This window comes from Thalassoroseus pseudoceratinae (genome assembly GCF_011634775.1).
Lineage (GTDB): Bacteria > Planctomycetota > Planctomycetia > Planctomycetales > Planctomycetaceae > Thalassoroseus > Thalassoroseus pseudoceratinae.
This window is the reverse complement of sequence record NZ_JAALXT010000002.1, coordinates 922,743-980,413: the sequence shown is the minus strand read 5'-3', so window position 1 is coordinate 980,413 and position 57,671 is coordinate 922,743. Positions and strand designations below refer to the sequence as shown.

Here is a 57,671-nt window from a genome sequence, read left to right as displayed (position 1 = left end):
TGTTGTTATTCGAATGACTTTGGCAGCCGGTCATTACAGTTGATAGCACAGAATGGATGGCTTCACGAGTGGTCGTTTTGCCACAGGAACCAGTCACTCCGATAACTGGTTTCCCCCATCGCTGTCGGTGCCATCGCGCGAAATTTTGCAATGCCTGATTTGTGTCCGAAACGAGAATAGTACTCTTCTGTGAACCAGTGCACTTTGCGTGATGCCGAGAAACAACGCTCGCGATGGCTCCGTTTTCAAAAGCCTGAGTAACGAAGTTGTGTCCGTCGAATCGTTGACCACACAGTGGCCAAAACACGTCGCCCGGCTGAACTTTCCGGGAATCTGTCTGGATTCGATGAAACACCGCCCCACCCGTCACCCCGACGGCTTGGCCGTGGACAGCGTTGATTAAGTTGTCGAGGGTGGTTGGCTGCATTGTGTGGGCTATATAAAACTATTGTGTTGGATGCCGGGAACGTCGAGCTAAGCACTCATGCGATCAAGAACAGGTTGTGGCTGCGGCAGTCGAAAAGGCAGAATGTTTTGAACGACTTCCCGGTCGTCAAATGGGTATCGTTCCCCTTTGATCTCTTGAAACCGTTCGTGTCCTTTGCCGGCAATCAGAATAGTGTCTCCCGACGTGGCTAGCGAAGTTGCTAGTTCGATTGCAGCTCTCCGATTCGTCTCGGTGTGATATTCACAGCGAGCGTTTGTCACACCTGCGGCGACATCTTGGATGATCGATGCTGGGTCTTCGGACCTTGGATTATCGCTTGTGATGATTGCCACATCCGCCTCAGTCGCCGCTCGGCCTAGCAATGGTCGTTTGCTTTGATCACGATCGCCACCGGCACCAAAGACGCAGATTAGTTTTCCCGCGGTGTGCGGTTTCAATGTTTCGATGGCATGCGTGAGTGCATCGGGGGTGTGAGCGTAGTCCACAAAGAGGTGAAAGTCGCGATCGTGTACGACCCGCTCCAGACGGCCGGGAACCACATCGAGCCGTTCGATTCCGGCGGAAATCTCTCGAAGAGAGAGACCGAACGTCGATGTCGCAACGATGGCAGCAAGGCAGTTAGAGACATTATGCGGACCGATGAGGCTGGTCCAGAACATTTGAGAGTCAGTGCCGACATGTACGCGGAATCGGGTTCCGTGCAGTGAGTGCTCCAAGACCTCAGCGGTAACGTTGGCATTGGGTCTCATGCCGTAGGTGACCACCTTGCGACCGGCAAGTCGGGCTTGAAATGCTTGCGACGACGGATCGTCGGCGTTCAGTACGATCGTTGCTCCCGGTTTGCATTGATCGAAGATTCGGGATTTTGCTTCGGCATATGCCTGGGAATCGCGGTGATAGTCGAAGTGGTCGTGAGTGACGTTGGTGACCACGGCCACATCAAGTTGAGTTCCGGCGGCTCGCCCTTGGTCCAATGCGTGACTGGACAGTTCCATCGCGACGTGAGTTTGGCGGTTGTGTACCATCCGCGACAAACTCGATGCCAATGTTGCGGAATCTGGAGTCGTCAGTTGGGCCGGTTTTTGTTCGATTCCGTCGTCATATTCGATCGTGCCAATCATCCCCGTTGGATGCCCAGCGGACTTGAGAATCGAGCGAACCAGATAGGTGGTGGTCGTCTTGCCATTGGTTCCGGTCACTCCAACGGTTTTGAGTCGTTGCGACGGATATTCATGGAGCGCTTCACAAAGATAGGAGTACGCCGCCCGCACATTTTGCACGACGCATTGCGGTACCGACACATCCGGCAGTGGACGCTCGACGAGAACGGAACCGGCTCCCCGATTCACAGCGTCGGCGACGAAAGCGGTTCCTTGGCAACGCGTTCCAGGCAAGGCCGCGAACATTGTTCGAGGTTTGCACCGCGTGCTATCTTCGCAGATGTCGGTGATGCGGATATCCGCACATCCCACAAAACTGGCAGCCGGAAACAGTTGTCGCAAACTGACCGGTTCTTGACTTTGCGGCAGCCATGGCGACATTGCTCAGCCTCCGTGCCCCAAATTCCCGGAGCTTCCTCACGACGTTTGTGACGAAGGAATCAACGTCTCATCCTGATCAGTCGATTCGATTCCGGGCGTGATTTTTACTGCGTCTGCTCGTTGAACCAGGTCCAACCGAGCGGGCGGGATTGTGGCTATTTCAACGATTTCCTGCAAGCTGCATTTGGCCGATTTTCGGTGTGCTTGTAAGAGTTACACGACTTTTCATGGGATGCATGGTTGTTTGCGCGGCAGGAGGTGTCGCATTCGATTTGCCATTCCGACCAGACCGACCATAATACCCCCAAACTCCCGAAACTCAGTTTGTCCGACGAGATACTCGCAATGAATTCCGCCTACGATGCTATTTTGCTGATTGGGTTTGGTGGTCCGGAAGGCCCCGACGATGTGATTCCGTTCCTTGAAAACGTCTTACGAGGACGGAATGTGCCGCGGGAACGGATGCTGGAAGTCGCCGAGCATTACAACCACTTCGGCGGCGTGAGCCCGATCAACGGCCAAGTGCGGGAACTCATGGATGCTTTGCGACCGGAGTTGGAATCGCATGGGGTCGATTTGCCAATGTATTGGGGAAATCGAAATTGGCATCCGATGCTCACAGACACGATGCAAAGCATGAAAGATGATGGCATTCAGAAAGCATTGGGGTTGGTCCTGGCGGCGTACAGTTCATATTCGAGTTGCCGTCAGTATCGCGAGGATGTGGCGAAATCTCAGGACGCCGTGGGCGATGGCGTCCCCGAAGTCGACAAGATTCGCGTCTTCTACAATCACCCCCTGTTCATCGACGCCAATGTGGACCGTGTTCGACATGCAATGAATGCCTTCGCTGCTTCGAGCCCGGCCAGCGACATTCATATCGCTTTCACAGCCCACAGCATCCCAATGTCGATGGCCAATCACTGCAACTACGAACGGCAGCTTCAAGAAACGTGTCGGTTGGTCGCTGAGTCGCTCGAAGTGTCTGAGGATCGTTGGCAACTTGTGTATCAAAGTCGCAGTGGGCGACCGCAAGATCCATGGTTGGAACCAGATATCCTTGACCACATCCAGCAAGTCCACGACGAGGGCGTGCAGAATCTTGTCGTTATGCCGATTGGCTTTTTGTCCGATCACATGGAAGTCTTGTTTGACTTGGACGAAGAAGCGCAGGAAAAAGCGGATGAACTTGGCATGCAAATGGTGCGAGCCAAGAGTGTCGGCACGCATCCGAAATTCGTGCAGATGTTGAGAGAACTCATTCAGGAACGTCTAGACTCTGACATTCCCCGGCGAGCAATTGGGGAATTTGGCCCGAATCATGATGTCTGTCCGGTCGATTGTTGTCCGGCCCCTGCTCGCCCGCAACGCCGTTGATCACCCCTGCCCTAAATTTACACAGCGGCGATGGAATTCACGGCATTTTTTCAATTTCCCGCATTCTACTCTGAAGCCACGGCGGAAACTCAGAAATTCTGAGTTCCTGAGACCCGACACTTTCGCCTGCAGTAGACGCAAATTTCTGCAGGGAGCGGACTTGAGAAAAGCTCACACCTGGGGAATGGGGCACATCTTTTGCATCGCGTGGCGATTATGCAAAATTTATTTGCAACAAAACGCCCGAATTTACCTTTGTTTTTTTTGATGCCACGGTAAACTCGGCGTTACGGGCCGCGTGATTCAATGTGGTCACAGGATGATCCTCATCGGACTGGAGTCGAAAATGAAGCCTGCGCTCGATCCTTCCCTTCAATCCCCAATTCCGAAAAAAGCTCCCATGAATGCGACTGCTGCTGTCGACTTCACCGATCGGCTGGAAGTTCGGCTCCGCCGTGAACTCTTGAGCCACCCTGATTTCGAGTTTGAGCGTTTGGTTGTTCGCCGCGTTCCGGGTGGTGGCGTTTGTCTGGAAGGGGTGATGTGCTCCGAGACCGATGTGAGTGAAGTGGCAGGCTTCGTGAGCCGGGTCACCGGAGCGACGGAAATCCTGAACAAGCTGGTCGTGTGGACAAAGCCCTTCAAAGGGTAACAGGTCACACGAATGCTGAAGACGTTCGAATTGTCACCGAATCCTTTCCGATTCGTTGAGAGCAGTTTGTTCCAATTGTCTGTCGGAAATCGGTTCCGCAGCAAGCCCAAAAAAACGTCAAAAGTTGGAAAACTCGGCTATACGTCGAAGGCATCATCTGATAATTTCTCGCCACCCGTTGGTTGAATGACCAACCGATGGGTGTCCTCTCTCATTACATTATCAACTCCCACGAGCGTACAAATAACAACCACGCGGCGCGTGTTGCGGGAATGATCTGCGCCCTGCGGTTTTGTATTTATCTGCGGAGTATTTAGACCGAGTCCGTCATCGTCAGTCTGGGGCAAGGAGGCCACCGTGTCGTACGGAAACACGCAACAAGAGCAGAGCTTGAAGGTTCAAATTCGATGGCTCATTCGCCGAGACATGGCGGAAGTCCTTGAAATCGAACGGCAAAGTTTCGAGTTCCCTTGGTCCGAGGAAGATTTCCTCTGTTGTTTACGGCAACGCAACTGCATCGGCATGGTTGCGGAAGCCGGGAACGATATCGTCGGGTTCATGATCTACGAGCTTCACAAATCGCGGCTCCGGATCCTCAATTTTGCTGTCAGTGACTCGCATCGACGACATGGTGTGGGCTGTCAGATGGTTCGTCGGTTGGTGGACAAGCTTTCGCAGCAACGCCGTCAGGAAATCGTGCTGGAAGTTCGGGAACGAAACCTGCCCGCACAGTTGTTCTTCAGTCAGCAAGGATTCCGGGCCGTCGAGGTCATTCGGAACTACTACGAAGACACTGCCGAAGACGCCTACGCGATGCAGTACCGGCTCAAACCGGTCGACGACGTGTTCTCACCATTTGCGCCGCAAAACCGCATCTCGGAATATGACGCCGCCTAACATCTAAGTTTCGTCTGCCCACACAGTGGACTCGCCCCCTGGGGATTTCGAATGTCCACGGAACAAAACTGGCCGAGCCAGAATCCGGGCTGCTACTGAATGGCTCGACAATTTGAGTTCCCACAAGCCTCGGAGGCATTTCTCCGAGGCTTTTTTTTGGACTCCAGGGTGGTATGCTGAGGAAAATCAATTCGCCCCTCATACCTGGAGTTTGGCATGGTCCCGATGAGCTTTGCACTGGCGGTGTTGACGATTGCCGCCGGTTCCGCGACCGCGAAGGAACCCAAAAACGAACTACTCGTCTACTTCGGCACATACACTCGAGGCGATAGCGCGAGCGAAGGAATTTACCTATCTCGACTCGATCTGACTACCGGCGAGCTTTCGAAACCCGAACTGGCGGCGAAGTTGCCGAACCCGTCATTTTTGGAATTCCATCCCAACAAGAAGTTCGCGTACGCTGTCAGTGAAATGGCCAATTTCGAAGGCAAGAAGACCGGGGCCGTCACCGCTCTGGCGATCGACTCCCAAACCGGCAAGCTCACGGAATTGAACCGGAAGCCGTCGGGCGGTGTCGGGCCTTGTCATGTGTCTGTCGATGCGAAAGGCACGACCGTTTTCGTAGCGAATTACGGGGCCGGTAGTTGTGCGTCCCTCCCGATCGAAGACGACGGTTCCCTGCAAGACCCTGCCACCGTCATGCAGCACGAAGGTTCCAGCGTGAATCCACGTCGCCAAAAAGGACCGCACGCCCACAGCATCAATCTCGATCCAGCAAACAAACACGCTTACGTGTGCGATCTCGGTTTGGACCAAGTCCTGATCTACGGATTCGATCCTAACACGAGTGAACTCACCAAGAACGACCCGCCGTTTGCCAAGATTGAACCCGGTTCCGGTCCCCGACATTTCGCGTTCCATCCGAACGGCAAGACGGCGTACATCAACGGCGAAATGACGATGACCGTAGTGACGCTGGAATACGACGCCGACACCGGCGGAATGACTCCGGTGCAAACGCTTTCAACGATGCCGGAGAAACACAACGGCACGAATCTCTCCACAGCCGAAGTCCGCGTGCATCCGAGCGGTAAGTTCGTGTATGTCTCTAACCGAGGCCATCACACAATCGCAATTTTCCGAGTCAATCCAGACACCGGAAAACTCTCGGCGGTTGGCCATGCATCGACTCGTGGCGAAACACCTCGAAACTTCAACATCACCCCCGACGGCAAATTTTTACTGGCTGCCAATCAAGATTCGGATGACGTCGCGGTCTTCACAATCGACCAAGAAACCGGCAAACTCGATCCAGTGGGTGAACCGGTCTCGGTGCCGATGCCGGTTTGCGTTCGATTCCTTCAACCATAATTCGATCTCAACGATCTCCCATCCAGTCTTCACGGAAGCTGCTCAACATGACTGACCAAGACACTCAAAATGCTGTCGATCAATTCTTGTCCGAAGCCCCTTTGAAAGGCTTCATTGGCGGGAAATGGGTTCCCGCCGAAAGTGGCGAGACCTTCACGACATCCGACCCCGGTTCCGGACAAAAACTTGCCGACGTGACTGCGATGGCCGATGCCGATATCGACAAAGCCGTCGCCGCTGCAGACAGTGCATTCAAGCACTCCGGTTGGGCTGAGATGCCAGCGAACGAACGCGGCGTGCTGCTGCATCGGCTAGCAGATGCCGTCGAGAAACACCGCCCGATTTTGGCACGGTTGGAATCGCTTGATGCTGGAAAAGTGCTTTCGCAGGCGACAGGCGACATCCAGAATTTCGTCGACACAATGCGATATTTCGTAGAGATGTCGCAACACATTCAACGTCGCACACCGCTCGCAGTTGCGGGATACGATGCTCGCACCGTTCGGATGCCGTGGGGGCCATGTGGGTTCATCTTTCCGTGGAACTTCCCATTTCTGCTGTTGGGCTGGAACATTGCACCGGCACTGGCGGCAGGGAACACAATCGTGGTCAAACCGGCGGAGGATACTCCGCTTTCGACGTTGTACTTCGCCAAGATCGCGAAAGACGTTGGCATTCCGGACGGCGTGATCAACGTTGTCACTGGCTATGGGAAGACGGCAGGAGCCGCATTGTCATCCCATCCGGGACTACAACGCATGTCGTTCACCGGTTCACCGGAAGTCGGCCGAATGGTTGCCGAGGTTTGTGGTCGCAACCTCACACCGGTCAAGTTGGAACTCGGAGGCAAAGGGGCGGCCGTTCTGTTCGACGATGTCGATATTGAGGACACCGCCGAAAAACTGGTGGGGGCGATTACCTTCCACACCGGTCAAGTCTGTTGCGACGCAACCCGCTGGCTAATCCACAAGCCAATTTACGATCGCTTCGTCGATGCCTGTAAGTCTCGATTGGAGCAAGTGCAAATCGGCTATCAGCTTGAGAATGGAACCCAGATGGGACCGGTCGTGAACGCGAAACAACGCGAGCGTGTGTTGGGGTATTTGGAGAAAGGCCAGAACGAAGGTGCTGAGTTGGTCCTTCCCGGCGGAGCCGCCGAAGTATCAGGGCGTGACGGCTACTACGTGAAACCCGCGCTCTTGGCCGGCTCGTTGGACAACGTAGCTGCTCGCGAGGAAATCTTCGGACCGGTGGCCTACCTCGCTCCATTCGATGACGAGCAGCAAGCCATCAACATGGTCAATTCGTCCGATTACGGTTTGGCGAACAGCGTTTGGACCAGTGACCTCGACCGTGCCAACCGGGTGGCCGAACGTATGATTGCCGGGAACAGTTGGATCAACGCACACAACGTGTTCGCACAAGGTGTGCCGTATGCAGGCATCAACAAAAGCGGCATCGGCGGCGGAGTGTTGTCTGTCGAAACTTACCTCGACTACACCCGCAGCCTCTCCGTAGTCCGGCCCTTGTAGCGGGTGTCCGTGTCGATGACGTTCCAGAGCAGATTACTTTTGATCGTAGCGGGTACTGTCTCGCGGGGGTTACGAAACATACGCGTTTTCCGCTTCTATCATGGACACAGTAGACCGTGATTCGGTCTAGTGAAGTCCGTTCCGTGGTTCTGGTAGTCGGAACGTCATCAGCACAGAGGCGAAGAGCAACACAGCCACCCCCAGGAACGCGGGGGTGAACCCCGTGTAGTCGATCAGTACGCCGACGAGCGGTGCGAACAGAATCGGAATGCCCATGCAGATTTTCAAGGTACTGAGATATTTCGCATGGTTCATCTCATCGCAAAGTTCGAGTGTGTAGTTCGAGATGGTTCGAATCGCCATCGGTGTTAAACCAAGGAGCACGAACGTCACCCAGTAGATTGACCGCCCGCCGGGAACGATTCCGTTCGTGATGGCTAGGGCCATCAAGGGTGTTGCGACGGTTCCGGTCATCATCATTCTCATCGCGAGCCGATTGCCGTAGCGGTCGGCGAGCGTGCCGGCAAGCACACTGAATAGCCCCGCACCGGCATTTTGTGCGATCAGCCAAGTCAGAAGTTCGCTGTGATCACACTGCAACCGTTCCCGTCCCATCGCTTGATAGTGGGGGAACAAGAGCATCGTGGTGATAAACAGCATGACTGTCGCCGCGAGCCAGCGAAAGTTGTGATCGACTTTCAACGTTTCCCAACCCACTTGGAAGTGATTCCAGAACGGTCGTCGAGGGGGTCGTTCCAGTTGATCGACTGGTTCGGCCACCAAGAAGACCACTGCCCCCGCCACCAAGAATCCCAATCCCGTAGTTCCGAAGATGAACCCAAATCCGCCGCCTTTTCGTTCGAGCCACGTTCGCAAGACGAGCCAAGCACATGTGATCGCGGTCAACGATCCAATCACGCCGGTCAGGGTCATTAGTCTGCCGCGTCGCGTGGCGTGAATGAGTTTGCCCTGCAGAGTATTGAAACTCAGCAGATTCAAGCCGGTTGTGGAAAAGAAAATCGTATACAGCAACAGAAACAACGGCGGTAGCCAGAACAAACCGTCAAGTTCGGCATTCGTCGCCTGTAGGGTCAGCCAGATTCCGGAGAGTGTGAGGAACGGGATCGCCATGATCCACGTTGTCGCGATCAGCAGTCGTTTTTTCAGCGGTGCGTATTGCAGGCGTTCCGCGAACAACAACGGTGGCACGCTTTGCCCAAATCGATTCAACACCGGCAGCCAGCCACGCACCCAAGCCGCCCCGGCAATGGCATCGACGAAAGCGGGCATGATCACGCTTTCGGTTTTGAAAATCCATGACGTCCGCATCACAATTTGATGCAATGCCAACGTCACCAGATTCCGAGTCTGCAGCTGTTCGATCTGCCGCGACCGCTCATCCGGTCCTTCATGCTGCGTGAAGATTCCCGATTCCTCCGACTCCTCGGTGGCGGTCCCACTCGGCGATGCGGTGGATTCCGATGCAGACATACCTCTCCCGATCCAGCGAACACACAAGACGATCCGAGGTCGAATTGTAGTTCAGCCAATCCTCAAAGGCGAGCGCCGCCGATGGCGGATCAGGAGTCGAGTGGCTGCAGCCGAGTGGTGAGCACAGCCGATTCGGTCCGCAGTTCTACCCGTTGAGCTTCAGCACATAACCGCTGAACTTGAGGTCGAGTTTCCCCGTTGGACGGCTACCGGGCGGGAGATTAACGCGGATGTAGAGGAATCCGCTGGTCTTCGGGTTGATGTCCTTTCCATCCCCGATTGGGAACGGTTCCGTGTTCTTAGCTTTCTTTTTGTCCAACGGCATGATGACCCCGACAAGCGAACCGAACGGAGCAGCATTAAGTGCCGAGTCAATGCTCTTACCTTGCGGAATCCCATTGGCCGTCATGTTCAAATTCGCGGACATCCGGTATGCACCAGCCACCTGCACGCGAAATGTCTTTCCCTTGGCAACACGAGCAACCGGAGTCTTCCAGACCGATGCCGGCGTCCAACCGATCTCAAAATCGTTGGAGGACAGAATCTCCTCGTCCAAGCTTTTGATCTTTTCCTTGAGTCCCTTGAGGTCCGGATGCACCTCGGACAGCGTTTCCAGGATCGACTTGGCTTTTTCAAGTTCGCCTTCGTCTTCGTACTCCTTCGCGATGACGAAGATTTCCCGCGAGAAACTCTCCACCGCCTTTTTGGCTTTCGCATCCAATGCCGTCACGCTGGACTTCTGCTGCGCTGAAAGTGCCCCCGACGCTACGGTCACAATCAAGAAACTCCACAATATTTCACGCATGGGCGGGCTCCCAGGTAGGTTCGTTTTGATTTCGTTGATTCATGTCTTGCCGCTGGGCAGAGTCCGATGATCCGAAAACTTCCAAGGAACTCAGAACACCGGTCACGGCACGAATGCGAGACCAATCTAGTCTAACCGTAGGAATGCCGCTGACAATCGAAATTGCGCACAGTGACATTCCGAGAGCCAGGACACAAATCCGCTGAGCCGTGCATTCTCACACTCTGAACGATGACTCGCCCGTTATTCGCGACGAAGCAACTCGTGTTGCATTGCGAGGATATTCGGGTCAAACACCCAGTGCGGTAAGGTTGATTGCTTGGCGACTTCGGTGAGCCACTGTCGGGCTTTCGCGGGGGCGTTTCGGTCGATCAAGCTTCGTAAGTCATGGATCAGCAGCGGATTGTCGCCATAGTAGGAATGCCCGATCAGACTGGTGTCGATCGCGGAAGCGTCGATCGTTTCCAAACCTTCGACCGTGACCAAGTACTCGCCGGACAGCCCGGCTCGTGTGTGCCCGTGAATTTTCGCGGACGCAATCAGAGCACGGTCTTTCGACGAGGCGTACATGGTCACGCGGTCCGCCATTTCGCGAGCGGCGGGAAGATAACGATTGCGAAAGGCGGAGGCGTCTACATCGGGAGCCGCCATGATGATCTGCCCTAATCGTAGTTTCCGGGATTCGGACCCGAAACTTTTGTTTTCGAGAGACATCCGCTCGAGTGCCTGGACGAGTATCCGGTTGCCCATACTGTGTGCGATCACGTGGACCTTCTCGGCTCCACTTTCTTCGATGACCGTTTTCAGCGTTTGTTCGAATTGCAATACGGCCCAATCCACGCTGGCTTCATCGTAGGTGTAAGACGCGGTCTCACCTTGCGATGGCCAACTGTAACACAATGCGGCTCCATCAAATTCCAAGTCGTACCAAATCTGAGCCGTCCGCCGAACCGCCTTCGCGAAACTCACGTTGTAACCGTGGATAAACACGAAGGCCTCGTGTCGTTTCGAATTGACGATGACATTCTGTAAATCGAGAAGCAACTCATCTTCGGGCATTCGAATGGTGCGTTGTAGTACGATGTGCTTTTGGGGGTCCTGCGAGAACTCCATTCGCATCAGCGAAGCGGTTTCGAATTGGCCGGGCTGGTGATTAGGCGGAAGCGTGACTTCGCAGCGTCCCCATTCCATTTGAGGAACACCATCAACTTCATGCCGACTCGGACCATACACACGGTCTCCATAATCCGCCGCCCGGTCCCAAGCCTCAGCTTGCAAACTGGCATCTTGGAACATCCACACCGAGACCCCGCCACAGGCGATCATGCCCAGCCCCAGCAAAATTCGCCGCCGGTGCAAGAGCATCGCTATCGCGAACAGACCGGCCAAACCACCAACGATGGCCGGTGGCAGGTAGAACATTTGGAATCGACGTGTTGGAGTTAACGCAATCGCAGATTCAGGGTTGCGATCCGTTGCGTAGAAGACTTGAACAACCCGACTCCGCTCGGCTGGCTCCTCCGAGACGTCTTCCGCAGCCATTTCTTCGGGGATAGGTTCTTCGGCTGGCGGTTGTGCCAGAATTTCCGGTTTGGGTGGGGCCATCATTTCAACGCCGGGCTGATCCGGTGCGGCCATCATTTCTCGGGGTTCACTCGCAAGCTGCTGAGGTTGGTCTGGAACTGCACGGACGGGGAGACGGTCCGGACGCATGCGAACTCGCGGTTCGGTGTCTGGGTAGTCTTCAGGAGCCGGTTCAGGAACTGGCGGAAGCGGAACCAATGGCCCCGCGATATTCGGTTCGCCACTTCCGTCCTCCGGCACGACAGGTTCGACCATGTCTTCCGTCGTATCGGGAACGTCCACATCCGCAGGGTCCACCGGGGAGCGGAACTCTTCTTCGTCTTTTGAAGCAGCTCGATCCTCGCCCGATTGTTGAGCGCAGCCAGCCATCACCATACCCAACCAGCACATCAGTAGAAGTAAACTACGCATTGCGGATGAATCCTTTTTCCCCAGCGAACCGCGAATCCATGACACGGATTGTATTCAGAACCGCAATCCTGCACAGACGAATCTCCGAGGGGAATTTTAGCCGTGTCTCGGTAGTCCGGTCTCAGTTTGTTCAATTTGGTCTTTCCGAATGCAATTTGTTCCGCAATCCGGTTGGGCAATCTGCGGTCACTTTGCGGGAAATGTCGAAAACGCCAGCGAAAACTGCGTTTTCCAAATTATTTTTCGAATTGGCACTCCGCTTGCTAACCGTCCTATCAACCTCAACATTTCAACTCGATTTCAATTCAAGACGGATTCGATATACGGGTCCAGAGAGGACAGCTATGCACATCGCCAGCACCGCCAATCTTTTGGCCTCGATTTCCGACGACATGGACAACACCACCAGCGCCGTCGATTTGCGTGATGCTCTGGTTTATCAACCCGACGCCGACGAGCTTGGATTCGACCCCGACGACTTCGAATAAATCTTGAATCGTGTCGGGATTCTAACCGCAGATTTCATAAATGAGGTGTTCGGCCCCTGCCGGTTGCGAGCACTGATACAGATCGCAAATACAGTTCCAATTCAAATCAACCAGACGTCGAATCTGGCAAAATCGCCGTCTGATAATCTGAAGCAACCATGCGGATTCGCCCGTAATTTGTTGCTGTCATTGCCTTTACCGAAACCTGTCAGCTAATCAATTAGCTGGCAGGTTTCTTTCGTTTCCATACCCTCATGTCCTGCTATAATACCCCAACCCTGCCAATATCCTTCCATACTTTCGCATCAATCACTTTTGATATTGTGCACAGTATTACATTATTTTGTGCCCTGTTTCTTTCCTAGAGGTTAATGATGAGACCTGCCCTGAACCCCCGGCGTACCGGATTCACGCTGATTGAACTGTTGGTGGTGATAGCAATTATTGCCATTTTGATTGCCCTGCTTTTGCCTGCGGTCCAGCAGGCACGTGAAGCGGCTCGTCGGATGTCGTGTAAGAACAACCTCAAACAAATTGGGGTCGCGATGCACAACTTTCATGACACCAACCAAGAATTGCCCGCCGGTTATAGTTTCAATGACATTGCCAATGCTGCGAACTGGACGAAAGCCTGGGGTTGGGGGGCACGAATTCTGCCATTTATCGAACAAGAAAACTTGTACAACCTGCTCGGTGTCGGCACACGCGAATTCAACGAAGCACTTCCAGGTAACGACTCTTCAAGTTGGCCCGCCGACATCGTAGCAGCGATCCGTACACCGCTTTCGATTTACCGCTGCCCCAGTGACATCACGCCTGGAGATATCAACACCAGCGCCGATTTTTGTCACAGCGGCGGTCCCGACGATACGAAACCCGCAGTTAGCAACTATATCGGTGTGTACGCTTATCAGTACAGCAACTGGAACGCGAGCGGAGCTGTCTCCGAGAAACACGGAGCGATTGGAGCTCAAGAGGGGACCACGTTTGCGGACATCATCGACGGCACGTCGAACACGTTTCTTGTTGGCGAACGCGGTTGGGACCACCAAGCGGGTTATTGGGTCGGTGTGGGCAACGTCAATAGCGAAAGCGCGTGGTCCTCACCGAAAGTGGTGGGACGTTCGTTCTTGATGAAACTCAATCAACCTTTGACTGGTCGCTATTACTCGGCATTTTCCAGCTATCACCCTGGCGGTGCAAACTTCTTGTTGGTTGATGGCAGCGTGCGATTTATTAGCGAGACTATCCAATACAGCAATGGTCTAGACAAGAGTGGCAACCCACACCACTGGAGCACGTCGTTCGGCGACATCGACAAATCGACTATCGGTCTATATCAACGGCTCGGTTGCCGAGATGACGGCCAACCTCTCAACGGCGAGTTTTAACGACTGTTCCTACGAATTCTTCTCATGTCACGGACGCCCTGGTGTTGCAACCGGGGCGTCCCATGTTTCACTCGTCGAGGTCTTTTCATGCACCGATTGATACTACTCATACCGATGGTCTTAGGTTTCATGGGCTGTGGCAATGGTTTGTCGACACTCGAAGGCACCGTGACGGTTGATGGAAATCCCGCACCAGAGGGCATCAATCTTTCGTTCACTCCAGCGGACGGCACCGGATCACCTTCGTATGCCAGTACCGATGCCGACGGCCATTACGAAGCTGCCTTCAGCTTTCAGAAAAAAGGTATCAAAGCCGGTGAGCATCGCGTGCAATTGGTTCCTGGAAACGATTCTGGAAGCAACACGATGCCCCAGATCGGGCCGGACGGCAAGCCAGTCCCGTCATCCAAACCGAAACGACCGCAATTTCCTAAGGAATACTATCAAGAGATTCAGCTGATCACAGTCGAGTCCGGACACAACACAATCGATCTCGATTTGAAATCGACTAACGGCAATTGATGGCCGGTTTCAGTCCCACCACCAAGGATGCGACTCTGGTGCGGCTTCTTCCAGCGCGCCCTTGCGGATTCCGTTGAGCCGACCGGCGGTTTCGGTAGAGAATTCCGCGTTGCGAATGGTTTGCATCGGGTCGACAATCACGCCGCCCCCGATCAATCCGACCAGCGTCTGTCCAACGCGTTTGAAATTAGCCGCCGTGCTGACGTGTTTTGGCGGTTCGATGCGGGCAAAGTGAGCTCGCTGTTCGTCCAGGAATAACGACATCCGCCAACCGACCCGTTGTGGCAATCGGTCTTTCTTCATCAAAGCCGCTAGAATGACTAAATCCAGCTGATTCTGCAGCTCGGCAAATACGGGCGTGGTGGCGGCGATTTCGGGAAATTTCTCTGTGAAGTTCTTGGCAAACCGCTGCGTCGAAACCCGTGTGAAGGGGGCATCGCTGCGTTTTCCGGCTCCGTCGACGTATTCTTCTTGAGACATCACTTGAGCCCGCTGCCCGGAAATAGCGTAGGCGGTTTTGTCGTCGTTGGTTTGGAAGGCGTCGTAAAGTGGTGTGATCCAAAATCGTTGCATACTGTTGCCCCGGAGACCGACCCCCGCGAGTTGGCTTTGAAACCCTTTCACCGGCGGACGTTCGAGTCCCAACGACATGAGTTTCATTCGCCAATCGGCTTCCACCAGAGCCACACCGAAGTGCGAATCCGCGGGAATTCCCCATACGCGGACGTTCTGCAAACCCAGAATTTGAGCCATCGCCCGATATCGCTGAGCCGCCACCGCCGGGGACGCGGGCGTGCTATTCGCTCGCACCCACTGCTGCAACTGAGCAAGACGTTGTTCATCCGGGTCGATCGAACATCCAAGCGAACTCGTGCGTTCCAACGTCCGCAGTGCAATCATCAAGTCATCGAGACGCAACGGCGGGCGACCGGTTTCCGTGCCCCGCACTCGACCGACATCATCCGGTGCAAACCCTTCCGCCGGTCCCGCGAGGACGAGGTCCTTCCCGTCTTCGTCGAGGAACACATAGTCGATCCGCGTGAGCCCCGCGAGGAACTGCATCTCAACGGGAATCGGTGTCCCATCGGTGAGATGCTTTTCGATGGTTTGTTCCATCCGAACCAAGGAAATTTTTCGCAGTTCGCTGGTTTGATTGACATCGGCGTTGAGGGTTTTCTCAGCCAAAGCTTGCATCTTCGCTTGCGTGAGCTTGAGCGATTGCTTCTGACCGAATTTGGGCGAGACCACACCCTGTGCATCAATGTCGATGCCCCCCGCGTTCCCGCCGACTCCGCCGGCCACTTGGCCTTGCTGACCGCCGGCGACCTGGCCCTGTTGCCCACCCGCAACTTGGCCTTGTTGTCCGCCCTGCACCGCGACGCCGCCGCCAACCGGTGCGAATCCCTGAGCCTGAACAACGGAATCGACCAAAATCGCCAGAACGAAACCAATCACCCAACGCATCGCAAACTCCTGACCGGCCCGCTCAGAGATTTGGGAATCGCAGCATTTTGAACCAATGGCACAACTCTGCGACACGCGTTTGTCCGTGGATTATCCACAACGCTCGCGAGTTTCGGCAACACTGGCTGATTTCACGATACCAGAATCATTCGCCGCGGTACACGCAGCCGGACGTGCAGGTCTCGCGGACTTCCACCCGGTCCAACAAGGGCAATTGGCTTGCCAATCGCTGCCAAATCCAACGCGCGATGTTCTCGCTGGTCGGGTTCTCCAACCCTTCAATCTCATTGAGATAGTAGTGATCCAGCTGATCGATGAGCGGAGCGCACGCCTTCTTGATCTCGGAGAAATCCATCACCCAACCGGTTTCCGCATCCACCGGCCCCGATACCCAAACCCGCACACGAAACGAATGCCCGTGCAATCGCCGACACTTGTGCCCCTCCGGCAAATTCGGCAACCGATGAGCCGCTTCGAATGTGAGATCTTTGTAGAGTTCCATTGGGCGGATATCTTCCATTGATCAATCGAGGAAGATTCGCTGGTAATCTTCGTATGCCACGTCGAGCACGTCGCGCCCGTCTTCGGTGGCTCGATAGAGGATGTAGTCATCGCTGCGGGAAATCTCTTGCACGATTTCGACGGTTACATCGTCGTCGTAGTACCAATCCTTCCGCATCAGCCAGCCCATGATCTCTTGCAGACCGGTTTCGCTCGTAGGTAGGAAGACCTCGCCATCCATGCGGAGTTGGTAGCCGTATTCCTCGATTTTCGGCCAAGGCATGTCGGTGTCTTCGCCGACCCAATACGGCTGCAGCACGCTTTCATCCGACGGCTTCACATTCGGATTATGTAGCATGTCGATCGCGTTCCAGGGGCAGATCTCCAGCGTGTAGTGGTCGTTGCTCTCCGACGGCACCCGATAACACAGCTGGCAACCGATGCACCGAGACGTATCAATTTGGTGGTAGCTTTCCGAGGGAATCGGATCAACCACTTCGTAGATGCAATCCACCGGGCATTGCGTTGCACAGGCATTACAGGAGGTGCAATTGTCTTTGTTGATAACCGCCAGGTACCGAGTTTCTTTTTTCCGATCGGCCTTACGGGTCTCAAAGTATTTTTGCATCGAAATCGTCATCGACGAACCCATCCGCTGCGGAACCGAGAATTTTCAATTTGCCAGATTGTAACCGGCGACATCGTCAAAGGGTAGGTCGAACCGCCGACCATTCGTAAAACGCACGTTCAGATGCTCGACACGCGGCTCATTTGCCTTCTTGGGACGCGGTCCGACTCATGGCTCGCAGAATTTGCTCATTCGCAACTTGAACCATCCGCGAGCGATCAATGGGCTTCGTGAGGAACTCGTCACACCCGGCCGCAAGACATTTCTCGCGGTCGCTGATCATGGAATGGGCCGTCAGTGCGACAATTGGCCAATCGTACCCGCGTGAACGCAGGCATGATGTCGCTTCATAGCCATCCATGATCGGCATTTGCATGTCCATGAGGATGACATGGAAGGGCGACTCCGTCTGCCAGGCATCGATGGCGGTTTCGACGGCTAGCTGTCCGTTCTCCACCATCGTCACATCGGCACCGGCCTTCTTGAGAATAAAGGAAATCAGGCGTTGATTGTCGATTCCGTCTTCTGCGAGCAGTATCCGGCAGCCGGGTTCGAGCTTGGTCGCGGTTACACTTGGTTGCGTTGACGGTTCGAGAGTCCATACTCGCGGCGGGGCGTCGGACGTTATCGCACTGGTTTCCGCATCGATCTGGAAGGAGTCCACGTTCATCCAAAATCGGAATGTGGTCCCTTCGTTTGGTTCCGACTGTAGGACGACGATATCGCCTCCCAACATTTCGGAAAGCCGTTTGCAAACCGATAACCCCAACCCCGTGCCGCCAAATTGACGGGTTGTTGTTTCATTTGCCTGAGTGAATGGCCGGTAAAGCGTTTGCTGCTCTTCCACCGTCATTCCGATTCCGGTGTCGATGACGTCGAACTCAAGTCGAGCCGTCGGCTCCTGCGTGAACTGCACGCGGACAGCCACGTGTCCCGACTGCGTGAATTTGATCGAATTGCCAATCAGATTGACCAACACTTGCCGAATCCGAGTCGGATCGGATTTCACGGTCGCAGGCATCGGCTCGCAAACCTCGATTTTGAAATCCAATTTCTTCGACTCGGCACGGAACCGCATCAAGCTGACGACTTCTTCGAGCAATCGTCTTGGAGAAAACGAGACATTTTCCACCGTCATCTTGCCGGCTTCGATCTTCGAGAGATCGAGGATATCGTTGATGACCGTGGTGAGGTGTTCTCCATTCTGTTGGATCGTTTTCAACGCCCTATTTCGTTCGTGCGGTGAATCGGCAAATTCGGGGTCGTTTCGCAAGACTTCGACATACCCCAGAATAGCCGTCATGGGGGTCCGGATCTCGTGGCTCATATTGGCAAGAAAAGCGCTTTTCGCGATGGAAGCCGCTTCGGCCGACTGACGGGCTCGCTGGAGTTGCTGATTGGACCGCAGTGGTAGGTAAACGAGAATTCCCGTCAACAGTGCGATCGCTCCGCCAATTACACGCAATGATATGGACGACGGTGCACGAATCGGCCACCCCGATTTGGGCACTCCCAAGAGTTGCCAAGCCCCTGTCGGCAGCGAAATCTCCAGCTCCAGGGGAGCGAGTTCTTCAATGGTGGAGTTCCCGAAAATGTATTTGGTCCGTTCATTTCGTTTGTCGTGGCTACGGATGGCGAATTGCACTCCGCTTGGTTGTTCATCCACGAGTTCTGAAAAAAGTTCCTCCGCATCGAACAGAATGGAAACCATTCCCCAATACTCGCCAGCCCGCGGATGATCGAGAGTCTCTGCCACATAGACAGGAGCTCGGTTGATGAAGGCATTTCCCCCTTGAACGAGTTTCACTGGACCATCAAGCCATGGTTGTCCCGTTCGCATGGCTTCGCGTGCGGCCAACGCTTGTGTGGGATGCTTCAGCAAATCTAAGCCAATTGCTCCCTCGTTCCCCTCGCGAGGAAAGACGTCGCTGATGATGTTGTCTTTCAGCAGTGAGAAACTGCGGACACCTTCGCATTCCTTCATCATCGCGGATGCCAAGTTCGCGAATTCTCGCGAGTCGATGTCCGGGTTTGTCGAGACATGGGCTCGCAAGCCACGAATCAGATGCACACGGGTGTTGATTGCGATTTCCGCGTGAGCCCGCAGGGTGGTGAGTTGTTCGAGTGTGCTGTTTTGAACACTTTTGCGGTATTGCACATTCTTCGAACGATCGACATCCAGCACCACCAGGAAAACGACCATTGCGACGAAGAATCCCGCTATAACAGGACTAATTCGGAGAATGTGTCGTTGCAAATCGCGCCATGCCATCGCACGACAGCCTCAATGAAGATCTGGTGATCCCAATCGGAACCGGTTGGTTGGTCCAACTATAGAATGAAGTTTAGATTCGTAGCGAACAATCCGTCCGACATCCAAAATCGCGAGCATTTCTTCGCGTCAATATTCCGATGAGATGGGTCAATCGATACACAGACGCCATGTCGAGTCACTGGAAACGCGGTGTTTTTGGAATTATCCGAATTCCTAAGTCGGCAAGCATCTTATCAAGATCAAACGAACAGGATAACCGCCGCATCTCACCATACCCAGAGGAAGCCAAACTCCGCAAGTAGGCCCCGTATTACCCGATCATGCATCGAAACTCACACTGTCTGGGTCCGCTAGAAGTCGGCCCAAAAAGAAACGACGCAAGAGCCGATTCCGATTGTTCGGCTCTTGCGTCGTTGTATGTTGTATTCGTCAGCTGTCCCGTCACAGATATTTAACGAGACTAGGATGCCCCCAAGTTATTCTTCTCGTAAAAGGAATCGGGGTCTCGTTTCAGAAATTCGATCATTGACGGCAATGTCTCTGCTAGTTCATGTCGCGGTTCCCAATCGAGTTTCGTTCGAGCCGCGTCGACGTTGACGTTGTAATTGGCGTCCGCGAGATCCACCATCCACGGTTTGATAAAGGGTGAGTCATCATCAGAGGCCAGATGCCCCTGCACCCACGCGCCGGCTTTGGCAACAACCTTGGGTATCCGAATTGTCGTCCATTCTTTCCCGTGGATCAGTTCGCCAATCCGATCTTGGAGTTCGCCATAACTGAGCACTTCAGGTTCACCGACCAAGAAAATCTCTTCGCGTCCCAATTCGTTGCGCTTCTCGATCACACGATGAATGCAGCGGGCCAAATCTTCCAAGTGCACCAACGTCTGCCCGTGACTCGTATCCCCTGGGAAGACCCAACTCTCAAGCTGCTTCTCGTAGATCCGCGTGATCTGTTGCGAGAGCGGCAGCGAATGACACTCTTCGTCATAAACCCCGGCGATTCTCAAGAAGACAACAGGCGTCTCCCCCCGCTCCTCTCGAATGACATCTTCCGCATCCAGCTTCGATTGTGGATAAGCCCACTCCGCACAGGTTTCGGAAGTTTCGTCGATCTCACCTTCTTGCGGCTTCATCACCAGCAAGCTACTTGAGAAGACGAACTGATCCACCGTCAGGCTCGCTTGCTTCAATTGCCGCAGAAATTTTCGCGTTCCCTCGACGGTCAACTGATCGTAAAGTGGGCTCGGTTCTCCGGAGAAATTGTAGTAGGCCACCAAGTGGATCACACTGGCGATTCGCGGCCCGTGCTGCTCGCGAACGCTCTCGCAAGCCGCCTTCACGCTACTCTCATCTGTAAAGTCGGTCTCAATGAAATCCACTTGATCCCGCATTGTCTGCGGCGGATTTTGGTCGAGCACCACCAACTCGTACTGTTGGCCCAGTTCATCGAGGACATGAGTTCCAATCAGGCCACTCCCCCCGGTGACAACAACGACGGGTTTGCTCGCGTTCGAGTGATCTTGCGGTTGTGACATGGTCGCTCTTCGTTGAAAAGATCAGAAAACGAGTGCAACGACGATTCAACGCCGTCTGACAAAACACCTCGCGGGTTCCCCCTTCGATTACGATGCGGTATCACAGTCCCGCATCATCCAGGCTTGCGTCCGTAGATGAGCCTCGTAACGGTCCACGAGTCGCTGCAGAAACTCCTTCACGGTTTCTGCATTCACCTGCTGAGCAAGCTGCGTGTAGAACATGCTGAGCGACTGATAGAACCTCATTGTGGACTCGTAGACCTCATCGAGGCTCATTTCGGGTCGCAACTTCAACGACTCGAGACGTTCGATACATTCACCATCAGGGACGTATTGAATCCACGTATCGAGAATATCCGACTTGGACTCGGCCGTGATCAGTTCCAGCAACTCGATTTCACTTTTCTCGGTCGCTGCAAGCCAACGCAGAAGGTAGTCCTTACTGGAACTGTCAGGACATTGGCCATCGTGTTGAATACCGGTTCGAAACCGCTGATGGTACTGCTGAACCCGCTCCAGAATTGTCCGAAGTGGTTCGTAGGTTGCATCCGCGTGTTGACTGGTCTTAGAATTCTTAATGGGATCATTCATGAGATTACTCCTCTCTCCGAGCATGTTGTGCACGAACCGTGCCAGCCATCCTCAAGCCCCCAAAGACCAGCGAAAACCAAGGGAAATCGAACCTATGATTGGCGTCGCCCTTCTGGTTGCCAGTTCATCGACCACTCTGGGGCCAAAGTGACCATCGATCGCACTCCGATTTGCCAATTGGCCGGGTTTGTCCGCTCTGACGAGATTGGTCTACCGATTGCTGGGAGTCATGTTCAGATTTCAACATTCGACTCCCGGGGACACCAGTGCCATGAACAGCCAGTCGACAACGTCGCAGGAGGAACAAAATGCGTGTCGTGACGACGCGATCCCACAACCGTGGAAGTACAACCCATCGGCGTGGAGCCAAAGGATTCCCATCTGCGTTTTGGCGATGGTGGCCTTCGCAATCGCAACATACATGGGCATGTATCAATGGCGATTGATTGACGACGTTTGGGATCCCGTGTTTGGCGAGCAAACGGCGTCGGTTCTCGACTCCGACGTTTCCGAAGAAATGCGTTACTGGTTTCTTGTCCCGGATGCGATTTTCGGAGCCTTGGCCTACCTTGGCGACGCCATTTTCGGATTGGCTGGTTCTCAGCGACGCTGGCAATATCGCCCGTGGCTGGTCTTGATCTTCGGAATTGACGTCATCCCGCTTGGTCTCGTGAGCGTGATCCTCGTCATCTTGCAAGGCACGGCTGTCGGTTCCTGGTGTTTCCTCTGCCTGGTCACCGCAGTCATTTCTCTCATCTTAGTTGTGCTCGCGTTTGACGAAGTTTGGTCATGTCTGCTGTATCTCTATCGTGTGTGGACTCAGACTGATGACCGTTCCATCTTTTGGAAAATCTTCTTCGGCGTTCGTACCCCTGAAGGAGATAAGATCGCCGCTCAGATGATCACCTTCCCAGAAACAAAGAAAGCATGAGGACGATATGTGGAGTCGAGATCTTGAAGGTACTCTCGGTTGTTGGTTAATCATGAGTCCGTTGATCTTCTATTACGGACAACCCAACTACGGTCTTTGGGAACACAATCTCATTTGCGGTAGTGTTGTCATTCTGTTGGCCATACTGTCTTACTGGAGACCAACGCGTGCTGCACATTGGCTTCAACCACTCGTTGGATGTTGGTTAGTCGCATTTGCTTATCTCAAAGGATTTGGCGACGCAACGGCAATGGCGCAGAACCATCTTCTCGTCGGATTGCTGCTCATGATGTTCGGAGTCATCCCAAATCGAGCCACTGCGCCTCCAAAAGCTTGGCAGCTACCGCATCCCGACAACATCTATCCCGAAACGCCACTGACGTCCAATGACTAGTAATCTCAAAGATCTATCGCGTCGGCCAACATTATCCTGCATCTTTCATCCAAGAACATCAGACGGCCGGCCGCACGACAAGACTAGCACCAACATAGACATCACACTGAAAGCTTATGAATTTTAGTAATGTCATTCCCCAATGGTACACGGACACACACCCCGTTTGGCAAGCATTGCTCGCTGGGTGTTTTACCTGGGGAGTGACCGCAGTCGGCGCATCCCTTGTCTTTACAACTCGGACTGTCAATCGCAAATTTCTTGACGCAATGTTAGGGTTTGCTGCGGGAGTCATGATAGCGGCTAGTTTTTGGTCTCTATTGGCTCCTGCAATTGAAGTATCCCAGGAGTCAACATCAATTCCGGCGTGGCTTCCAGCCGTGATCGGCTTCCTAACTGGAGGGGCTTTCCTCTGGGTGATTGACCAAACAATACCGCATTTACATCCGGATCTCCCAATCGAGAAATCCGAAGGACACAAAACGGCTTGGGAACGGAGCGTTTTGCTAGTCCTAGCGATTACCATTCACAATATCCCCGAAGGACTTGCCGTAGGTGTCGCATTTGGTGGAGCAACTGCAGGACTAACATCAGCAACGATCGGTGGAGCGATCGCATTGGCAATCGGGATCGGTCTCCAAAACTTTCCCGAGGGCATTGCAGTCGCGATGCCCTTGCGGGGCGACGGTTTAACTCAACGGCAGTGCTTCTTCTATGGACAGATCTCTGGCATTGTCGAGCCTATTGCCGCAGTCCTAGGTGCCGCGGCAGTCGTCTACGCCGCACCAATCCTTCCCTATGCACTATCCTTTGCCGCCGGTGCGATGATCTACGTGGTCGTTGAAGAGTTGATCCCACAATCTCAACATGAAGGAAATGTGGATTGGTCGACACTATGGCTAATGATTGGCTTTGGAATCATGATGGTACTGGACGTGGCGCTCGGCTGACGCAATGGCACGTCCGCCATACAACACGGAAATCGATCGACGAAATCAACCTGTCACCTATGCGAAAGACGGCTCATAACAATGAAGAATCTGGGGCACTCCTTATTCGCAAAGATCAGAGAACAATCGACAGAACAAGATCCACCTCAACTGCACGAGACACACATTTCATGGGTAATCCTTGATGGAGACTACGCGTGGAAAATCAAAAAGCCCGTCGACTTAGGATTTGCGGACTTCTCCACATTGGAGAAGCGTCACCACTACTGCAACGAAGAAATCCGATTGAACCGACGACTGGCACCGGAACTCTACTTGGATGTGGTCCCAATCACCGGAAGCATCGAGAATCCACAACTGGAAGGAAATGGACTACCAATTGACTATGCAGTCAAAATGAAGCGTTTCAACTCGGATCAACTCCTCCAACAGGTCGCCGCCGATGGCGACCTGAAACAAAACCACATTGACGAACTGGCGGAGATGCTAGCCCAGTTCCATACAAACATCGACACTGCGGAACTCGATTCAGCGTACGGAACCAGCAATCTGATCTGGCAAGCCGTCGAGGGGTGCATCGCCCCTCTTCAGAAACAACTCACAGACGAGGCCCAGTTGCAGCGGCTCAAACGAATATCAAGCCAACTCCATGAACATTGGAAATGTTCTGCCGCTAACTGGCAGATGCGACGTGAAAACGGCTATATCCGAGAATGTCATGGCGACTTACATTTAGGCAACATTGCTCTCGTGAATGGTAGAGTTACCGTATTTGACGGTATTGACTTCAATCCAGAACTTCGCTGGATCGACGTCATGTGCGAAATTGCTTTCATCATGATGGACCTCGAGTACCGAAATCTTCGTCCATATGCCTATCGACTGCTCAATCGCTATCTCGAACTGACCGGAGACTATGACGGCGTGAACTTGCTTCCATTCTACGTGTCCTATCGTGCGCTCGTCCGCGCAAAAGTGAAGGCAATTCGATGGAGTCAAAACGATGATCAACACGATATTCCGCATGAAGAAATTCAGGCGATGGATGCATTGATACGTTTGGCCGAAGAATACTCGAATCCTGGCCGGTCTCCGTTGCTGATCACTCATGGCTTCTCGGGAAGCGGAAAGACAACGGTGACGCAGACTGCACTTGAACAACATGCCGCAATCCGTGTTCGATCCGATGTCGAACGCAAACGTCTATTTAACCATCTAATCAAAGACGCGAACCTATACTCGAACGATGCAACCACGAAGACTTACGAACGGCTTGCCCAAGTTGCGGCATTGGTAGTTAACACTCGCTTCCCAGTCATTGCTGATGCGACATTCCTTAAAAAAGACCGCCGAGCACGGTTTCGCCATATTGCAGAACGTAATGACGTCGAATTCATCATTCTCGACCTACAAGCCCCCACCGAAACTCTACAGTCACGTGTCACTGCACGAAGCAAGCAAGCCGATGACGTTTCCGACGCGGATCTGCGAGTACTCGAAATGCAACTCACGAACAATGAACCGTTTGAGGAATACGAACGCAACTTCGTGTACGAGATCGATACAACTAAAGACATTGAACGGCCGATCCAGAAGATGTTCGATCATCGTTAGCGATTTAGTCCCTGAGTGCCAATTGGGCTGCAAGACAGCCAACGAATGCTAGACGACCAAGATCGCCAACAAACAGGATCAAGGAGACACTCAGGCATGACGCAGACAGAAACGACAGCACTCCGCCCCATTGAGATCGGCTTAATCATCGCCGAAGAGTTGGATCAACCTACGACGCAAGCGCTACAGCAGTTTCGATTAAGTCTGCAGGAGAGTCTCTCAACTAGTTTCCCAGATTTTGAATGGGAGTTTCAGACGGTGTGGCGACGCGAACTGACTTCCACCAATACCCGAGCCGAGCCTGTAGTTCTCCTGGACATTGCGAGAGAAGAACGTGACGCCCGCGATTGGGATTTTGTGTTTGTTGTCACACCCGCCGACCTCGTTTCGCATTACAAGCCGTTTGCATACGGCATTGTGTCCCGATCGATGGATTCCGCAGTCCTCTCAACCGCTCGGCTTGACCCTCGCACAGAAGACCATTCGGTAGACTCTTCAGTTCGGGTTCGTTGCCTTGCTGGTCGACTTAAGACTCTAGCACGGCAGGCATTTGGTCAGATCAACTCTCTTGATTGTGAAAGGGAATCTGACACGATTATGAACAGAATTCAGACGCTCGTCGACTTAGACTCACTAGACGACGCCGATTGGTCCGACCAGCAACGTGAAGTCCTCAAGGACAACTTGAGTCTAATTGCGGACCTTCGACTAGAAGAAGTCCCAGAGCAAGGCCGAATCCATCCAATTTCCTTCTACATTCAAAGTTCTTGGCTGAATCGCCATGAAATTGCGGATGCTGTGATTGGCGCAAGACCCTGGGAATTTCCCGTGCGTCTAAACCGCCTCACGACGGCAGCCTTGTCGAGTTCCTTGATACTTATCGTGACTGCCGAGGCCTGGGAACTCTCCGTCGTCCAGCCGATTGCTCTCTCCGTATTTCTTGCAATCGCAACGATTCTCGTGACCGCTGGTTATGTCACGGTTCGACAGCAACTCCTCGTCCGACGTGAACAGCGAATGAGTGAGCAATCAGTCATCACGAATGTCACATCAGTTTCTGTCGTACTCATCGGCATGCTAGCAATGTATGCCGCGACGTTTGCACTCTTGACTGCTGTCACATGTTTGCTATTTCAGCCTGAACTCATAAAGCGATGGACTGGCCTCGACGACATTACTTGGCAGGTCTATGCAATTGTTTCGGTCATTGTGGCATCGTTCTCTGTGATTGTCGGGGCTCTGGGCGCGAGTTTCGAAGAACACCGTTACTTTCGGCACATCATATTTGTGGATGAAGAAATATAGAACGAGTGACCGTCGGTCAGATGTCTTGAACATTAGTCGATTTGGATAACTGGAGAAATCATGGGCAATACAATTCAGTCGATCAACCCCGCCACCGAGGAAACAATTGCCGAGTATGCAGAAACCTCTGAGAGTGAACTTGAGCATTGCCTCCAGACGGCGGAAGAAGCATTTGAAGCGTGGCGAAAACTCAAGTTCGCTGAACGGGCGGAGCGTTTGATCAATTTAGCTGCTCGATTACAGCAAAGGAAAGCAGAGTTAGCTCGACTTGCGTCACTCGAGATGGGTAAGCCGGTTTCGCAAGCTGAGGCAGAGGTTGAAAAATGTGCGAGTGTTTGTGAGTTCTACGCACACAATGGCGGACGAATACTAGAACGAAAGAACGTCACAACCGATGCAAAAGAGTCTTGGGTTCAGAACGACCCATTGGGTCCGATCCTAGCAATCATGCCCTGGAATCTCCCATACTGGCAGGTCTTCCGCGCTGCAGTCCCTGCAATTGCTAGTGGCAATGTTGTGGTATTGAAGCATGCAAATAATGTCTGTGGTGTCGCATCGGAGACTGCGAAACTTTTTTCGGAAGCGGGTTTTCCGGAAGGAGTATTCTCAGTTGTTTTCCTTTCGCGTGAGCGCGCGGAACACTTAGTTGCGTCTCCGGCTATTCGTGGTGTCACGCTAACGGGAAGCGAACGTGCCGGTCGTGCTGTCGCGGCGAAGGCGGGAGAGCACATCAAGCCAACTGTACTCGAACTCGGAGGTTCAGATCCGTTCATTGTCTTGGCCGATGCGGATCTATCGAAGGTCGTCCCTAAAGCCGTCCAAGCACGCACTCAGAATACGGGGCAAAGCTGTATCGCCGCGAAACGTTTTTTGGTCGACCAAGCTGTGATTGGCGATTTCCAAGAACAATTTGTGAAGCAAATGATGCAAATTAAGGTCGGAAATCCGCTTAACAAGAACACGGACGCGGGACCACTCGCACGCTCGGACTTGCGGGACCAATTGCATCGGCAAGTTCTCGAAACGATCCAAGCCGGCGGCCGACTCGCTTGCGGTGGTCGAAACCTTCCTGGGAAAGGCTGGTTTTATGAGCCAACTGTCCTCACAGACGTCGCGCCGGGCATGCCCGCGTTTGATGATGAGACATTTGGCCCCGTGGCGGCAGTGGTCCCGTTCCGTGATATCTCGGAGGCCATTCAGTTAGCAAATCGGTCGAGTTTTGGCCTCGGCGCCAGTCTTTGGACCACGCAGCCAGACAATGCCATCGAACTGAGTTCCGAGATTTCGGCCGGCGCGGTCTTCCTCAACGAAATTGTCAAATCCGACCCACGGATTCCCTTTGGCGGAATCAAAAACTCGGGATACGGGCGAGAACTCGGAGAAGATGGAATGCTAGCGTTCGTCAATCGAAAGACAGTTTGGGTGGGTTGATACTAGAGTCGCCCTAGCGGTCAACTGAACTTTGGCGACCTCGCTAGCACAATACGTTTTGAATCGAACGATGCATAGTTGTCTCGTTCATCACGCGCGCATCGTTTCGACCAAGTGCAGTGTAACGCTGCAATGCACCTCCCAATTCAACCTCGATTGTAGGCTAGTTTGCTCCCATTCCGCTTTGCTGAATCAGAAAGCGGAATGGCAACGTCGACCAAACACGTTGTGTATCATCAGAGGTTGCTACTGAGACATTCTAGTCTGGCACACTCGTTGTTATCTCTCCAATGAGCATGCGGTTTTGGCCTGTGACACTATCCCAGAAAAGCAAGTCTGTCCTACCGGAACCAAGGTCAGTCTGAGACATAAGCGGCGTTGCGGTATCGAACACCCCGCCATTGATCATACTTGGTGTGATTGGCTGATCGATGACCTCGATAGTAATCCCAGCAAGCAGCAAGCGATTCTCACCGGAGACTGGGTTCCAAGCGAAGACATCACTAAGACCGTTGTTGTCGAAGTCACCGACTACAATTTGAGAGTAAACTCCGCCATTTATAGTCGTCGGCTGAATCCAACTCGTGGTTAACTGATCGAATGCGGTGTCTTGACCAGGCGTGACTGCTGTCAATTCGATGAGACGATTTGCACCGGTACTAAGATTCACAAATGCCAATTCCGCGAGACCTCCAGCCACAAAGTCGCCGAGTCGAATCTGCTCATAATCGTTCCCGTTGATCATCTGCCGAGGAATCACATCATTTTCAACAGCAGCAACATCCGCTTCCGATAAGTGTATCAAGCGGTTCGCACCTGTTGCCGGGTGCCAAAGGAAGAGGTCAGCAGGCCCCTCGCCATCAAGGTCTCCTGCAACTAACGTTGTATAGTCGTTGCCGTTAATCAACGTGCGGTCGACAGCGTCAGCTTCAACACTTGCCGAGACCTGCTCATCAAATGAGATGTGAGCCAAACGATTCTTCCCGCTGACCGGATTCCAAAAGAATAGGTCATCCGGAGCGTCGGCATCGAGATCTGCAGCAATCATCTCGAAGAAGTCGTCGCCATTAATCCAGAGGGGATCAATGACGGAATTCTGTATGGTTCCATCACCACGAACTAACCGGTTGGCCCCTGTCGTGGGATTCCAATAGAAGAGGTCATCCTGCAAGTTCTCAGCCGCCCCGTCGCCATCGAAATTGCCTGAGACGACGTTCGTAAAATCACCATTGATCAACGAAGGCGAAATTGGTGTCTCTTCCAATTGGGAAAGTGGAGAATCGATGATCGGCTCTGCCACTGTGATTGACATAGTGTCGGTGTCGTCCAGTGGTTCAGTGCCGATCTGTCCGAGATCATTTGTGGTGATTGTTAGAACATCTTCCCCAAAGAACTCTATGTTCGATCGGTATGTTAGGCCGTCCAAAGCGTTGTTGATATCACTCAAAGCCCCTTGGACTGTAATTGTGCTGTCATCAGCACCATCACCGTCTATGAATTGCAGTCCGCTAGTCGTTGCAAGACTGATTATGCCACTAGTAACACTCAGGGTGACTTCGACGGTTTCCGCCCCTGTGGTGATATCGGGATCGGCAATCGAGATGCGATTCTCGGTCGTGGATGAGAAAACGAGTTCGGTCAGGTAAGCCACCGATTGCGGACTGGGAACCGTGTTAATGGGGCTTTCGTTGACGGGGTTAATGTTTAGATTAATCGACGCTGTCCCGATCTGTGGCCCGCCATTTCCGGTGTTTCCGAGATCATCGACACTCATAGTCAATGTATCAGAGCCAAAGAAATCTTCATGCGGTTGATACACAAGCCCGTTGAGCAACGAGTTCAGATTATCAATCGTATCAGTAACTGTCAGTGTTGAGCCGCTCATCTGTCCCAGCGTGAGTGTTCCATTGGTGACAGCCAGCGTGATTTCAACGTCGGCATCTGCGGCGTCGGGATCGGAGATGGAAATGCGATTGTTGCTGATCGAACGGAAGATCAGCGGCGTATCTTCGTCTGTAGTTTGCTCGATTGGAGCTGTGATTTCCGGCGGACGATTGAGCGTTTGGATGGTCAGTGTGACATCGTTCCCATCCCCACCGATGTAGCTGATTGTTGCTTCAAACCCATCGAAGCTGATTGAGTCACCTTCGACCAGACCACCTAGAACACCAACTGACCCCGCTCCGGCATCGACGAAATTGACGAGCGTAAATTCGTCCCCATCGGTCGGCATGTAGTTGGGATCGAATTGAACAGTCAACGGGACGTTGTTCCAGTTGACCTGCTGGCCAATTCCTAAGATCTGCAATTGATCGTAGTCAATACCTGCGTTGCCGGCATTCACTGCGTCGAAGACTAATGTCGACACTATGGCGTCGAACGTGAGGGAAAGTGAGTCCACACTCAATTCGCCGACGGACTCTATCCCGCCGGGTTGAACTGTGGCTTGCAGTTGGACTTCACCACCTGCCGTGAGATCAACACCAGCATTTCCGAGGATAAGTGCACCGATCAAAGTCACATCACCAGCGAAGATGGCGGAATCGAGCGTGATCGTCCCGGCCTTGGTTGCGTCACCAATAATGGCCCCCAAAGCGCCGAGATTTGCAAGCTCCGCATCGTCAAGATTTAATGTCCCGGCAGCACCACCAAGTCCAATCGAAGTTCCCGGAGTCAGTGGCTCAAGGGTTGGAAAAATATCAACCAAACTGCCACCGAGTTCCAAGTTGTCTGTGATTAGCGTCACCGCCGTGTCACCAATGCCGGTCACCGTTCCCGCGAATTCTAATGCTGACGCTGTTATTGTGAGGGGTTGGTTCAACTCGACATTTGCATTCAGGGTGACTGCACCGGTGGTCGTCAACGAGCCATCGAGATTCAGGATATCCGTTTCGACGCTTAGTAAATTGTCGTTGAGATCGAATGCGGAATCGAACGTGACTTGGTCGGTTCCACTCTGAGTATTAATCGAGATCCCTGCAGTAATGTTTTCGACAGGAATTTCGATGATATGTTCGTCGACTTCTACGACTCCGGTCCCTGACCCAGCAAGTGTGTTGTAAGGATCGGACACACGAAGGATGCCATCGGCAATGCTGAGAGTCAAAGAGTCATCCGAGTCGCCGCCGTTAACGTCGGTGATCGTCAATGCTCCGTCAGCGAGAATCACATCCGTTTCCGCCGGCGTGACCAATGGCTCGAGAACGGTCAGCGTGACATCATTGCCGTCTCCGCCGATGTAACTGATTTGCACCGTACTGGTGATCCCCAAAATGGGATTTTGCAGCTCAAACTCGGCTCCCTCGGCCAAGCCGTTGAATGTGCCCGTGATCGGCTCCATTGACTGATTGTCGAGAATGGTGAAGACATCGCCCGTCATCGGGGCGAATTCCAAGCCGCTCGATAGTGTGGTCCCCGTCAGGTCAACTTCGGTTGCCGAGTTCGTCACGACGACCTGATCGTAATCCGTTCCAGCAGTTTGACCTCCCAGGATAATGGTCAATTCACCACCCGCCAAATCGAGATTACCGTCAATCGTGAGTTGGCCAAAATTTTCACCGGGCGATACACGGCCTGCTCCCGCCGCGACGACGTTGCCCTGCACAACTCCATGACCGGTGAGGCGACTGAGATCACCGAGACTCAAGAACGCCATTGATGGCAGCAGAAGTTCGCCATCAACACGGATCTCTTCATCATCCTCAAGAGCGAATCCGTTGGAGAGCGCAACTGTCGCCGTCGCCATGACGACATAGCTATCAATCTCTGTTCCACCTTCGACGTTCCAGTCTCCCGTGTATTCATCGACGGCAATGTCTTGAAACGTGAGCGTGTCGGCTCCGGCGGCGGCGTTGATCGAAATTGTGGTCACGCCATTCAGATCGAGACGGTCGTCGCCATGCGAACCATTAGTGCTCTCAATCGTGAGGCTACCGTCGCTCACACTCAAATCAGTGGTATCGGGCACATCGGTAAGGTTGATGACTAGATTCGTAGTGGTCGAGCCGGTCACATTTAGTGGCTCGATGCCTGTGAACTGAATGGCCGCGGAATCAAGTTGTAGCGAACCGTCTGCAAGACTGGTGTGATCAATCGTAACCGTGTCAAACGTTCCGCCATCCACGATGAGCGTATCCGCATTGGTTTGCAGACCGCCATTGATGTTGATCGGGATTTCGATCAAATCATCGTTCTGGTCGATTGTGAAAGAATCATCATCGCTGGAACCATTGAGTGTCAGCGACTCGGTTTCGGCCCACGGCTGTCGTAAGACTTCGTTACCGTTCACAGTCACGACGAGATCCGTTCCATCGACATCCACCATAAACTCATCAGCCGTCCCGTCATTCGCACTGTCGCCAGCATCAACAATGGCATTGGGGTCCGGTGGCGTTTGGAAGACGAGACTGTCAATCGCGAAGTAGGCAGGCGTGTTCATGCCGAAGTCACCGACATCGGACGAAGTCAGATTGAAGTGCAACGTACGAGCATCCGCCAGCGAAGACAGATCGAGTGCTTCCCACGTATCAAGAATATAGTCTTGCGAATTATCGGAGAATCGGAAGTCGGCGAGATAGAACTCGACTTCCGTTCCGAGGGCTTCGCCGCTTGCATCAATGCCATAAACACTGAGTTTGAAAAAGTCCGGATCGTCACCCGTTGGGCCACCAAACTGTTTTGTGAACAGGTCGCCATCCCGCATGGAGAGCGCTGTGTAAGTTGTATTGGTGAACTGAGCCGTTTCAATTCGATAACCATCCGGCAGTGTAATGGTCGGCAAGTCGCGAAGCTGATCTTCGTCCGTAGAATCCAGACCGCCGATGTGCCCAAAACCGAGTCCGTAATTGTCGGCTCCTGCGCCGACTCCAGTGCCAGGAAAGGCACTGAACTGGTTCCCGAAGCCGGGCGTCGTCGTGTCGGTTTCATTGGAGACCGCGAACCCACTCCAACTCCCGAAAGTCAGGTCGTACACGTTGGAGAACTCAACCCCGCCACTCTCGATCTTCCCAACCTGAACATCACCGAAACTACCTTGTTCAATCGTGCCATTGGGATCGGGCCCATTGAAGTGTGATTCCGCATCGAGAGGGATATCTTCAAAATCGACCACGGCGGTCAGCAGGGTTCGTTCTTCGAGTGTTTCAACGCATGCCACCGCAACTTGTTGCAGACTCGCACGACGACGTGCCATTCGATTGGGAACGCGTCCGGGCAGCAAATTCTTCAGCCAGTGCGTCAATGTCATAAAATCAATCCTGTGGAAAATCGCTAAAATATAGGAATCAAAAGCCGATTGCTTGTGCGTACGGCGATCGTACAAGTCAGCTGCGTGGTCGATGCGACGGGAAATGTGCAGATCGAGTCAATGACTCTTCATCGCGGTGTTCTTTCTCGCAGCCACTGCCGACATCAAAGACCGTGATACGATCTAGAAGTCGCCGACGACTTCACCGCCCTGCCGCGACAACAATGCCGCGAGTGTAATTACATCGATCGTTTCGCTCACGAATCGTGCCGATCCATCAACGAGCAGGAACTGCGAGCCACCACTGTGATAACTGTGGAACTCCTGACCAAAATCGCAGCCGAGTTTGCCCGGCGGATTCGCGGTGCCGCCGAACGTGATACAGGCTTGCCAACTGGTGTCACCCGCGGATGCATAACGCTCATTCAACGGGGCACTTTGGTCGAAGACGTTTTTGTGTCCGATCCAGATCGAATGAATCCCTTCCGGTGCCTCACCGACGAAAATCGTGTTGGACGTTCCATCGGTGACATCGCGAATGCCGACGCTCGGAGACGAAAGCAACGGGAACATGCCCCGATAAGCTGCGGAACCGGTCCCGCTCCCATAGCTATTCTGACAATTCGTCGCCGGATAACATCGCAAACCGCGTTCACCGTAATTGCCACCGTAGTCGGTCCGCGCAAACAGTGTGCTCGATGATGGCTGATCACCATTCGGCTTGAGCATTTCTCCCGACGGAACCGAGGGGCAAATGTACGTGGTGAGCACTGTTTGGCCCACCGGGATGTTATCCGCGTGAACGTACCACTCGCTTTGATTGATCTGCTGGTAGAGATTGTTCTGTTCCATCCCCGGCAATATCGCAGCGCCCCAACTGAGGGTGAGTGACGAATTCTTCACCGTCGCGTTCGACGCGTTGGTGGCGGACAGGGAACCACCGTAACCGCCTCGCGGAAAACTGCGGTAATTCGAGTGGTAATTGTGCAACGCAATCCCGATTTGCTTGAGATTGTTCTTACATTGCAGACGTCGTGCAGATTCGCGAGCTTGTTGAACCGCCGGCAGTAGCAATGCGATCAAAATAGCGATGATCGCGATGACGACAAGAAGCTCAATCAACGTAAAACCACGCTGTTGCGATGACGTTCCTCGCATTGAGGAGTTACGGCCGCGCAGCATACGCGACGGAGAGAAGCAGCGAGACATCAGTCCGGTCCTTTCAGCGCCAAGAACTTCGGCTGCGGAAAGGCAATCGCGCAGACACCGTGCGCACTCAACAATGCCTCCCAAGGACGCTTGAATCCGAAGCATATCCTGGCAAACCGGTTGGGCCGTATTCTGACTCGCAAGTCGAACGGTTGCCGAACGCCTTCCCACAAGCCCAGCTTGCAGTGGCATCGTGTTCGGCCGCCTTCTTGCACACAGCGGCGGTCCCGTGTCGGATTCTCACCGACTTCCAGTTCGATCCATTCGATCGAACGCCCAACGGGTTTCTTGCGGTCGAGAATAACCAAGTTTGTCAGCGTTGGCAATTCTCAGTTTAATCACTCCCGACGGATTTTATAAAACGAATCAGTCAGCAGCGCGCGACAAACGAAACCGCATTGTGCCCCCTATTCGCTTGTCTTCCCGGATCGACGAATCCGGTAGATGATCAAAGAACCAAGCGCCAGATAACAAATTGAGCCGATAGCGAACTTGATTAGCCATTGGCCGAAATCGTGGTAAAGGTTTTCCATTATTCAATTTCCGTCCGAGAACTGGCTTCGAAGATTCGGCCTTGCAGGGAAAATCCAAACGTGGCCAGCAAATCGGGCACGGGCGACATCCCGTTCGTGTCGGTCACTTCCACGCACACGGTAACCCGCACCTCGTCGGCATCAACGTTCGGCCCGTTGGGCGTGTAGGTGATGCTTGTATTGCCACGTTCTCCGGCATGAGGATCGCTATTAACAAGGGTGCCTTCGATCGTCACTCTCACTGGATCAGTGGTGTTGGTGCCATCGGTCTGGAACGTCAAATTGTGTACCGCCAGGAACTCTTGAACGGTTTCCGCAACTTCATCGGGGGTCGTTCCGATTTTGGCCGCTTCACGAGTTCCTTCAACCGCTGCCGAGCTGACGGCTTGATTTACCAGAACCAAGAAACCGAATTCGAAGATTCCAAGCGTCGCAATCAGCAGGACGGGCAAAGCCAAGATGAATTCCAGCGTGACAACGCCACTTCGCTTGGAACTCTGACTGCGGAACTTAGAAACCTCCATGCGATCGACTGATCGTCGCATGTTTGTCCCTGCGGTTCGTCGTCGCCTCGGTCGTGAAACCATAGCCGTTGTTAACCATGCGAGAAGAATTGTAACCAAGTGTTCCCGGCCGTTAACACTCTGTGTTCATACATGATCCACGTGATTTTCAGCGACGATAAAACGTCACGGCTGTCCGCATTCGTCTGCCGCAGCCGTTGCCATTTGGATCAATGCCGGTGATGCCCAAGTTTAGCAAGTGTTGTGCCGATCCGGTTTTGAGACTGCATCCACAGGGAATTGCGTCGGACTGACAACACAATCGCGAAGCTGAAACCGGAATTGTCAACGGAAGCATACACCCATGGATTGGTTGACCGACGCGACTTGCGGGAAACCGTGACAATTGGCATTTCGGCACGGAGAATGCATTGGGGTTGAGCATCCATTTTCAAAGGTCCGTCTGCTCCCGTGATGGTTGGAAAAGATTCCGTTAGCCGTCTCGGAGGAAATTCATGTTGAGACATCGGAATTCATCTTCATTGACCAAGCAACAAAACCGACGGGCGGTCGTCGTCTTTGAGTTGCTGATGTCGTTGCCGATTTTGATGATCTTCCTCGCAGCGGTGATCGAATTCGGGCTGATCCTGGCCAACATGAAACAAGTCAAGTTGGCGAGCCGAACGGGAGCGAAAGTCGCTGCTGAAACGACCGGACTGAATTCCGGCAACACCGCAACGGTGGCATCCACATTGCGGGCGATCGTTGACGAACAGTTGGAGACGGCGGGATTTGGGGCCAACGCCTCGGCCGGAGTTCGGTTGCAACACACGGTTGCCGGAAACGGCTCCGCAGCCGATGGAACGTGCCCCGAGCAAAACGATCCAGCCATCCCAACCGATTCCGTTCGCGTCACGGTGTGTGTCGAGCTTTCTACCCTGACACCAGATCTTCTAGGAACATTTGGGTTCACAATCGCTGGTCGACGAGTCGAACTCTCGACCACATTTCCCTACGAGGAATAGGCTCCGATCATGATTTCACGCCGCCGTCTTGCGGTTCCATCGTTCTTCCCCGCACATCAACGCAGAGGCATTGCCGCCTTCTGGGTGATCGCAGCCGCTCCGTGTTTCGTCATCATGCTTTGCCTGGTGATTGATATCGGCCGATTGTGGCTCGCGCGTGTCGAACTTGAGGAAGCCTTGGAAGCAGCAGCGTTGGCGAGCGTCAAAGAATGGGGCCAAAACGGTGGCAACGAGACCGAAGATGCCCGTGAACGTGGTCAAGCCTTGGCCGCAGCGAACTTGATCCGTGGCGAAGAACTCGTCCTGGAAAAAAACTTCGATGACTCTGCCGCGGGGGGCCCGAATCAGAATGCCAGTTGCACCGGTGACTTGGTTTTTGGAGCCATTACCACGACGTCTCCGCCGTTTGTATTCGATGCAGGCGAACCCGGTGGATGTGTGCCGGCGAGCGTTCTGATCAACGCCGCCCAACCCAGTGGCGGCATGGGGAACGGAAGCTTGGTGAACACCGAACCTCGTCTATTTGGCATCTTTTACGATTCCGGCCCGCCGAATCTTTCCATTCAGTCCGTCTCCATCACGATTCCGGAATTCATGGTCCAGAATTCGAACCAACAACCGTATTTCGATATCACCAAAGACATCGTGGTCTCGAACAGCAACACGGTTGGTCCGGATGCATTGAATCGGAACAACGGCGTTTCCCCATCCGATGTTCGCGGTCTTGACCCGGATCCCGTAGTTGCCCCGAACGTCTGGCTTTGCCCTGCGATGCCGGTGCTGGCAAATCCTAACGGGGACATCTGCATGACCTTGTCCGACGAAGTCACCGGCCAACCACTGCGGTTTCGCACTCTCACGATCCACTTCGCCAATGGTTCGTTTACATCGACGGGCGATATGAACACCACCGACTTTGTCCGCTACGGTGCGTCTGTCAACGGATTGAACCCGCCAGCAGTCCCTGACGCGACTGGCGGCAATAACAACGACGCCGACGCGATCGGAATTGCCGGATTGAACATTTCGATTACGTTTTTTGATAGTGATACGATGACGACTGAAACACTCACCACGACCTTTGAAGATGACGGCATCAACAACGATTACTCGGAAGCAAGTATCGCAGGCGCCGCGGGATCGACACCAGCCGTGAGAGCACAGAAAACGGTGATGGTTGATAGTCTTTGCCAAGACCTATTCGGCATTCCCGTCGGTCCGTTCGAAATCAGTGCGAAAAGCACAGCACGATACGATTGCGATACCGGCGATACCGCTCTCATCCGGATTGGCAACTTCATTTGTCCTTGAATTGCCTGTGGAATCCCAAGAGCACACAGTCAAACGACGAACAGCCACGCGGCAGAAACCGCGTGGCTGTTCTTTTCTCGTTCCGTTCGATTTCGGGCTTGCCATCAAGCGAGGGCAAACCAAATTGGAATGCGGTGACGACGATTCGATCAAATCGACCGTTACGGAATGTTCGTTGGAACTGATTGTGTGCGAACGGTGATGTCACGAATCACCGGGCGGGTCAGCCAGTCACGCGGATGGACCATCGGCACGATGCCGGTACCACGATCGCGGGTACGGGCACGAACGAATGCATCCGTCGTCAGAGCGAAGTTTGCGAACCCGCTGACCTCGTCATCACTCGCGGTGACGTCGAGAGTCAGTTGGCAGAAGTTGTGCGTGAATGTGAGGAACCCACCGAAGCCGTCGTAATCTTCAAAGGTTTCGCTGTCCCAGAAACTCCACACCGCCGTTCCACCGATTTGAATGTTTGGGGTGATAAAGGTCCCCACACGGGTTTGGATGTCTTCATCCGAAACTCCGGCGACCTCACCGAGCTGTCCAGATAGGCCTGTCGTGATTGGATCACCATTGCCATAGCTAACAGCGACGTCGACGCTAATCGGATGTTGACCATTGGCGTAAAGCAACGCACCGAATTGCGGACCGACACGACTGAACTCTTCTTGGTAGTCGTAGAGAACCCCGGCTTTGAACCAGTGTTCCATGGTCAACTCGGCACGGTAGCCTGCGAACAAGTCTCCGGTGTAATGGAAGGAGTCATCCAAATGATCGTTAATGGCCCCCCCGAGCAGTGATCGCCCGGCGATGGAATACCGTTCGTCGTAGGTCAGGGCAAGCGTGCCCCCACCGACGACCAACGTCTGATCCTCAATGTGGTATCCGCCGACCTGGAAATCCCGGAGGTCACTCCAGATCTTATCGCCGGAAGACACGGAAGCTCCTACGCTATACATTCCCGCGTTCGAACCCGCGAAAACGTTCGCACTTGGCCCCGGTGCTGGGCCCTGCGGTCCGCCCATCCCTTGCATTTCACTCCCGAGACCAACTTGGCCAGCCGCGTAGGGATCACTTGCAAATTGATCCCCACCGGCCATTCCGGGGTTGGCATAGCCGGATGGGTCATACAGCCCCGCGGACGGATCCGAAACGGTCGGTGGATAGGCATTCGGCCCCGCGGACGGAGCAAATTGAGCTTTCGCCGATCCTGGCGTCAATAGGCACCAACTCAAACCGGCAGCTGCGGCGGCACGTAGGAATAGTGACTTTCCCCGTGCTTTTTTTCGGCACGTTCCCATGAATGGTTTCCCCCCGGAAATCCGTTGTCGATTGTTCAGCAGTGCGATCCATGCCGCAAGATGCAGATGGCTTCAGCTCAGCGCATCCGAAGTGATGCGTACAGACGTTATCGTCCGACCGGCCGGTAGAACTGGAACAAAAGGATTGATCTTGACAAACCGATTCAACGCGGACTTCGAGTTTGCGGAACATTCATTCAACGATCGCCCCCACCTACGGGAGCAACCAAAGTGGGAAATGTCCGATGAACCGCCCTGCTAATTTCATCGCGCATAAAAAAAACACCGCCAAAGGTATACAACCAATGACGGCGTTTTGGTTTTGCCAACAAGACAAGTGCGGGCCAACGCTTGCCTTGCGACAGCCACCTAAATATGCATTCCTCGTGCCGAACTAAGAAACCAGCTACAACATTGACCATAAACCGTTATTCAGATTCACTTTAAAATTCTGAAACGAAATCTGCCTCGGCAACCGCGAGGAAATCAACCGTAGCAAATTGCAACACATGGTGTTTTTTGGCCGTACTCTTTTGCTGCAATAGCATTGCATGTGCGTTCTTACAATTTCCAATTATGCTCGACAATCTGGCTCTTGCGATTGGACGAAGCGATTTCGATACTGACACCAGCACGTATCATTCTGGATAACATCCTTAATAACGAGGTGATGCGGCGTTCGACTTCCATCATTTCATTGGCCAATGACCACCGCAGCGAGAAAATCACCGCTGGAGGAGTTTGCAATTTATGTCCGCATCTGCTGCCGATCAGCCAACGCCATCGACGAAACCAATGACCGTGCCTCGGTTTGTGGCGGCCAAGACGCAGGGGCGGAAGCTCACCATGGTCACGGCCTACGATTTCCTATGGGCACGGCTATTCGATGATGCGGGAATCGACAGCATTCTCGTCGGGGATACGCTCGGCATGGTTGTGCAGGGAAAATCCACCACGCTGCCCGTCACAGTCGATGAAATGATCTACCACACCGAAATGGTCTCACGAGCGGTGCAGCGGTGTTTGGTCATTGCGGATATGCCCTTCATGTCCTTCCAAGAATCACCGCAAGACGCCGTTCGGAACGCGGGACGCTTACTCAAAGAGGGCGGAGCGGCAGCGGTGAAGTTGGAAGGTGGTGTCAATCAAGCCGACACAATTCAGGCTCTCGCGGCAGCGGATATTCCGGTGGTGGCTCATATCGGATTCAAACCACAATCGGTCCGAAAGGTCGGATCGATGGGGAAAATCCAACGGGATGAAACCCAACTTCTGGCGGACGCCGAAGCGGCTCAGAACGCCGGTGCGTTCGCAATCGTCTTGGAGATGGTTCCTCGAAACATCGCTCATAAGATCACCGAGAGTTTGACCATTCCAACAATCGGCATTGGAGCCGGTCCAGACTGTGATGGGCAAGTTCTCGTCAGCCAAGATTTCCTCGGTCTCACGACCGGATTTCAACCGAAATTCCTGAAACGCTACGCGGACTTACATCAAATCGCAACCACCGCCACGCAGGAATACATCCGCGAAGTCCGTGACGGAAGTTTCCCCGGCCCCGAACACACACACGAGTAGACCATTGATTTTGGGCTCTCACAAGACAGAAATCTTAACAATCACAAATCAACCGCTCACAGCCCCACATCGTCGAACAGCACCACGAATATCGGCGAAACTAGCGGACGAACAGACGTCGAACCAACGTCATCTACCTGTGGAGAAATTCTCATCTCGACGAACAAGAAAAAACTTGGTGGAACTTCGATGACTTCGCAAATTGGTCCGGCTAGACTATGAGAACACAATATGTATCAAGTGATCAGCGTGAGACGGGCCGGATGTTGAATCTCATGTCCCGGGCTGATCGAATGCGAGATGGATCAAACTTGGTCGAACGGGATCGACCGCGTTGACTTTCAGCCAGCAGGAGGAAATTGGGCTGGTCGGGATTTATTTCGTCCTAGGGGAAGGGTTTCGATGTCGATTTGTCCGATTAAGGCCGTGCAGCGGAAACAGGGGGGCGTCTTTGCGGATGCCGACGCCGCCGCCACAACGACCATGCAATTCGTCAGTGGCGAATTCGCCCTGATGACCGCGTTCGAGCCATTCGACGACTTCGAAGAGGCCATCCATTATGGCGATCCGGTCGCAGAGATCACCGCAGCCCGCGAAACGGCGGCGATGTTCGATCTTTCGACGCGGTCACACATCGAAATCACCGGCGCGGATCGCGTCAAATTTCTCCACAACTTCTGCACCGGCGATATTCAGAATCTTGCTCCCCGACAGGGGTGTGAAGCATTCGTCACTAACGCCAAAGGTCGCGTACTCGCCCATATTTTCGTGTTTGCGACGACGGACTCGTTATGGTTGGAGACAGTCATTGGGTCCGAAGAAGCGTTGCTAGAGCATTTCAACCATTACCTCATTACCGAAGATGTCGAATTCAAATCGTGGTCGAGCGAACTCAGTGAGTTGCTGATTTGCGGACCAGACGCGATGAAGCGACTGGCGGCATTGAAACTCCCGTTACCGGAACCCGATCCGTACCATCACCGGGAAGACGAGTGGTCGGATTCAACGGTGTCGGTTCGGTATGTGGACTGGCTCGGTATGCCGAGTTTCCTGGTGGCTGGCGAGCGAAACACGATTGCGGAACTTTGGACCGCCTTGTACTCAGACGGCGTGCAACCAGGGGGTGCGTTTGCGTTTCATACACTTCGTGTGCAAAACGGCTTTCCGCTTTATGGCATCGACATCACGGAAGATCATTTGGCACAGGAAGTCTCCCGAACTCCTCAGGCCATCAACTTCAAAAAGGGATGTTATCTCGGTCAGGAGCCGATCGCCCGTATCGATGCATTAGGCCACGTCAATCGGGAATTGCGTGGGCTGCGATTGGAGGTTGGCGATCTTCCCTCACCTGGCTCGAGCATCGCTGACCATGAGGGCCGTGAGATCGGACACATCACGTCGTACACTCTGTCACCGATTGACAGCCACGCCCGGGCATTGGGATACGTGCGGAGTGAATTCATCGCCCCCGGGCACACCGTCCTCGTGCGTTGCACCGATGACTGGACACCGGCGAAAGTTTATTGGCCCCGCGATGTCGACGTTACCTAATCGAAATTGAAATTGATGAGTACTACCACTGCCGAAAATATCCGCACCGTGCCACCATGGGTCGATCGGGTTGCCGACTGGTGCAATCCGATTTTGATCAAGGAAGTTCGGCAGTCTCTGAAAAGCCGCCAGTTCGTCGTCACATTCTTTTTGCTCGTCGCCGGCGCATGGCTGACGGCCGTGTTCGGACTGTTGATGTGGGGTGAGCGAATCGAGTACGAAGCCGCCGGTCGCGACTTCTTCTTCTACTTCTACATCGCCCTTGCAATCGCCACGCTGGTGGTTGTCCCCTTCAATGCCTACCTCAGTTTGAAGTCCGAACGCGACTTTCTAACGTTTGAAGTGCTCAGCGTGACCACCTTACTGCCAGGACAGATCGTCAATGGGAAGCTGTTGGCGGCCGTCGTGCAGCTTTTCATTTATTACTCGGCTATCACGCCGTTTATTGCGTTTGCCTCGACCATGCAAGGCTTTGACGCCGCGCTGGCAGCCTACTTGCTGGTGTTGTCGTTTTTGGTTTCCCTCTGTTTGTGTTGCATCAGTGTGACGGCAAGCACCCTGACGACAAACCGCTCGCAACAGGCGGCCCTCGCCGTCGGATTGCTCATGGGGGTTGTCGCAGCGATGTGGGCCATGATCGCATATGCCTCAGCAGCCACCTATTTCCGACCGTTGCCGTTTACAGAAGGTGAATTCTGGCTGGTCAACGGACTCAGTCTTGTAGTCGCGATTTCCTATTTCATTTTGCTCCGACAAATCGCAATTGCACAACTCACCTTCGAAACAGACAACCGCAGCACTGCAATCCGATTGACGATGACCGCTCAGTTTTGGCTGTTCTGGATCGTTTCGTTCGTTGTGTTTGCACTGGTTGACTTGGGACGCATCGACAGCGATATCTTCTACGGTTATGCAATCGTATCCTGCATCCACTGGGGAATTTTTGGTTTGGTAATGACCGCCGAACCCGATGCTCTTTCCCGTCGCATCCGTCGACACATTGGCGGCAGCACGTTATGGCGGTTGATCAAAACGCCGTTTATGCCTGGCGGAGCACGGGGTTATTTGCTGTTGCTACTCAATGTGACGATGATTTTCGTGTTCTACCTGTTCGGAGTCGCAGCGTTCGATGGTGTTCGCGGAGGAACCGGCATCGCTCCGGACTTTGTCGATCGTTTGACCTTGCTGGTTTCGCAGTTTGGTCGCGAGTTGAGAGGCGTTGTAGCAATCTGCCTGTATTTGGTGATGTACTGTGGTCTTAACACGGCCTTGGGACGTTGGGGGCATGCCGCTGGTGTCGGGATCAAACCGGCACATGCTCGGTTGGTCACCTTTATTTTGATGATGGCCGCGGTGGCCGGTCCGCAACTGTTACTGAGTCTGGAATACTTCCGTCAGTACCGCCGCACCTACCACCCAATGCAATTACTCGACCCATTCACCACCGTGCAGCGTATCGACTCCGGCCACACCGATATCCACTATGTGCTGCCCGTGCTGGCGTCCCTGTCGGTGCTGGCGGTTTTCATCAATTTTGTCCCGATGGTCCGAGGCATTTCGACCATCCTGCACGCCGGCAAAACCGATGTGGTCGCCAACGAAGCCGAGTCTCCGTTCATCGACGAGTAGCCGAAGTCGTCCCATCAGTTGGGCCTTCGGGATCGGTGTCCGCGGGACGATTCCACTGCGGAGACTCATCGGCTTCCGGATACCAGGCTAAAATCTCGTGGGGACCGAAGCGGTTCTTGTAGGCCATCGACTGACATTCCGCGATGTAGTATCCCAAGTACACCCAACGTTTGCCGTGAGCGCGAGCATATTCGATCTCTTGAAGAATCGTGAATGTGCCGGGACCATTCGGCCGCCACTCCGGGTCATGATAGAAGTACACGCTGGAGAGCGAATCCGCGAGAACGTCCACCAATCCGACACCGATTAGGCGATCGTTCCGGAAATACAGAAACTCCTGTGAGAACTCCCAATCTCCCATCAAGAATGATTCCGAGTACTGCCGGGCATCGATTTCCTCGGCTCGCCACCCGCTGCGAACGTGCATGTCCGCGTGCCAATCGTTGTAGAGACGAAGATGCTCCTCGCTGACACTCGCTGGTTGCACGACCACCCGGACATCCGAGTTGCGTTTGAGCGTGCGACGCTGGCTCTTCGTGGGCTGAAATGCCGCGACATCGACTCGCAACGATTGGCATTTCACGCAATTCGGGCACGCGGGCCGAAAGAAATGCCAACCGTGCCGCCGCCAACCGCGTGATAGCCACGATTCATATTCGGTCGCGGAAATTTGCCCTACCACACGGTACTCGAGCGATGCAGTCTCGTCCGGCAGATACGAACATTGACGTGGCGGCTCAACGGTGCGAAAGAGTTCCAGAATTGGTTGGGGCATGGATTTGAAATCGAGAGACTAGAAATAGGGATTGAGCAGAACGAGTCGATCGGATCTATCGCAAGTCGAATGTCCGATCGATCACCGCCAAATCCCGGAACTTTACTCATCCTCATCCATTGTCGAAAACCGATGGACTGTCGTGTGCTTGTAACTTTGACCGGGTTCAAGAATCGCAGAAGGGAACTCGGGCTGGTTCGGCGAATCCGGAAGTTGTTGGGTTTCCAAGCACAAGGCGTGATGCTGGGGGAAACCGGCGTCCGACGGTCCGCCACTCAGGAAGTTCCCGGTGTAGAACTGAATGCCGGGCTGATCGGTTTCAATCTCCATGACGCGGCCGGATTTCGGATCAGACAATCGAGCCACCAATGTGAGCTTCGGTTGATCTTTCCCGAGGTTCGGCGTGACGAAACAGTGATCGTAGCCCCCCTTCTCGTCATCACCTTTGAGATCAGCGAAGTGCTTCTTGATTGGATGAGCCTTTGTGAAATCAAATTCCGTACCTTGGACCGACTTCAATTCGCCCGTCGGAATCAATGTGTCATCCACCGGGAGATAGCGTTCGCAGTTCAGCATCAATTCATGATCCAAAATGCTTTCCGATGCCTCTGGATTCTGTAAATCCACACCACCGAGATTCCAATAACAGTGATTCGTGAGATTCACCGGTGTCGCCTTATCATCGGTGCTTGCGGTATACTCGATGTGGAGTTCGTCGTCCGGTGTCAGACGATAAACCACTTCACTTCGTAGCTGCCCTGGGTACCCTTCTTCCCCATCGGCGCTGATGTATGTCAGATGGACGCCCACACTACCGTCACTAGTCACGTCGGCCGGCATCGGTCGCGCGTGCCAGAGGACATCATTGAAGCCGCGATCACCACCATGCAGGTGGTGCGGCCCGTTATTAGTGGCCAAGGTGTAGGTTTCACCGTTGTTGGTCGCAGCGGTGCCTTCGGGAAGATCGATCTTGAATTTCCCGTCCGCGATTCGATTGCCATATCGCCCCACAATCGCGCCGAAGTACGGGTCTTTTTTGTCCATGTCGGCATAGGGCGCCAGGTCATCGAATCCCAGCGTGATGTTCTCCATCTCACCGTTGCGATCCGGCGTCATCAACGATTGCACGATCGCGCCATAGTCCATAATCGAAACCGTCACACGTCCATTGGAGAGAATGTATTTCGTCACCTGGTGAGTTTCACCGGCCGGGTCCGTCCACTTTCCAAACGGTTCGGTTTCGAGTCGCATCATTGTGGTCTCGGCTGGTTCTTCAGAGGAACTCGCCGTTTCCCCCGGTTGCGAGGTTTTCACATCCGGTGGATTCTCTCCACCGCCGCACCCCGTCACCGCCATCAACCCCATAGCCACAACGGCCGCCTGCCAAGAACGCATTCGCATGATGGACCTCATCTATTAAGTCTGCCGAAAAGTCTCCGTCCACTCGGAACCACCGGCTCAGTTTGCGATTCCGACTGCTTGCGGTCAAGCGTGTGCAATTTCAGATGGCATCTCGGTCCAAACGGCGGAACGTCCCTTATTCATCCACGAACCCGCGGAAGATTGTTCGTCGGAGTGGATTCTGACGGTCGGTGAATTCGGAATTGTCTGCAGGAGCCGACAACGCCATCGCGAGCATGTGGAATTTCGCGTCGGCATCGTCGGCGATGTGCACCAGGAGAGCTTCTGGCGTGTGCGGAGCTACCGGCGAGCCCCATTCCGGCAGGTTCTGATGAGCGACGATGATGTGCTCTAACCGAAGCAAAACTTCGGCATCGAAATCCGGAATCGTTGCCGCTTTCTCGCGGACCATGTCACGACCGAGCAGGATGTGACCAATCAACCGTCCTTCGGCCGTGTATTGGCTGCCCTGCGGTCGATAACGCAATTCCGCGATCTTGCCGACATCATGCAAAATCGCACCAGCTACGACTAACGACTTGGACAACCTCGGCTGCATGTTGGGGTAGTGGGTGTCGTACTTATCAGCCAAATACACCGCCGTTTCCGTCACTGCAACCACGTGTTCCAGATACCCGCCGGTATAAGCATGATGATTCCGTGTGGCGGCCGGTAGTTTCCGCAGCAATTCCGCATGATCGATCAACAATTCCAACACCAACCGCTTGAGCGCAGGATCAGAAATTTCTTCCTGAGCGATCTGTCGAAGTCGCTGTTCCAGTTCATCGATGTCAAATCGCGTATGAGGATGAAATTCCGCAATGTCGAATCCGTCGGCGGTATCCGCTTCGACCACTTCCCGAATCCGATCAATGTCGACCTGGGGTCCGTACGAGGTTTCTTCGTATCGACAGCGAATTTTGTAGTACTGATCGGGTTGCCATTGGCTCTCACACTCTTCGAACCAAGCGGAATCCTGCCAAACCATCGCCGTCACCGCCCGCGCTGAATCACGGAAACCAATGCGGTAGAAGGGTTTACCGTCGCGAGTGGTGTGACGATTCTTCTCGGTTAAGATCACAAAACAGTCTCCACTCTGCCCGGTTTCCAGTTCGGACAAGCGGACAATACGCGGTTCGGCAGCCATTCTGATCCCCTCTCGCATCGAATTTGTGGCCCATAGATACATACGAATAGATGGCCAAGAATGCAAATCCGACGGTTTCTTCGAAAGGAATCCCAAATTCCAAACCGAAAAACCCCTCGTCATTCCGATCGAAGACGATTATACTACGGTACCGATTCGCGGAGTTGCCGCGTGTCGTGTCTCTCGAATTAGACTGAACACAATCAAAGTCGCCAACTCTAACGGCCCAGGAGAAACTCCATCATGACCGTTCAACTGACCGAAAAGTCTGCCATCAACTTGACCGAATCCGCCGCGAAGGAAGTCAAGCGAGTCATCTCCGAAGGTGGATACCCTGAGAACACGATGCTCCGCGTTGGCGTGGCTGGCGGTGGATGCAGCGGTTTCCAATACGCTTTGGGCTTCGACGACAAAGCCGACGCCGAGAAAGATTCCGTCAGCGAACAACATGGTGTTCGTATCGCCGTCGACAAGAAGAGCGAGTTGTTCCTCGATGGCACGACGATCGACTTCCACGAAAGCATCGAACGTCGCGGCTTCACCTTCAACAACCCAAACGCTGTCAAATCTTGCGGTTGTGGTAGCAGCTTCTCGGCGTAGTTAAGACCGAGTCAAATTCGCCGCCTGGGACTCATCCCAGGATCGCTTCGTATCGGATACAATCGAGCGCTGGGTTGCGATCTGTTGACCCAGCTTTTTCGATCGGGATATGGATGCGAAGAATTCCGCCTCACGCACTTTGGATTGGCAACGAGGGAACATTGCGCGACCCGCGGTTGGTTTGTGACGCGGGTATCAAAGCCATTGTGGAACTCGCCGATAGCGAGGCGTTCGCGGAATTACCTCGCGAATTGATTCGTTGCCGTTTTCCACTCTCAGATGGCGGTGAAAACTCAGAGTGGCTTCTGAAGATAGTTGCGCAAACCATTACCGAGTTTGTGGAAGCGGAAGTTCCCACACTCGTGTGTTGCTCCGCCGGGATGAGCCGATCCGTCTGCATGGCGGCAGCGGCGATGTCGCTGTTCGACAAAACTTCTTTCACTCAAGCGGTTATGCAGGTTTCCGCCGACGGACCGGCTGACATCTCCCCGCGACTCTTTGAGCAAGTACAAAACGCGGTCAAGGCGATTGCATAGCTGCACCTCGACCGCAACGGTCCACTGCGATCTTACTCTGCGTGATCATCGCTGATACGGAATGGAGATGCTGGCAGACCAGCCGAGTTCGTCAGATTGCCGTCTGGATTCGCTTTCCAAGCATAACGAACCGCAACAGGGCTACTGATCTCCGGATGGGAAACGACGACCACATTGTCTCGGATTTTCGCCGTGGCTGGTTTCCATTGGCCATCTGTTCCTGCGATGACAAACCCTTTCAGTTCGCCGCTTTTCGCTCGTAGTCCGTCTCCCACGTGACGGAAGGAGACGATCACTTCACCGTTTTTGATTTCGTGCCCCGATGGCACTGGGCCGCTGGTCACAATGTCGAAATCGTACACATCACCGAGAGCCCAAAACGCCAATCGCCGACCGACATCTTGCTTGTTTCGCGGATGAATGTCGTTGGCTTCCCCAATGTCAACGGTGATCGCCATCCCAGTTTTGGGAAGTCGGAGTGACTTCAACATTCCCTCTCGAACCAACATCCAACCTTCACCGGCTCGTTCGTAATTCGGTAGCTGAACCCACGCAAACGGGAATTCCTCGCCCCAACGTTCCCGCCAGTCTTCAACGAGCAACGGGAGTTGATACTGGTAGAGACTCCCTTTTTCCGCATGCGAATTCGCTTCACCCTGATACCAAATCGCTCCGCGAATCGCGTAAGGAATCAGTGGTGCAATTTTGCCGTTGAATAGTCCGCCAGGACCGCTCCGGCGTTGATGGCGTTCGGCTAGGTTGGTGGGACGTCGTGGAACCTTCTTGCCATCAGCCTTAGCTTTGGTTGCCCGGGTTTTCCACTGAGCAAGGGCTTTCTCGTATTGTGCTTGCGCTTTAGCGACATCAAAACTCTCGTAGGCTTTGACGGCGGCGGCATGGCTTTCTTTGAGTTCTGCAACATTCGCTTGTGCATCGGCAGCTACCCACGACTCAATCGGTGTCCCACCGACCGAAGAATTGATCAAACCGATCGGCACATCAAGTTTACGGTGAAGTTCCCGGCCAAAGAAGTACAGTGTCGCCGAGAAACTTCCCACACTTTTCGGCGAACAAATGACCCATCCGCCTTTTGCATCCGCTTGTGGCTTCGCGGCTCCGCCGGAAGATTCTTTGAACATCCGAATCTGAGGATAATCCGCGTTGGCTTTCTCAGACTCGAAATCCAAAGCGCGGGACACGGTCATCGCCATGTTGGATTGCCCCGATCCTAGCCAAACCTCGCCAACCAGCACATCAGTGACTTTCACCAACCGATCGTGGCGATTCGATCCAACTTGAAGTGTCTGAGGCGTTTCCGTGGCTTCGAGGGGATCAAGTTTGACGGTCCATTTGCCGGTCTTGTCCGCAGTTACCGACTTCTTCTGATCGCCGAAGGCAACCGTCACTTTGGCACCCGCATCCGCCCAACCCCAAACCGGAACTGGTTTATCGCGTTGCAAGACCATGTGATTCGAGAAAATCGCCGCCAACTTGACCTCGGCAACCAAAACCGATGGAAACGACATGGCTGCCCCCATGAGGAGAGCAAACGCAAAAGTCAGAGTGCGCATGGAGTATCTTCCTGAAAAGTGAAATCGACGAAGTCTTAGTTTCTACCGCAATACACGTCTCACATCACGAAATTGTACCAAGGGGAAAGTCCAATCCCAAACGCGACTCGGCGATGAAGAATGTCGCGTTGCCAAACCGAACACCTTTGGAATCCAAGAACACGCGAGGTGACTGATGAGGATCGACTGGCATTCCGAGGGTTCTTGACCTTCGGCCCGCCGGCTGTAGACTGAAGAACACACCTCGAGAAGCCCCCTCGCGAAATCCCCTTTCATAATCACCATGAATTCATGGACCGTTTTGCTCAACCTTTGAGAATTGTCATGCGAAAGCCAATGTTGATTTTGCTGACGCTCTTTTTGAGCACGGGTTTCGTCGATCACTCGGCTGCAAAAGATGCAGCGAAGCCGCCGATTCCCGCCGCCAACAAGAATGATCTGCAACAAGCCGTCGGCCAAGAAATTTCGGTCTTGGGTGAAGTGGCTCGCACGGGGAAATCCTCTTCGGGCCACGTGTTCTTGAACTTCGTTGCCAACGGAGAGTTTGTCACCTTCATTCCGCGTGATGTTGTGGCAAAGTTCCCCAAGAATTCTGCACCGACTTCACTTCAGGGTCAGAATGTGGTTGTCCGAGGCCGTCTGGAACGGTTTCGCGGGAAACTCCAAATCCGGCTGCAATCCGCGGATCGGCTGCAGATCATCAAGCGGAAACCTGGCAAACAGGACAAGTTGCCTGAACCGGTCAAGCTCAAGTCCCTCGGCCGTGACACGTGGATCAGTCCCGCCGGTGTGCGTTACTCTGGACGTGATCCCAACGGGCTGACTCGCAAAGCTCACGTGCTTCGGCATGCTCGCGACATTCCAAACCGTGACGGTCCACATGGGGTGTTCGATGGCGGCGACGACGTGGCATTCGCCTGGATCGATGAAGCGTGGAAGAAAATCAAGACCGATCGGATTCGTCCGCAAAGCGACGACGGTCGCGATGTTTACACAGTTTCGATGGGACGACGTGTGGGATTCCTGGGCGGAAAGACGGGAGCCGAACGCAACCATCCCGCATTGCGGAAGATCTTCATTGTCGTCCGCAAAGGAACAAGCGAAGTCATCACGGCGTTCCCGCGTTGATACGTCTCCACTGCGAAGCTAATTCCATTCCCCTTGATTCGCCAACCCCGAGGATATGTCGTGAGTGAACCCAAACCATACTTGAGGATGTGTCCGTGCTGCGGTCAGGGGATGATTCGAATTGCCGCCTGCGACGCCTGCAACGACCTTGTTGCGATCTGCGACGAGTGTGAAGCCGTTTGGAAAGAACCTTCGCAACTGAAACAGTCGACGAGTTTGCGACCCGATGCCCAACACCCGCAGTGCCCACACTGCGGACACGAAGTTCGCGGCTGGCGATTCCTGACATCGAAGGAACTGCAATCCGCCGGTCAATCCGACCTAATTGGTGGTCAGTCTCCATAACGAAATCTGATTTCCGTCAATGCTCAAACGAACGGAGTTGCCAAATACTCGGCTGATTCTCCGTTTTCACCGGGGAACATCTCGACTTGTTCTCAACTCGTTCGCATCGCAATTTCCTGACTGCATTTTCGGACTTTTTTCCAATTCGATGTAACCTTCGGAGTTTGAGTGGTAAATCCACGTACCCGGAGGAACTATGCATCAAGCAAATCAGTCGGAAGAGTTCGTTCAACAACTCACCGAACATCAAACTCGACTATACGGCTACGTGTATTCGCTGCTCGGCGATCATAGTCGGACGGCGGATGTCGTTCAGGAAACCAATTTGGTTCTCTGGCGAAAGATCGACGAATTCGATCCGACGAAACCGTTCTTGCCTTGGGCATTCGCAATTGCCAGATTTCAGGTTCTGGCTCATTTGCGAGACCAGAAACGGGACCGGATGCTCCTCGACGCCGAGTTGGCCGAGACAATCAGCAGCGAAGCGGAGCGACAGGCCGAGACAATTGATCTCGTCCGCCTTGCATTGCGTCAATGCCTGCAGCGGCTAACGGACAAAAACCGCGAACTCATCGAACATCGCTACATCCGGTCGATGTCCGTGGCCGATGTGGCTTCCGCGGCTGAAAAGACCGTCGGTGCGATCAAGGTTGCTATCCTCAGAATTCGTCGGCAACTCGCCGAATGCGTTCAGCAACGCACTTCCACGGGAGGGCTGCAATAGTGACCAACATGATCGAGGAACTCGAATCGCTATTGTTCGACTGGGAAACAGGCACACTTGACGACTCTGGCGTCAGCAGAATTCGTGAAATTCTGCGATCGAGTGAGGACGCCAGGAAGGTCTACCTACAACATCAGATGCTCAGCGCGGCATTGAAGCTTGATGTCGACGCTGGTCTCACGACTACGAACTTCCCCGAAACCACGCAGACGACGCCAGCATCCACGCCGAAAAAAACGACCAATCGTGTCTTCCGAGTCAGCTACTGGGCGGTCACAGCCGCAGCTGTCTTGTTGTTTGTCCTGACTGGTCGACTCGTGCAACTTGAGCTGGCAGGTAACAAACAATCCACAACCACTGCGGAAACGGGGCCCGGTAACGTTGACCGTGAGGAACCGACATCCGAGGGTGTCGCGTTGATTACTCAGTTGGTTGATATCCAATGGGAAGACGACCAACTCCCGCTCGAAGTTGGTGACGCCATTCGGCCCGGTCGACTCGCTATCGAATCCGGATTCGCTCAAATCGAGTTTTTCTGCGGTGCGACGGTCATCGTCGAGGGCCCCGCGGAGCTGGATTTACAGTCGCCTCAACTAGCCCAAGTCCGTAGCGGTCGAATTCGTGCCCAGGTCCCACCAGCCGCACGCGGGTTCGCGTTGCAAGTGGATGACATGACGGTTGTGGATCTCGGCACCGAATTCGGGCTATCCGTTACAGAGTCGGAAGCGAACATTCAGGTTTTTGACGGCGAAGTCGAGTTACAACAGCCCGCCAGCGAGAAGCGGTTGCTCACCACCGGAGACGCTTTGATTCGTGGCTCGAACGGAACCTACTCGAAGACCGAAGTCACACCAGATCAATTCTTAGACATTGCAACCATCGAGTCACGAGCCGCCAACCAACGCGACGAACGTTATTTGCGGTGGAAGGCGTGGTCAGAAAAGTTTCGTCGAGACAATCGACTAATCGCCTACTACGACTTTAATCAAGAAGGGAACTGGCTACGACGATTGGAAAGTAGCTTACAGCCCGAGAAGCCCCTCCTTAATGGTGCAATCGTCGGGGCGAATCAAGTCAATGGTCGTTGGACCTCAAAGAGCGGTTTGGAATTTAAGCGTCCGGGAGATCGCGTCCGCGTGCAGATACCCGGTGAGTTCACCTCACTGACATTCGCTTGCTGGGTGAAGATTGACAGTCTTGATCGCTGGTACAATTCGTTGTTCCTCACAGACCACTACAATCAAGGCGAGCCACACTGGCAAATCCTTGATACCGGCCAACTATTTTTCTCGGTGCGACACAAACCGGATGATGTTCGCGGGGACGCCAAGAAAGCCCAAACGCATCAGCCCGTACTCTCGCCGTCGTTCTGGAAACCATCACTCAGCGGACGCTGGTTGCACGTCGCAACGGCATATGATGCCAAGAGCGGTCGCGTCACTCATTTCCTCAATGGCGAGATCCTTCATGAGGAAACAATTGACCCAAGTTTGGTCGTTGGGACGACACGAATCGGCCCGGCATCCATCGGCAACTGGTCAATTCCCACACGGCAAGATTCCGAATTTGCCATCCGAAACCTAAACGGAAGCATCGATGAATTTGCCATCTTCGCCGCCGCACTGTCGGCTGATGAAATCAAGGAGATCTATAACAATGGCAAACCGTGATCAACAACGGAAACCTTATGCTAGTAACGCGAAAGTAACCGTAGCTTCGAAAGCGGTTTGGTTCCTTTGCGTCACGGTGGCCATCTTTGCCCTACAGAATCCGTCGCCTGCTGTCATAGCCAATGACAGCACGATAGACGCCAATCGGTTATTTACACTCAAAGTCTTGCCGCTGCTGAAACAGAAATGTTTCGGTTGTCATGGTAACGATCCGAAAGACATTCGCGGCGGCTATGATTTGCTCTCACGCGAAGGAATGCTGAAGGGTGGGGATTCAGGAGAGACTTCGATCGTCCCTGGGAAACCGGCTGAGAGTTCCCTCTATCAGGCCGTACTTTGGGAAACCTATGAGATGCCTCCCAAAGAAACGGACCGTCTAACGAAAGCGGAAAGCGAGTACATTCGCAAGTGGATTGCCGCCGGCGCGCCGTGGCCAAACGACGAAACTCAACGTCGCATCAAACAGGAAGAGTGGTCAGTTCGTGAGAACGAAAATGGAATAATCGTCGATACCAGCGGCGGTCTCTCGAATGATTGGACCTATCGTCGCTATCAACCCCAAGATATCTGGGCCTTCCAGCCCGTCCGGAAGTTTGATCACCAGAACTTCACCAAAGATGGGCAAAACCCGATTGATTTCTTCATTGATCGAAAGCTACACGAGGCCGGGCTATCCGCAGCTCCACAGGCAGACCCGCGCACGTTGATCCGTCGACTAACATTTGACCTCACAGGCCTACCACCAAGTCAAGACGAGATCAACACTTTCCTCGAAGCCTGGAAAAAGGATAGTCAACATGCGTGGGCGGATTTAACGACTCGTCTCTTAAACAGCGACCATTACGGTGAGCGTCAGGCACAACACTGGCTTGATGTCGTCCGCTATGCTGATACCGCCGGTTTCTCCAATGACTATGAACGCTCTAACGCTTGGCGTTATCGGGACTATGTCATCCGGTCCTTTAATAATGACAAGCCATTCAACGAATTCGTCGTCGAACAAATTGCTGGTGACGAACTGCGTCCGAATGATCCCGAAGCGCGGATTGCTACTGGGCTACTACGCATGGGTCCGTGGGGAACAGCAATGATTCCCAAAGATGAGGCCCGGCAGATCTATCTTGATGACCTCGTTCACAACGTCGGGCAAACATTCCTCGCAATGCCGATGCGATGTTGCAAATGTCATGACCACAAGTTTGATCCGATCCCGACTCGTGACTACTACCGAATGTATGCAACGTTTGCCGCCACGCAACCGGCGGAAATGCCCGTTGACTTCCTACCGGTAGAAAACCGAAACGGCTTTGCAAAGAATCGAGCTCTAACCAAAGAACTCCTCGACTTTGCCAAAGCGGAACTCGCCAAGGTCAACAACAAGCAAGAGGCGGCCGCGAAGAAGTGGTATGCCGAGCACAACCGACCTTATAAGAATGAGAACGCGCGGAAGAACGACCCCGAGGATCAGAAACCACCCCGTCACGTGGGTCTCACCCCTGAAGAAAAAGGCATTAAAAAAGTTCGCGAACAAGATGTGTGGATCTGGCAACGCCGACTTGAGCGGTATCAGCCAATGGCACAGACAGTCTACAATGGCCCGCCGGCTAGTTTTGTTAACAGCCGAAAACTTCGCAAGCCGAACCAGTTGAACAAGAAATGGCAACCCGAGAGTTTCATTCTCGCGGGTGGTTCGTTGGAGGCTCCGCAGGATGCTGTCAAACCAGGGGTCCTAAGTGCAACGGGGCAAGTTAGCCATGAAGACAAGAAAGCCCCCTATTTGCTAACAGAAGAGGTACAAGGGCGTCGGCTCGAGTTCGCGAAATGGGTTGCCAATGACGACAATCCACTCACAGCCCGCGTCATCGTCAATCGCGTTTGGGCCTCGCACTTTGGTCAGGGAATTGTCAAAACAGCGAACAACTTTGGTGCGAAAGGCAGCAAACCAACTCACCCTGAGCTTCTCGACTGGCTCACCGCTGATTTCATTGAAAACGGTTGGAAGATAAAACGACTTCACCGCCTGATCGTGTCATCAGAAACTTATCGTCGATCCGGAAAATCAGCCGACCATCATCGACAAACAACCGTCGACCCGAACAATGAACGACTTTCCTCGTTCCCTCCGCGCCGATTGACTGCGGAAGAAATTCGTGATGGGATCCTAGCAGTGACTGGCGAACTAAATCGCGAGATGGGTGGCGTACCAATTATGCCGGAGATCAACATGGAAGTTGCTCTGCAGCCTCGTATGATTCAGTTCTCGATCGCCCCAGCCCATCAGGCATCTCGGACACCGGCAGAGCGAAACCGCCGGACAATCTACGCATACCGGGTACGCGGACAGGCCGACCCGTTCTTGGAGATCCTAAACCTGCCTAACCCGAACGAATCGTGCGAACTTCGCGATTCCGCTGCCGTCACACCGCAGGCCTTTACGTTGCTCAATAGCGATACAATTACAGACCGGTCCATTGCCTTCGCACTTCGAGTTCAGAAGGAACGCCCTGACGACACCGAGCAATGGATTCGACATGCGGTTCAAATCGCGTATGGACGAAAACCAACTTCGGACGAACAATCGCTTCTCCATGAATATCTGAAGGAGATGCAAGTCTATCATCAGAATCGCAAGCCGAACGAGGTCAAGTACCCGACTCAGGTGACTCGCTCACTTGTCGAGGAATTCACAGGCGAACCATTCGAGTTCATCGAGAAACTCAACGCCTACGAAGACTATACGCCGGATGCAAAACCGTGGACTGTCGATTCAGACACTCGGGCACTTGCTGATGTCTGTCTATTACTACTCAACTCAAACGAGTTCATTTACGTCTACTAGCACATTCGACAACGACCGCACAAACGGAATTCGTGTTTCGACTCATGCGTTCAACTCTTCAGTCGTAGCAACCGAGGTGATGACGACATCCCCTTTGCTTTCGGCGACCACAAGGAATCTAACATGGCTACTATTCCACGCCGCGATTTTCTTTTCGGACTTGGCTCCTCACTCGGTGCACTCGCATTGACGGACCTGCGGGCCTCGGAGGCGAAGGCAACGGGCCCGCTGTCGCCAAAGCCGCCGATGCATGAACCGAAGGCGAAAGCCGTCATCATGTTGTTCATGGAAGGTGGCCCCTCTCAGGCGGACACTTTCGACCCGAAGCCGAAACTCACAGAACTTCATACCAAGGAGTCGACGCGAACGGCAGGACTAGCGAATGGCAAACGGTTCTTCGTTGGAAGTCCATTTAAATCGCGAAAGGTAGGGAATGCGGGCATTGATATGTCAGAACCTTGGCAGTATCTAGCTGACCCGGAAGTCGCCGACGAACTTTGTGTCTACCGGGGTTGTCAAGCTGAGTCGCTGAATCACCCCGAGGCCCTGTTGCAAATGAACACGGGGAGTCGACTTGGAGGAGATCCAGGGATTGGCTCTTGGGTGACGTATGGTCTTGGGACAGAAAACCAAAACCTGCCCGGCTACGTCGTAATGACGGAACTCGCACTTCCGCAAGCGGGACCAGCCAACTGGACGAATGGTTTTCTTCCGGCGTACTACCAAGGAACTCGACTACGATCGAACGGTTCCCCAATTCTTGATTTGAACCCACCGAGCTATAAAACTCGGGATCATCAAAGAAAGGCGCTGGACCGTCTTGCGATGCTCAATGCCAGACATGCCGAAGCCCATCCAGAGCACGCTGAGTTAGCAGCACGTATGGAGAGTTACGAACTCGCATATCGAATGCAGATGT

47 protein-coding genes and 1 riboswitch (2 of these 48 cut by a window edge) are annotated in these 57,671 nt (G+C 53.7%); of the genes, 27 read left to right on the top strand and 20 right to left on the bottom strand.

Annotation, left to right across the window (positions count from 1 at the left end; genetic code table 11):
• Together G6R38_RS09335 and G6R38_RS09330 are read right to left on the bottom strand one after the other, a co-directional pair.
• Positions 1-427 carry the 5' end (the start) of a UDP-N-acetylmuramoyl-tripeptide--D-alanyl-D-alanine ligase gene (locus G6R38_RS09335; RefSeq protein WP_166823339.1) on the bottom strand. Its footprint begins 983 nt before the window's first position, so 427 of the gene's 1,410 nt are visible here — the first part of the coding sequence; the start codon lies at positions 425-427; its stop codon lies off the left edge, out of view.
• 47 nt (positions 428-474) lie between these two features.
• Positions 475-1,989 carry a UDP-N-acetylmuramoyl-L-alanyl-D-glutamate--2,6-diaminopimelate ligase gene (locus G6R38_RS09330; protein ID WP_166823336.1) on the bottom strand — a complete coding sequence of 505 codons (1,515 nt, stop codon included), beginning with the start codon at positions 1,987-1,989 and terminating at the stop codon, positions 475-477.
• 345 nt (positions 1,990-2,334) lie between these two features.
• Here G6R38_RS09330 and G6R38_RS09325 point away from each other — a divergent pair, with 345 nt between their 5' ends.
• The 5 genes from G6R38_RS09325 (at position 2,335) to G6R38_RS09305 (ending at position 7,818) form a co-directional block, all read left to right on the top strand.
• On the top strand, positions 2,335-3,366 hold the full coding sequence (locus G6R38_RS09325; protein ID WP_166823333.1) for a ferrochelatase: 1,032 nt from the start codon (positions 2,335-2,337) through the stop codon (positions 3,364-3,366).
• Positions 3,367-3,712: 346 nt separating this feature from the next.
• The gene (locus tag G6R38_RS09320) at positions 3,713-4,018 is read left to right on the top strand and encodes a hypothetical protein (protein WP_166823330.1); all 306 of its coding nucleotides are present in this window, start codon (positions 3,713-3,715) and stop codon (positions 4,016-4,018) included.
• A gap of 357 nt (positions 4,019-4,375) precedes the next feature.
• Complete coding sequence (rimI, locus tag G6R38_RS09315; protein WP_240928131.1) at positions 4,376-4,915, top strand: ribosomal protein S18-alanine N-acetyltransferase; 540 nt, start codon at positions 4,376-4,378, stop codon at positions 4,913-4,915.
• 216 nt (positions 4,916-5,131) lie between these two features.
• Entirely contained in the window at positions 5,132-6,286 is a 1,155-nt protein-coding gene (locus tag G6R38_RS09310; protein WP_206028518.1) for a lactonase family protein, read from the top strand.
• A 47-nt stretch (positions 6,287-6,333) separates the two neighbouring features.
• The gene (locus G6R38_RS09305; RefSeq protein ID WP_166823322.1) at positions 6,334-7,818 is read left to right on the top strand and encodes an aldehyde dehydrogenase family protein; all 1,485 of its coding nucleotides are present in this window, start codon (positions 6,334-6,336) and stop codon (positions 7,816-7,818) included.
• 126 nt (positions 7,819-7,944) lie between these two features.
• On the opposite strand, the gene G6R38_RS09300 is transcribed toward G6R38_RS09305, so the two are convergent.
• The 3 genes from G6R38_RS09300 to G6R38_RS09290 all read right to left on the bottom strand — a co-directional run bounded on the left by G6R38_RS09300 (position 7,945) and on the right by G6R38_RS09290 (position 12,109).
• Entirely contained in the window at positions 7,945-9,309 is a 1,365-nt protein-coding gene (locus tag G6R38_RS09300) for an MFS transporter (protein WP_166823319.1), read from the bottom strand.
• A 145-nt stretch (positions 9,310-9,454) separates the two neighbouring features.
• Positions 9,455-10,114 (bottom strand): hypothetical protein, encoded by a 660-nt coding sequence (locus G6R38_RS09295; protein WP_166823316.1) that lies wholly within the window; start codon positions 10,112-10,114, stop codon positions 9,455-9,457.
• Between the two features lie 243 nt (positions 10,115-10,357).
• Complete coding sequence (locus G6R38_RS09290) at positions 10,358-12,109, bottom strand: alpha/beta hydrolase (RefSeq protein ID WP_166823313.1); 1,752 nt, start codon at positions 12,107-12,109, stop codon at positions 10,358-10,360.
• A 344-nt stretch (positions 12,110-12,453) separates the two neighbouring features.
• Here G6R38_RS09290 and G6R38_RS09285 point away from each other — a divergent pair, with 344 nt between their 5' ends.
• The 3 genes from G6R38_RS09285 (at position 12,454) to G6R38_RS09275 (ending at position 14,510) form a co-directional block, all read left to right on the top strand.
• The gene (locus G6R38_RS09285; protein WP_166823310.1) at positions 12,454-12,597 is read left to right on the top strand and encodes a hypothetical protein; all 144 of its coding nucleotides are present in this window, start codon (positions 12,454-12,456) and stop codon (positions 12,595-12,597) included.
• Between the two features lie 371 nt (positions 12,598-12,968).
• The gene (locus G6R38_RS09280) at positions 12,969-13,988 is read left to right on the top strand and encodes a DUF1559 domain-containing protein (RefSeq protein ID WP_166824162.1); all 1,020 of its coding nucleotides are present in this window, start codon (positions 12,969-12,971) and stop codon (positions 13,986-13,988) included.
• 87 nt (positions 13,989-14,075) lie between these two features.
• Positions 14,076-14,510 (top strand): Ig-like domain-containing protein, encoded by a 435-nt coding sequence (locus tag G6R38_RS09275; protein WP_166823307.1) that lies wholly within the window; start codon positions 14,076-14,078, stop codon positions 14,508-14,510.
• Positions 14,511-14,519: 9 nt separating this feature from the next.
• Here the strand turns inward: G6R38_RS09275 and G6R38_RS09270 are convergent, their stop codons facing one another.
• The 6 genes from G6R38_RS09270 to G6R38_RS09245 form a co-directional block, all read right to left on the bottom strand.
• The gene (locus tag G6R38_RS09270) at positions 14,520-15,974 is read right to left on the bottom strand and encodes a DUF1598 domain-containing protein (RefSeq protein ID WP_166823304.1); all 1,455 of its coding nucleotides are present in this window, start codon (positions 15,972-15,974) and stop codon (positions 14,520-14,522) included.
• Between the two features lie 145 nt (positions 15,975-16,119).
• Positions 16,120-16,476: a 6-carboxytetrahydropterin synthase QueD gene (gene queD, locus G6R38_RS09265; protein ID WP_166824159.1), complete on the bottom strand. Its 357-nt coding sequence runs from the start codon at positions 16,474-16,476 to the stop codon at positions 16,120-16,122.
• A 21-nt stretch (positions 16,477-16,497) separates the two neighbouring features.
• Entirely contained in the window at positions 16,498-17,115 is a 618-nt protein-coding gene (locus G6R38_RS09260; protein ID WP_166823301.1) for a 4Fe-4S dicluster domain-containing protein, read from the bottom strand.
• 127 nt (positions 17,116-17,242) lie between these two features.
• Positions 17,243-19,375, bottom strand: coding sequence for an ATP-binding protein (locus tag G6R38_RS09255; protein WP_166823298.1), 2,133 nt, complete (start codon positions 19,373-19,375; stop codon positions 17,243-17,245).
• A gap of 463 nt (positions 19,376-19,838) precedes the next feature.
• Positions 19,839-20,915 (bottom strand): NAD-dependent epimerase/dehydratase family protein, encoded by a 1,077-nt coding sequence (locus tag G6R38_RS09250; RefSeq protein WP_166823295.1) that lies wholly within the window; start codon positions 20,913-20,915, stop codon positions 19,839-19,841.
• 87 nt (positions 20,916-21,002) lie between these two features.
• Complete coding sequence (locus G6R38_RS09245) at positions 21,003-21,506, bottom strand: ferritin family protein (protein WP_166823293.1); 504 nt, start codon at positions 21,504-21,506, stop codon at positions 21,003-21,005.
• Between the two features lie 271 nt (positions 21,507-21,777).
• On the opposite strand from G6R38_RS09245, the gene G6R38_RS09240 reads away from it, so the two are divergent.
• The 6 genes from G6R38_RS09240 (at position 21,778) to G6R38_RS09215 (ending at position 28,131) form a co-directional block, all read left to right on the top strand.
• Positions 21,778-22,437, top strand: coding sequence for a vitamin K epoxide reductase family protein (locus G6R38_RS09240; protein ID WP_166823290.1), 660 nt, complete (start codon positions 21,778-21,780; stop codon positions 22,435-22,437).
• Positions 22,438-22,444: 7 nt separating this feature from the next.
• Entirely contained in the window at positions 22,445-22,831 is a 387-nt protein-coding gene (locus G6R38_RS09235) for an SPW repeat domain-containing protein (RefSeq protein WP_166823287.1), read from the top strand.
• 116 nt (positions 22,832-22,947) lie between these two features.
• Positions 22,948-23,781, top strand: a complete 834-nt coding sequence (locus G6R38_RS09230; protein WP_166823284.1) for a ZIP family metal transporter — start codon at positions 22,948-22,950, stop codon at positions 23,779-23,781.
• Between the two features lie 285 nt (positions 23,782-24,066).
• Positions 24,067-25,395 (top strand): bifunctional aminoglycoside phosphotransferase/ATP-binding protein, encoded by a 1,329-nt coding sequence (locus G6R38_RS09225; RefSeq protein ID WP_166823280.1) that lies wholly within the window; start codon positions 24,067-24,069, stop codon positions 25,393-25,395.
• Positions 25,396-25,491: 96 nt separating this feature from the next.
• The gene (locus tag G6R38_RS09220) at positions 25,492-26,700 is read left to right on the top strand and encodes a hypothetical protein (protein ID WP_166823275.1); all 1,209 of its coding nucleotides are present in this window, start codon (positions 25,492-25,494) and stop codon (positions 26,698-26,700) included.
• 60 nt (positions 26,701-26,760) lie between these two features.
• The gene (locus tag G6R38_RS09215; RefSeq protein ID WP_166823271.1) at positions 26,761-28,131 is read left to right on the top strand and encodes an NAD-dependent succinate-semialdehyde dehydrogenase; all 1,371 of its coding nucleotides are present in this window, start codon (positions 26,761-26,763) and stop codon (positions 28,129-28,131) included.
• 259 nt (positions 28,132-28,390) lie between these two features.
• On the opposite strand, the gene G6R38_RS09210 is transcribed toward G6R38_RS09215, so the two are convergent.
• The 3 genes from G6R38_RS09210 to G6R38_RS09200 all read right to left on the bottom strand — a co-directional run bounded on the left by G6R38_RS09210 (position 28,391) and on the right by G6R38_RS09200 (position 35,663).
• Positions 28,391-33,376, bottom strand: coding sequence for a DUF4465 domain-containing protein (locus G6R38_RS09210; RefSeq protein WP_166823268.1), 4,986 nt, complete (start codon positions 33,374-33,376; stop codon positions 28,391-28,393).
• Positions 33,377-33,559: 183 nt separating this feature from the next.
• The gene (locus G6R38_RS09205) at positions 33,560-34,585 is read right to left on the bottom strand and encodes a DUF1559 domain-containing protein (RefSeq protein ID WP_261345373.1); all 1,026 of its coding nucleotides are present in this window, start codon (positions 34,583-34,585) and stop codon (positions 33,560-33,562) included.
• A gap of 106 nt (positions 34,586-34,691) precedes the next feature.
• Positions 34,692-34,880, bottom strand: a riboswitch (cobalamin riboswitch).
• Positions 34,881-35,117: 237 nt separating this feature from the next.
• Positions 35,118-35,663 carry a TadE/TadG family type IV pilus assembly protein gene (locus G6R38_RS09200; RefSeq protein WP_166823265.1) on the bottom strand — a complete coding sequence of 182 codons (546 nt, stop codon included), beginning with the start codon at positions 35,661-35,663 and terminating at the stop codon, positions 35,118-35,120.
• 473 nt (positions 35,664-36,136) lie between these two features.
• On the opposite strand from G6R38_RS09200, the gene G6R38_RS09195 reads away from it, so the two are divergent.
• Entirely contained in the window at positions 36,137-36,646 is a 510-nt protein-coding gene (locus G6R38_RS09195; protein ID WP_166823262.1) for a TadE/TadG family type IV pilus assembly protein, read from the top strand.
• 9 nt (positions 36,647-36,655) lie between these two features.
• On the top strand, positions 36,656-37,957 hold the full coding sequence (locus tag G6R38_RS09190; protein WP_166823259.1) for a pilus assembly protein TadG-related protein: 1,302 nt from the start codon (positions 36,656-36,658) through the stop codon (positions 37,955-37,957).
• Positions 37,958-38,118: 161 nt separating this feature from the next.
• Here the strand turns inward: G6R38_RS09190 and G6R38_RS09185 are convergent, their stop codons facing one another.
• Positions 38,119-39,258: a hypothetical protein gene (locus G6R38_RS09185; protein ID WP_166823256.1), complete on the bottom strand. Its 1,140-nt coding sequence runs from the start codon at positions 39,256-39,258 to the stop codon at positions 38,119-38,121.
• 750 nt (positions 39,259-40,008) lie between these two features.
• On the opposite strand from G6R38_RS09185, the gene panB reads away from it, so the two are divergent.
• The 3 genes from panB (at position 40,009) to G6R38_RS09170 (ending at position 44,016) form a co-directional block, all read left to right on the top strand.
• Positions 40,009-40,836: a 3-methyl-2-oxobutanoate hydroxymethyltransferase gene (panB, locus tag G6R38_RS09180; protein WP_166823253.1), complete on the top strand. Its 828-nt coding sequence runs from the start codon at positions 40,009-40,011 to the stop codon at positions 40,834-40,836.
• Positions 40,837-41,238: 402 nt separating this feature from the next.
• Complete coding sequence (gene ygfZ, locus G6R38_RS09175) at positions 41,239-42,387, top strand: CAF17-like 4Fe-4S cluster assembly/insertion protein YgfZ (protein ID WP_166823250.1); 1,149 nt, start codon at positions 41,239-41,241, stop codon at positions 42,385-42,387.
• A 15-nt stretch (positions 42,388-42,402) separates the two neighbouring features.
• Entirely contained in the window at positions 42,403-44,016 is a 1,614-nt protein-coding gene (locus G6R38_RS09170; RefSeq protein ID WP_166823245.1) for a hypothetical protein, read from the top strand.
• Here G6R38_RS09170 and G6R38_RS09165 read toward each other — a convergent pair.
• The 3 genes from G6R38_RS09165 to G6R38_RS09155 all read right to left on the bottom strand — a co-directional run bounded on the left by G6R38_RS09165 (position 44,003) and on the right by G6R38_RS09155 (position 47,339).
• Positions 44,003-44,791 carry an arginyltransferase gene (locus tag G6R38_RS09165; RefSeq protein ID WP_166823242.1) on the bottom strand — a complete coding sequence of 263 codons (789 nt, stop codon included), beginning with the start codon at positions 44,789-44,791 and terminating at the stop codon, positions 44,003-44,005. The genes G6R38_RS09170 and G6R38_RS09165 overlap by 14 nt on opposite strands.
• A gap of 102 nt (positions 44,792-44,893) precedes the next feature.
• Positions 44,894-46,192, bottom strand: coding sequence for an aldose epimerase family protein (locus G6R38_RS09160; RefSeq protein WP_166823239.1), 1,299 nt, complete (start codon positions 46,190-46,192; stop codon positions 44,894-44,896).
• A gap of 136 nt (positions 46,193-46,328) precedes the next feature.
• Positions 46,329-47,339, bottom strand: coding sequence for a 3'-5' exoribonuclease YhaM family protein (locus tag G6R38_RS09155; RefSeq protein WP_166823236.1), 1,011 nt, complete (start codon positions 47,337-47,339; stop codon positions 46,329-46,331).
• 243 nt (positions 47,340-47,582) lie between these two features.
• Between G6R38_RS09155 and G6R38_RS09150 the strand changes: the two genes are divergently transcribed.
• Complete coding sequence (locus G6R38_RS09150) at positions 47,583-47,939, top strand: HesB/IscA family protein (RefSeq protein ID WP_166823233.1); 357 nt, start codon at positions 47,583-47,585, stop codon at positions 47,937-47,939.
• Positions 47,940-48,052: 113 nt separating this feature from the next.
• Positions 48,053-48,475: a dual specificity protein phosphatase family protein gene (locus G6R38_RS09145; protein WP_166823230.1), complete on the top strand. Its 423-nt coding sequence runs from the start codon at positions 48,053-48,055 to the stop codon at positions 48,473-48,475.
• Between the two features lie 32 nt (positions 48,476-48,507).
• Here G6R38_RS09145 and G6R38_RS09140 read toward each other — a convergent pair whose 3' ends face one another.
• A complete protein-coding gene (locus G6R38_RS09140; RefSeq protein WP_166823227.1) occupies positions 48,508-50,046 on the bottom strand; it encodes a sialate O-acetylesterase in 1,539 nt (512 codons plus the stop codon).
• Between the two features lie 64 nt (positions 50,047-50,110).
• Positions 50,111-50,239, bottom strand: a complete 129-nt coding sequence (locus G6R38_RS28240) for a hypothetical protein (RefSeq protein WP_261345372.1) — start codon at positions 50,237-50,239, stop codon at positions 50,111-50,113.
• Between the two features lie 131 nt (positions 50,240-50,370).
• Here G6R38_RS28240 and G6R38_RS09135 point away from each other — a divergent pair, with 131 nt between their 5' ends.
• The 6 genes from G6R38_RS09135 to G6R38_RS09110 all read left to right on the top strand — a co-directional run.
• Positions 50,371-51,174, top strand: coding sequence for a hypothetical protein (locus G6R38_RS09135; RefSeq protein WP_166823224.1), 804 nt, complete (start codon positions 50,371-50,373; stop codon positions 51,172-51,174).
• Positions 51,175-51,234: 60 nt separating this feature from the next.
• On the top strand, positions 51,235-51,519 hold the full coding sequence (locus G6R38_RS09130) for a hypothetical protein (RefSeq protein WP_166823221.1): 285 nt from the start codon (positions 51,235-51,237) through the stop codon (positions 51,517-51,519).
• Between the two features lie 196 nt (positions 51,520-51,715).
• Positions 51,716-52,243 carry a sigma-70 family RNA polymerase sigma factor gene (locus tag G6R38_RS09125; RefSeq protein WP_166823218.1) on the top strand — a complete coding sequence of 176 codons (528 nt, stop codon included), beginning with the start codon at positions 51,716-51,718 and terminating at the stop codon, positions 52,241-52,243.
• An 8-nt stretch (positions 52,244-52,251) separates the two neighbouring features.
• On the top strand, positions 52,252-53,913 hold the full coding sequence (locus G6R38_RS09120) for a LamG-like jellyroll fold domain-containing protein (protein WP_240928150.1): 1,662 nt from the start codon (positions 52,252-52,254) through the stop codon (positions 53,911-53,913).
• Positions 53,900-56,752: a PSD1 and planctomycete cytochrome C domain-containing protein gene (locus G6R38_RS09115; RefSeq protein ID WP_206028517.1), complete on the top strand. Its 2,853-nt coding sequence runs from the start codon at positions 53,900-53,902 to the stop codon at positions 56,750-56,752. The genes G6R38_RS09120 and G6R38_RS09115 overlap by 14 nt, the downstream gene beginning before the upstream one ends.
• Positions 56,753-56,875: 123 nt before the next feature.
• On the top strand, positions 56,876-57,671 hold the 5' portion of the coding sequence (locus tag G6R38_RS09110; RefSeq protein WP_166823210.1) for a DUF1501 domain-containing protein. Its footprint extends 593 nt past the window's final position; 796 of the gene's 1,389 nt are visible here — the first part of the coding sequence; the start codon lies at positions 56,876-56,878; its stop codon lies beyond the right edge, outside the window.

Coding starts and splice junctions, on each gene's coding strand:
- G6R38_RS09330 (WP_166823336.1), bottom strand. CDS start 1,989: ATGTCGCCATGGCTGCCGCAAAGTCAAGAACCGGTCAGTTTGCGACAA.
- G6R38_RS09325 (WP_166823333.1), top strand. CDS start 2,335: ATGAATTCCGCCTACGATGCTATTTTGCTGATTGGGTTTGGTGGTCCG.
- G6R38_RS09320 (WP_166823330.1), top strand. CDS start 3,713: ATGAAGCCTGCGCTCGATCCTTCCCTTCAATCCCCAATTCCGAAAAAA.
- G6R38_RS09310 (WP_206028518.1), top strand. CDS start 5,132: ATGGTCCCGATGAGCTTTGCACTGGCGGTGTTGACGATTGCCGCCGGT.
- G6R38_RS09305 (WP_166823322.1), top strand. CDS start 6,334: ATGACTGACCAAGACACTCAAAATGCTGTCGATCAATTCTTGTCCGAA.
- G6R38_RS09300 (WP_166823319.1), bottom strand. CDS start 9,309: ATGTCTGCATCGGAATCCACCGCATCGCCGAGTGGGACCGCCACCGAG.
- G6R38_RS09295 (WP_166823316.1), bottom strand. CDS start 10,114: ATGCGTGAAATATTGTGGAGTTTCTTGATTGTGACCGTAGCGTCGGGG.
- G6R38_RS09290 (WP_166823313.1), bottom strand. CDS start 12,109: ATGCGTAGTTTACTTCTACTGATGTGCTGGTTGGGTATGGTGATGGCT.
- G6R38_RS09285 (WP_166823310.1), top strand. CDS start 12,454: ATGCACATCGCCAGCACCGCCAATCTTTTGGCCTCGATTTCCGACGAC.
- G6R38_RS09280 (WP_166824162.1), top strand. CDS start 12,969: ATGATGAGACCTGCCCTGAACCCCCGGCGTACCGGATTCACGCTGATT.
- G6R38_RS09275 (WP_166823307.1), top strand. CDS start 14,076: ATGCACCGATTGATACTACTCATACCGATGGTCTTAGGTTTCATGGGC.
- G6R38_RS09270 (WP_166823304.1), bottom strand. CDS start 15,974: ATGCGTTGGGTGATTGGTTTCGTTCTGGCGATTTTGGTCGATTCCGTT.
- queD (WP_166824159.1), bottom strand. CDS start 16,476: ATGGAACTCTACAAAGATCTCACATTCGAAGCGGCTCATCGGTTGCCG.
- G6R38_RS09260 (WP_166823301.1), bottom strand. CDS start 17,115: ATGACGATTTCGATGCAAAAATACTTTGAGACCCGTAAGGCCGATCGG.
- G6R38_RS09255 (WP_166823298.1), bottom strand. CDS start 19,375: ATGGCATGGCGCGATTTGCAACGACACATTCTCCGAATTAGTCCTGTT.
- G6R38_RS09250 (WP_166823295.1), bottom strand. CDS start 20,915: ATGTCACAACCGCAAGATCACTCGAACGCGAGCAAACCCGTCGTTGTT.
- G6R38_RS09245 (WP_166823293.1), bottom strand. CDS start 21,506: ATGAATGATCCCATTAAGAATTCTAAGACCAGTCAACACGCGGATGCA.
- G6R38_RS09240 (WP_166823290.1), top strand. CDS start 21,778: ATGAACAGCCAGTCGACAACGTCGCAGGAGGAACAAAATGCGTGTCGT.
- G6R38_RS09235 (WP_166823287.1), top strand. CDS start 22,445: ATGTGGAGTCGAGATCTTGAAGGTACTCTCGGTTGTTGGTTAATCATG.
- G6R38_RS09230 (WP_166823284.1), top strand. CDS start 22,948: ATGAATTTTAGTAATGTCATTCCCCAATGGTACACGGACACACACCCC.
- G6R38_RS09220 (WP_166823275.1), top strand. CDS start 25,492: ATGACGCAGACAGAAACGACAGCACTCCGCCCCATTGAGATCGGCTTA.
- G6R38_RS09215 (WP_166823271.1), top strand. CDS start 26,761: ATGGGCAATACAATTCAGTCGATCAACCCCGCCACCGAGGAAACAATT.
- G6R38_RS09210 (WP_166823268.1), bottom strand. CDS start 33,376: ATGACATTGACGCACTGGCTGAAGAATTTGCTGCCCGGACGCGTTCCC.
- G6R38_RS09205 (WP_261345373.1), bottom strand. CDS start 34,585: ATGTCTCGCTGCTTCTCTCCGTCGCGTATGCTGCGCGGCCGTAACTCC.
- G6R38_RS09200 (WP_166823265.1), bottom strand. CDS start 35,663: ATGCGACGATCAGTCGATCGCATGGAGGTTTCTAAGTTCCGCAGTCAG.
- G6R38_RS09195 (WP_166823262.1), top strand. CDS start 36,137: ATGTTGAGACATCGGAATTCATCTTCATTGACCAAGCAACAAAACCGA.
- G6R38_RS09190 (WP_166823259.1), top strand. CDS start 36,656: ATGATTTCACGCCGCCGTCTTGCGGTTCCATCGTTCTTCCCCGCACAT.
- G6R38_RS09185 (WP_166823256.1), bottom strand. CDS start 39,258: ATGGGAACGTGCCGAAAAAAAGCACGGGGAAAGTCACTATTCCTACGT.
- panB (WP_166823253.1), top strand. CDS start 40,009: ATGTCCGCATCTGCTGCCGATCAGCCAACGCCATCGACGAAACCAATG.
- ygfZ (WP_166823250.1), top strand. CDS start 41,239: ATGTCGATTTGTCCGATTAAGGCCGTGCAGCGGAAACAGGGGGGCGTC.
- G6R38_RS09170 (WP_166823245.1), top strand. CDS start 42,403: ATGAGTACTACCACTGCCGAAAATATCCGCACCGTGCCACCATGGGTC.
- G6R38_RS09165 (WP_166823242.1), bottom strand. CDS start 44,791: ATGCCCCAACCAATTCTGGAACTCTTTCGCACCGTTGAGCCGCCACGT.
- G6R38_RS09160 (WP_166823239.1), bottom strand. CDS start 46,192: ATGCGAATGCGTTCTTGGCAGGCGGCCGTTGTGGCTATGGGGTTGATG.
- G6R38_RS09155 (WP_166823236.1), bottom strand. CDS start 47,339: ATGGCTGCCGAACCGCGTATTGTCCGCTTGTCCGAACTGGAAACCGGG.
- G6R38_RS09150 (WP_166823233.1), top strand. CDS start 47,583: ATGACCGTTCAACTGACCGAAAAGTCTGCCATCAACTTGACCGAATCC.
- G6R38_RS09145 (WP_166823230.1), top strand. CDS start 48,053: ATGCGAAGAATTCCGCCTCACGCACTTTGGATTGGCAACGAGGGAACA.
- G6R38_RS09140 (WP_166823227.1), bottom strand. CDS start 50,046: ATGCGCACTCTGACTTTTGCGTTTGCTCTCCTCATGGGGGCAGCCATG.
- G6R38_RS28240 (WP_261345372.1), bottom strand. CDS start 50,239: ATGCCAGTCGATCCTCATCAGTCACCTCGCGTGTTCTTGGATTCCAAA.
- G6R38_RS09135 (WP_166823224.1), top strand. CDS start 50,371: ATGCGAAAGCCAATGTTGATTTTGCTGACGCTCTTTTTGAGCACGGGT.
- G6R38_RS09125 (WP_166823218.1), top strand. CDS start 51,716: ATGCATCAAGCAAATCAGTCGGAAGAGTTCGTTCAACAACTCACCGAA.
- G6R38_RS09120 (WP_240928150.1), top strand. CDS start 52,252: ATGATCGAGGAACTCGAATCGCTATTGTTCGACTGGGAAACAGGCACA.
- G6R38_RS09115 (WP_206028517.1), top strand. CDS start 53,900: ATGGCAAACCGTGATCAACAACGGAAACCTTATGCTAGTAACGCGAAA.